The organism is Gordonia neofelifaecis NRRL B-59395, from assembly GCF_000192435.1.
Classification (GTDB): domain Bacteria; phylum Actinomycetota; class Actinomycetes; order Mycobacteriales; family Mycobacteriaceae; genus Gordonia; species Gordonia neofelifaecis.
On record NZ_AEUD01000001.1, the window covers coordinates 278,680 to 334,522 of the forward strand.

The following is a 55,843-nucleotide window of genomic DNA, read 5'->3' on the forward strand; positions in this document are numbered from 1 at the left end:
GGCAACTCGTGCGACACCCGCGACGACATCCTGGCCAGAGACATTCCGGGCGCCGTTCGAATACGGACCACGGCCTGCCCCGAGGCGGTCGCGTCGGGGACGTTGACCAGCCCGTACACCGGGCGGTCGGTCGCGTTCCGCCGCGGTCGTGGATCAGCCGCGGTGCAGATCGATCACATCGTGCCGCTCGCCTACGCATGGGACATGGGAGCCGCGTCCTGGGGTGGGCCGCGGCGCCGGTCGTTCGCCAACGATCCCGCGAACCTGGCGGCGGTCGACGCGGCCAGCAATCAGAGCAAGTCCGATGCCGAACCGGCGCGGTGGATGCCCCCGCTGCGTGCCTTTCACTGCCAGTACGCGGTGCAGTTCGTCACCGTGCTCGCCGCGTACGGACTGCCCGTCGACGCGCCGTCGCGGGATACGCTCGTGAACGCGTTGAAGTCGTGTTGAGGAGGGGAGGACGCGTGGGTGATCGTCGGATCGTGGTGAGCGCCGTCGTCATGCGCGACGACGCCGGGCGAGTGCTGACCGTGCGTAAGAACGGCTCCGGTCTGTTCATGTTTCCCGGCGGCAAGCTCGACGACGGGGAGAGCCATGCGGCCGCTGCCGTCCGTGAGGCTCGGGAGGAGATCAGCGTCGAACTCGATGAGCGGTCTCTGCGCCGCGTCGGCACCTTCGCTGCCGATGCGGCCAACGAGCCGGGTCATGTCGTGGTCGCGGAGGTCTTCGAGCATCCGCTGGTCGGCGACCCGGTCGCCAGCGCGGAGATCGCCGAGATCGCGTGGGTGGATCCGGCCGATCGATCGCGAGACGACCTCGCCCCGCTTCTCCGCGACGAGGTGTTCCCGCTCCTCTGACGTGCCGTCGCGAGTCTGGACGACGCTGATCGGTCGCTCCGGCATCGGCAGTGTTCGGTGTGACCACCAGATGGTCACGCCGAACACTGCTGATTTGAACACGAACCTGGGAGCGGGTCACATCCCGTTCAGCATCGCCTTCATCTCGTCGATCTCCTTCTGCTGCGAGTCGACGATGCTGCGCGCCATCTCGATGGCGTCCGGGTTCTTGCCGTCGGCGATCTCGTCCTTCGCCATGTCGACGGCGCCCTCGTGGTGCTCGATCATCTGACTCAAGTAGAGCTTCGCGGCGTCGGTTCCCTGCGCGGCGCGGAGCTTCGTAAGGTCCTCCTCCGACAACATGCCGTCCATCTCGTGGTCCATCGGCGCCTGCGCCGGTGCGCCCCACTCCTTGAGCCAGCTCTGCAGCTGCGCGATCTCCGGCCCCTGAGCGTCCTTGATCTGCTTGGCCAGGGCGGTGACCTGCGCGGGAATGCCGGGCTTCGCGAGGATGATGTCGCTCATCACCAGCGCCTGCTCGTGGTGCGGGAGCATCATCTGCGCGAACATCACGTCGGCCTCGTTGTGCTCGGCACTCGCCGCGGCGGAGGTCGGCATGTTCGACATGTCATGCGACGTCGACATGTTCGACATGTCATGCGTGGCGTCCGACGGTTCCTCGTTCGGGCTGCATGCGGCGACGCCGACGACGACGGCCGCCCCGGCGATCGCGGTGACGATGAGGCGAGTTCTCACGTTCGGTTCCCTTCCGTGGTGGTCGGAAGTCAGTCTGCCGCACCGACCCGCCGGGTTCGGTGAGCCTTGTGTGAAGGTTTGCTCAAGATGCCAGGCGCGCGCGTCGAGTTCCGGGATCCGGGCCAAGATGGAGACCATGTCGGGACGGGCGATGGTGGTCGAGGACGAGGCGGCGCTCGCGTCGCTGGTGGCGTCGTACTTGGAGCGGGACGGATTCGAGGTGACAGTCACCGGCGACGGGGCGGACGCGGTCGCTCTCGCACGGAAGGTCGACCCGGACGTCGTGGTCCTCGATCTGGGTCTGCCCGGCCTCGACGGTGTCGAGGTGTGCCGAAGGCTCCGGACGTTCTCCGACGCCTACGTCGTGATGCTCACGGCGCGGGCCGACGAGGTCGACACCCTCGTCGGACTGTCCGTCGGCGCCGACGACTACATCACCAAGCCGTTCAGTCCGCGGGAGCTGTCGGCTCGCATCCAAGCGCGGATGCGCAGGCCGCGGACCGGATTCACCGGGGAGCAGACACCCGTCACCCGTGCACCGGACCGGGTTTTCGGCGACCTGTCGATCGACGTCCTCGGTCGGGAGGTGTGGGTGTCCGGCGAGCCGGTCCACCTGACGCGCACCGAGTTCGATCTGCTCGCCGCGCTGTCGTCGGCCCCCGGAACGGTCTTCTCACGGGCGCGACTGATCGACACCGTGTGGGGACCGGAGTGGATCGGCGACGACCACCTCGTCGACGTGCACATCGGGCACGTGCGGCGGAAGCTCGGCGACGACGCCGCGCAGGGCCGGTACGTGCGGACGGTGCGCGGTGTCGGCTATCGGATGGGGACGGGCCGGTGACCGGCGGGCGTCGTCGGATGACGGTGGGCACGGGACTGATGCTCGCCATGGCCGTGGTGGTGGTCGCGACGGCGGCCTGCGCCCTGCTGATCGCCTGGCTGATGGCGCCCGGGATCTTCCACGACCATCTCCATCAGGCCGGGATCGATCAGAACTCCAGCGAGGCGATGCACGTGGAGCGAGCGTTCGCCGACGCCGTCGGGCTGTCGTGGGGACTGGCGGCCGTCGTCTCGGCGATGCTCGCGCTCGCGCTGAGCTGGTATCTCGCACGACGGGTCCAGCGGACGGTGACGGCTGTCGCCGGGTCGGCCGCGCAGATCGCGGACGGCCACTACGACGCGCGGGTGCACGGCGGCGGGATGGGCCGGGAGTTCGACGACCTCGCCGACGCCGTCAACCGCCTGGCCGCGCAGTTGGACGCGACAGAGTCGACCCGTCGCCGCATGCTGTCGGACCTCGCGCACGAGATGCGCACTCCGCTGGCGACGATCGACTCCTACCTCGAGGCGATCGAGGACGGCGTCCGCAGGCCGGACGCCGAGACGATGGCGATACTGCATACCGGAACCGAGCGCCTGCGCAGGCTCGCCGAGGACGTGGCCGCCGTGTCGCAGGCGCAGGAGCACATGCTGTCGGTGGTTCCGGTCTGGACCACGGATGCCGAGCTGGTTCGGGCCGCGGTCGCCGAGGTGGCCGGACCGTACGCGAGCAAGGGCGTTGCCATCGGAGTCGACGAGGCGCCGCCGACGTCCCTGCGCGTCGACCCGGCCCGGATGGGGCAGGTGCTCGGCAACCTGCTGACCAATGCGCTGCGTCACACCCTGCCCGGCGGCAGCGTCACCGTGTCGACGCGGTCGGTGGATCAGGACCTGCTGATCGCAGTGACCGACACCGGCGACGGCATCGAGGCCGACCATCTGCCGCACGTCTTCGACCGCTTCTACCGCGCGGACACCGCACGGGATCGCGACCGCGGCGGGAGCGGCATCGGGCTGACCATCGCGCGGGCCCTGGTCGAGGAGCACGGGGGCACGCTGTCCGCCCGGAGCGACGGGCCCGGGCGAGGTGCGGTCTTCACCGTCCGGCTGCCGCTCGAACGATCCCGTCGCGCGGTTACCCTGGAGCCATGAGTGCACCCACTGCCGATTCGGTTGACACGACCGCCGGCGCGACGACGGACGTCACGGCCGCGGTCACCGAGCTCGCCACCGCCGCGAAGAAGGCGGCCCGGACGCTCGGCCTGCTGACCACCGCACAGAAGAACGCGGTTCTGCTGGCCGCCGCCGGCGCGATCGACGCGGCGTCCGACGACATCGTCGCCGCCAACGCCGAGGACGTGCAGCGCGCCGAGGCGGCGGGCACCGAGGCCTCGCTCGTCGACCGTCTGCGGCTCACACCGGAGCGGGTCGCGGGAATCACCGGCGGACTGCGTCAGGTGGCCGCGCTGCCCGACCCGATCGGCGAGGTGCTGTCCGGGAAGACCCTGCCCAACGGTCTGGAACTGCGCCAGGTCCGCGTGCCGCTGGGCGTCGTCGGCTTCGTGTACGAGGCCCGGCCGAACGTGACCGTCGACGGGTTCGGCATCTCCTTCAAGTCCGGCAACGCCGTGCTGCTGCGCGGCTCCTCGTCGGCGGCGAGTTCCAACGCCGCGCTGGTGGCGGTGCTGCGGGGCGTTCTCGCCGACCACCACGTCGATCCGAACGCGGTCTCGCTGCTGCCGAGTGAGAGCCGGGAGAGTGTGACCGCGCTGATTCAGGCGCGCGGCCTCGTCGACGTGGTGATTCCGCGCGGGGGCGCGGGGCTGATCAACACCGTGGTGACCGATGCGAAGGTTCCGACCATCGAGACCGGCACCGGCAACTGCCACATCTTCGTGCACCGCGACGCGGACGTGGACGTGGCCACGCGCATCATCCTGAACGCCAAGACCCGCAGGCCCAGCGTGTGCAACACGGTGGAGACGGTGCTCATCGACCGCGCCATCGCCGATCGGGCACTGGCCCCGATCACGTCGGCGCTGCAGTCGCAGGGCGTGGTCATCCACGGCGACGAACCGGGCATGGAGCCGGCGACCGAGGACGATTGGCATCGCGAGTACCTGTCTCTGGACATCGCGATGAAGGTCGTCGATGACATCGACGCCGCGATCGACCACATCGCGACCTACGGCACCGGGCACACCGAGGCCATCGTCACCGGCGACCTGGCCGCGGCGAACGAGTTCACCGGCCGCGTGGATGCCGCGGCGGTGATGGTCAACGCGTCGACGGCGTTCACCGACGGTGAGCAGTTCGGCTTCGGCGCCGAGATCGGCATCTCGACTCAGAAGCTGCACGCGCGTGGACCGATGGGACTCCCGGAGCTCACGTCCACCAAGTGGCTGGTGTGGGGCGACGGACAGGTTCGTCCCGCATGACGGCGAGCGGCACGACCAACATCGCCCCGGCCTTCGGCGACGTCGACGACGTCCGCGAGAAGCTTCGGCAGACCGGCTATCTGGCCGACGAGGCGACGTCGACGACCGCCTTCCTCGCCGACCGGCTCGGCAAACCGCTGCTGGTCGAGGGGCCCGCGGGCGTCGGCAAGACCGAACTCGCTCGCGCCCTGGCCCAGGCCACTGGATCGGAGCTGGTCCGACTGCAGTGCTACGAGGGCATCGACGAGGCCCGCGCGCTGTACGAGTGGAATCACGCGAAGCAGATCCTCGCTATTCAGGCTGCCGGGCACCGTGACTGGGACGCCACCAAGGGCGACATCTTCTCGGCTGAGTTCCTGCTCGCGCGACCGTTGCTGACCGCGATCTCACGGTCCGAGCCGACCGTGCTGCTGATCGACGAGATCGACAAGGCCGACGTCGACATCGAGGGTCTGCTGCTCGAGGTGCTGAGCGACTTCGCGATCACCATTCCGGAGATGGGGACCGTCACCGCCGCGCGGCGGCCGATCGTCCTGCTGACGTCGAACGCGAACCGCGAGCTGTCGGAGGCGCTCAAGCGCCGCTGCCTGTACCTGTACATCGACTTCCCGGATGCCGAGCTGGAGCGTGAGATCCTCGCCTCCCGGGTCCCCGAACTGCCCGCGCGGCTGGCGGAGGAGATCGTGCGCATCGTCGGAGTGCTGCGAACCCTCGACATCAAGAAGAAGCCGTCGGTCGCCGAGACCATCGATTGGGGCAACACGCTGCTGGCGATGACCACCGGCGAGCAGGCGGCGTCGGGCCGGATCGACGATTCGCTGGTCGCGCGCACTCTCGGAGTGGTGCTCAAGCATCGGCCCGACGTCAAGACGGCGCTGCGCGAGCTCAAGCTCGGAGAATGACGACATGGGCGAGCGAAGCGCCGGGGGATCGAGGACAGTGACCCAGCCGCTCGTCGACACGCTCACCGGGTTCGTCGACGATCTGCGCAGTCGAGGGATCGTCGTCGGTCCGTCGAGCCTGATCGATGCCGGGCAGGCGATGAGCGTGCTCGATCTGCTCGACCGCGAGTCGCTGCGGGAGGGGCTGGCGGCGACGCTGCTGACCGACCACACGCACCGGGACACCTTCGATCTGTGCTTCGAGCTGTGGTTCCCGCTCGGGTCCGCGGCCCGTCGTGCGGCGGTCGAGGTGCCGCGCGATGAGAACGGCGACGTGGACGTGCAGGCGCTGCGCGAGATGACCGCCGACGTCCTCGCCGATCAGGAGGCGATGAGCGACGGTCGGTTCGACCAGTTGGTCGCGATGATCGTCGGCGAGGTGGGCCAGTACGAGTCGGCGCGGGGCGAGTCGTACTCGGTGTACCAGGCGATGACCGCCATCTCGCCGCAGACGCTGATCGCCCGGATCGCCGCGGCGATGGCGGGCGGGCAGGACACCGAGTCGGGGGAGCGTCCGGGTACCGATCCGATGAATCGGCGGGCGGCTCGGGCGGCGACCGAGCGGTTGCGCGACGCGGTGACCACGGAGACGCAGCGGAGGATGGCGGAGATCCGCGGCCGGGACGCGGTCGGTGAGTACGCGGTCCCGAAGCTGCCGGAGATGATCGACTTCTTCTCCGCCAATCCGCAGGACATGGCGAAGATGCGGCGCACGATCGAGCCGATCGCTCGACTCCTGGCGGCCAAGCTGGAGTTCCGCCGTCGACGGAATCATCACGGCCCGGTCGACGTCCGGGCGACGTTGCGTGCGTCGATGTCGACCGGTGGCGTCCCGATCGACCTGCGACGCCGCAAGCCGCGTCCGGGGAAGCCCGAGCTGGTGGTGATCTGCGACGTCTCGGGATCGGTCGCCGGTTTCAGCCAGTTCACGCTGCAGCTCGTCTACGCGCTGCGGCAGCAGTTCTCGCATGTGCGGGTGTTCGCGTTCGTCGACACGGTGGACGAGGTGACGGACTTCTTCGACCGAGGCAGTGGCGACGAGCAGTTCGGTGAGCGGATGCACCGCATGCTCACCGAGGCCTCGATCAGCACGCGCGACGGGCATTCCGACTACGGTCACATGCTCAAGGGCTTCGAGGACCGCTACGGCGATTCGCTCACCCATAAGAGCGCGCTGCTGATCCTCGGCGACGCCCGGAACAACTACCGGCCGACGCACGCCGATTCGCTGGCCGCGATGCGCGACCGGGTGCGGAACGCGTACTGGCTCAATCCCGAGCGCAAGTCGGCATGGGACTCCGGTGATTCGGACGCGAGCAGGTACGCCGACGTGGTCGAGATGTTCGAATGCCGCAACGCCGATCAGCTGTCGAAGGTGATCGCGGACCTCCTCCCGGTCTGAGGCTCGCACTACCAACGCGTATGGCGCGACATCACCGGCGGATGTCCGATTTCGATGGTGGAGGCGTGGTGGTCGTGCAGGGACCCGGTAAAGTCAACCGGCATGTCAGCCGCACGCACGCCCCGCCGCATCGGCGTGATGGGCGGGACGTTCGATCCGATCCACAACGGGCACCTCGTCGCGGGCAGCGAAGTCGCCCACCGCTTCGACCTCGACGAGGTGGTCTTCGTGCCGACGGGCCGGCCGTGGCAGAAGGAGGGGGTGCAGGCGTCCGACCCGTCGCGCCCCGTCAGCCCCGCCGAGCACCGGTATCTGATGACGGTCATCGCGACGGCGTCGAACCCGCAGTTCACGGTCAGCCGGGTGGACGTCGACCGGGAGGGCGTGACGTACACCGTCGACACCCTCCGCGACCTCCGGAAGTCGTATCCGGACGACGAGCTGTACTTCATCACCGGTGCGGACGCGCTGGAGACGATCCTCTCCTGGCATGATTGGGAGGACCTCTTCGAGCTCGCGAACTTCATCGGAGTCTCGCGGCCCGGATACGAACTCAACGCCACACATCTGATGGAGCACCTGGCGGCCAAGCCCGCCGACGCCCTGCAGATGCTGGAGATCCCCGCGCTGGCGATCTCCTCGACCGATTGCCGTGCGCGCGCAGCGACCGGCCGCCCGGTCTGGTACCTGGTACCGGACGGGGTGGTGCAGTACATCGCGAAGCACGGTCTGTACCGAAAGGACCCCGCGTGACCGCTTCCGCCGAAGCCCGGCAGATGGTGACCATCGCAGCATTGGCCGCCGCAGACAAGGTGGCGACCGACATCGTCGCCATCGACGTCTCGGAGACGTTGGTGATCACCGACGCGTTCTTCATCGCGTCCGCCGACAACGAGCGTCAGGTCAACTCGATCGTCGAGGAGATCGAGGACAAGCTGCGGGAGTCCGGACACAAGGCGCTGCGCCGCGAGGGCACCCGGGAGGGTCGCTGGGCGCTGCTGGACTACGGCGACCTGGTGGTCCACGTGCAGCACGACGACGAGCGCGACTTCTACGGCCTCGAACGTCTGTGGAAGGACTGCCCGATCATCGAGATCGACGGGATCGAGCCGCCGTCGCGCGACCGCGCGGCCGAGGACGATGCGCAGATGCCTGCGGCCGAATGAGGAGTGAGCCCGATGCCGGCGACACCAGTGTCGAGCGGCTCACACCGGTCGTCCGCCGGCTGATCCTGCTCCGGCACGGTCAGACCGAGTACAACGCAGGCCGCCGGATGCAGGGGCAGCTGGACACGGACCTGTCGGCGGTCGGTGTGGAGCAGGCGGCGGTCGCCGGCCGTGCGCTCGCCACGCGCGGGCCGCGGCTGATCCGGTCGTCGGACCTGCGCCGCGCCCACGACACCGCGCTCGCGCTGGCATCGATCACCGGGCAGGACGTGGAGACCGACGTCCGGCTCCGGGAGACGCATCTCGGCGACTGGCAGGGCCTGACGCACACCGAGGTCGACGACATCGCGCCCGGTGCGCGCAGGCAGTGGCGCGACGACGCGCACTGGGCGCCGCCGAACGGCGAGTCGCGGGTGCAGGTGGCGCAGCGGTCGGTGCCGGTGGTGACCGAGCTCGTCGAACGCCTCGACGACTGGGGACAGGGCGACGACGCCGAGGCTCCGGTGGTGCTCGTCGCGCACGGCGGCGTGATCGCGGCACTGACCGCCGGACTGCTGGGCCTGCCGGTGGCGAACTGGCCGATCTTCGGCGGACTCGCCAACACGAGCTGGGTACAGCTGTCGGGGCACGCGCTTCCCGGCGAGGCTCCGGTGTGGCGCCTCGACGTCTGGAATGCGTCGTCGGAATCAGCAGAGAGCACGGTGCAGTAGACCGCCATGGGTTCGATCTTGGTACTGGGGGACTCGCTGTCCTTCTACGGAGCTACGGGCGGCCTGCCCGCGGACGACGAACGGATCTGGCCGAATCTGGTCGGCGCCGAGCTCGGGCACGACGTCGAGTTGTTCGCACGGATCGGCTGGACCAGCCGGGACATCTGGTGGGCGATCACCCAGGATCCACGGGTGTGGGCGGCCGTCCCGCACGCCGACGTCCTGGTGCTCGCCTTCGGCGGCATGGATTCGCTGCCGTCGCCGTTGCCGACGGCGCTGCGTGAGCAGATCCGGTACGTGCGTCCCGCCAAGCTCAGGCAGGCGGTCCGCGGGGCGTACGGCTGGCTGCAGCCGAGGCTCTCGCCGGTCGGGTGGCCGATGGCGATTCCGCCCGCGGAGACCGCGCGCTACTTCGAGAAGGTCCGGGGTGCGCTGGCGCATCTGAGGCCCGATCTGCCGATCGTCGTCTGCCTGCCGCCGACGCACGACAGCCCGTACTACGGCAATGTCCACCCGGGTCGCATCCCGACGACCGTCGCCATCAGCGAGTGGGCGCACGAGCACGACCTGCCGACGGTGGACTTCTATCCGGTCACCGCCGAGGCCTTCGCCGACCCGTCCGTCGAGATGAATCCCGACGGGATCCACTGGGGCCTGGAGGCGCACGGGCGGATCGCCGAGATCGTCGCACCCGCGGTGCGGGACGCGCTCGCCGCTCGCTGACCCGCAGGCGGCGGCCCGACTGCCGTCTGGCGTCGCGGACCCACCCGCTACCGTGTAGGGGTGTCTGTCGCCATCGTCACCGATTCGTCGTCGCGGTTGCCCGCGACACTCCTTGACGAGCATGCGATCCTGCAGGTCCCGCTGTATCTGAAGACCGAGGACGGCGTCGAGTACGCCGAGGGCGTCGACGATGTTCCGTCCGACGTCATCAGCTCGATGAAGGTCACCACCTCGGGGGCGAACCTCGGCGACCTCAAGCGGGCCTACGCGCAGGCCTGGGAGGCCAGCGAGGGCGACGGTGTGGTCGCGGTGCACATGTCCCGCAGGCTCTCCGGCACGTGGAGCGCGGCGCGACTGGCCGCTGAGGAGATGGACGGACGCGTGCGCGTCGTCGATTCACGATCGGTCGGCATCTCGCTCGGACTGACCACGATGGCTGCGGCCCAGGCCGCCGAAGCCGGCGGTTCGCGCGACGCGGTGTACGAGACCGCCGTCCGCGCGGCTGCGACCGCCGAGTCGATGCTCTGCGTGCAGGCTCTCGACAATCTGCGCCGCAGCGGCCGGATCAGCGCCGCCAGCCACCTGCTGGGGTCGGCGTTGGCGATCAAGCCGATCCTGCACATGTCCGACGGTCTGCTGACCCTGCGTGAGCGGCATCGCACGTCCACCAAGGCGATCGCCAAGATGCTCGACGCGGCGGTCGAGCTGGCGGGCGACGACGCCGTCACGATCGGTGTGCAGCACTGCCAGAACCCGGAACTGGCCGACGCGGTGCTCGCGCAGGTCACCGAGCGCGTGGAGAACGTCACCTCGACCATCGTCGTCGACCTCGGGGCGGTACTGGGCATCCATGTGGGTCCGGGTGCAGTCGGCGTCACGTTGGGCTACGGTCTGGCCCCGCTCAGCTGAGTTCGCGCTGCACCAGGGGGTAGTCGGGGAGATCGATCCCGTCGGCCTTGGCGAACTCGGCCGCCACCAGGTTCCGCACCGGCCACCTGGTCATCGACCAGTAGGTGAGCCGGCTCAGCGCGATCATCAGTCGGCTCTTGGGCGCGTAGCCCGCCGTGCCCCCGGGCGGCAATTCCTGCGCGCCGTCGACGAACGGCCGCATGATCTGCTCGTACTCGGCGAGCGCCTGCGCGACCCGCCCGCCGGACCGCTCGATCTCGCCGGCGAGCACGTACGCGCCGACGAGCGCGAGTGTGGTCCCGAGTCCGGTCAGCGGTGTCGGGCAGTAGCCGGCGTCGCCGACCAGCGCCACGCTGCCGGTGGTGAACCGGTCCATCCGCACCTGCGCGAGATCGGCGTACGCCCAGTCGTCGGCGTCTCGCATCTGCTCGAGCAACTGCGGTGCGGCCCAGCCGACGCCGGCGAACGCCTCGTCGAACATCCGCCACTGGCTCTCGCGGTCGCGAAGCGGCACGGAGTCGCTGCCCCGGACTGCCAGGGCCGCCTTCACTCTCCCGCCGGTCCGCGACGGTCGTGCCGAGACGACGCGTCCGCCGGGTGCCAGGTGCATCAGGTACCAGTCGTCGAGATCCTGGTCGATCGTCGCGGTGAACCACGCGTACCGCAGTCCGATCGGATGCAGGTGCCGCTCGTCGGGCCCGAACGCGGCGCGACGCACGGCGGAGTTCAGGCCGTCGGCTCCGATGACGAGGTCGAACCGCCGGTCGGCCGATTTCTCGAAGGAGACCACGGTGCCGCCCGGCCGTTCGTTCAGTGCCACGACGGTGTCGTCCCAGAGGTACTCGACCGACTGCGGCACGGCGTCGACGATCGTCCGCGCGAGGTCGCCGCGGAGGATCTCCCGGTCGGAGACGATGCCGTTGCCGTCGAAGGCCTCGACGGGCAGGGCGCTGCGGCGCCGTCCGCGGGCGTCGACGGTGGCGATGCCACGCTGGTCGAGGAGCTGCGCGTCGGTGGCCTCGGTGAGCCCCATGCGATCGATGACGGTTCGGCCCGCGCCGCGCAGGTCGACGGTCTGCCCGCCCGGCCGCAGCGAGGGGGCGCGTTCGACGATCGTCACCTCATGTCCTTGCCGCGCGAGCAGGAGGGCGGCGGCGGGTCCGGCGATCGATGCGCCGCTGATCAGGATCTGCAATTTGTTCATGGTGCGAACGTACGCCGTATCGAGTGCACTGCGATACGGTGTTGACGTGCCATTACTAAGAAAGTGCACTAGTGCATCACCGGGAGGTCGACGATGAATCGCGCCGAGCAGATCGCCGATGTCCTGCGGATGCGGATCGTCACCGGACAACTGCGCCCCGGCGATCCGGTGCCGTCGACCCGCGCGATCATGCGCGATCACAACGTCGCGATGGCGACCGCGAGCCGGGTGCTGTCCCTTCTGCAGGACGACGGATTGATCGAGTCGGCGCCAGGCAGGGGGAGCACGGTGCGGGCGCCGGACGGGTCGGACCCCGCGGTGCTGACCGCCGACGGCGTCGTCGACGTGGCGATCGAGATCGCGGATGCGGAGTCGCTGTCGGCGGTGTCGATGCGCAGGCTCGCCGGAGCGTTGGACATCCCGACGATGGCCGTCTATCGCTACGTCCCGAGTCGGGAGGAACTCCACTTCGCGATGCTCGACCGCGTGATGGGGGAGATCGAGCTGCGGCCGACGAGCGGTGACTGGCGTGCCGATCTGGAAGCCGCGGTGGGAGCGATGTGGCGGACGATGTCATCCCACCCCTGGTTCGCACCCGCCCTCTCCATGACGCGCCCCACGGCCATGCCGAACGCGATGCCGCTCGCGGAGACCATGCTCGGCAGCCTGCGCGCCGCCGGTCTCGATCCCGTGCAGGCGTTCACCGATTACCTCGGGCTGCTGAACCTCGTCCGCGGACTCGGCCTGACCCTGGAGCCGGAGCTGGCCGACCGTGCGGAGACAGGCGTCACGAACGACGAGTGGATGGACACTCAGGTGACCGAGCTCAAGCGGATGACGCCCGCCGACAGGTTCCCGCACATGCGGACGATCATGGAGGTCGGGTATCCCTACGATCCCGACGTGCTGATGCGATCCGCGGTCGGACGATTCCTCGACGGGATCGCGGCGACCGCTGATCAGTGACCCAGGCTGTGGAGTTCGCCGGACTCATCCACAGATCGGTGAGAACGCAGCTGACGGGCTGACGCCGGTCACCGTCGCTTCCTAGTCTTCCCGCCATGGGGAGGAAGAAGCGGGTGGGCCACGACCGCGAAATCGGGCCCGATCCATTGGCACGGCTCGCGCCGCAACCGCCGGCCGTCGAAGTTCCGTGGGGTGCGCCGGACCCGCCGATATGGCTCGACACCCCGGACGGGCGGAACGCCTGGACGGGGAAGGCCGCATTCGACTGTCTCGACGAGGACGAGGACGCTGCCGCGCCGGCGCGTGGACGATCCGCGGACTCGATCGACGAGGCCCCGGCCGACCAGGTCAGGGCCGACGACTGGGCGGACGAGGAGTGGGAGGACGACTGGGATCCGCCCCGCAGCCGATTCGCCATGCTGCCGCCCGCGGCGATCGGACTGCTCGTGGTCGGTCTGATCGCCTGCGCCATCGCGGGTTACTCGCTGCTCAAGCGGAACGAGCCGACCGCTCCGCTGGTCGCGTTCGAATCGAGCGCAGGTCCGCGGACATCGGCGCCGCCGGATCCGAGCGACGGCTCGCCGGATCCGCGGATCGTGGTCAGCGTGGTCGGGATGGTGCACAGGCCCGGGCTGGTGACCCTGACCGGAAGCGCGCGCGTCGCCGACGCGATCGCCCGAGCGGGAGGGGCTCGCGACGGAGCCGACCTGCTCAGCCTGAACATGGCCCAGCTGCTGCGCGACGGCGATCAGATCCTGATCGGCAGGGACGACGGCGCTGCAACCGTCCACAGCGCGGTGGTCGCCGCGGCAGGCGGACCGGCACCGGGCGCGCCGGTGCCGTCCGCACCGGGCGGCAGCGTGCCCGCGGTCGGCACCGGGCTGGTGGACCTCAACTCGGCGACGGCGGACCAACTCGACGCATTGCCCGGTGTCGGGCCGGTGACCGCCTCGGCGATCATCTCCTGGCGTGAGAGTCACGGACGGTTCGCCTCCGTCGATCAGCTCGCCGAGGTCGACGGCATCGGCCCCGGTCGACTCGCGAAGCTGAAGCCGTTGGTGACGGTGCGGTGACCACCTCCGACCTGCGGCTGGCGGCTCCCGCCGCCGGGTGCTGGGTGGCTGCGGCGCTGACCCTGATCGTCCCCGCGGGCTGGGGCGCCGCCCTCGCGGGTGTCTTCACCCTCGCCGCGGCGACAGCCGGGCTGTATGCCCGCACAGTCGACGGGACGGCCCGCGCGATCGCGGTGACGTCGGCCGCCGCCTGCGGGGTGATCGCGGCGTCGGCACTGTCCGTGGTGCTTCGAATCGTGGCCGTGGAACAGGCGCCGATCGGATCCGCGGACGGCAAGCCGGTGGTGGACGTCGACGTGCGCGGCGATCCGTCGTTCACCGTCGGCGGCCGGATGCGATTGCCGGTCACCGTGCGCGCGATCGGCGGTCACCGCCAGCGTCCGGTCCCGGCGACGCTCATGGCATCGGCGGACGCCGCCGACCCGCTGCCCGGCGAGCGCTACCGTGTCCGCGTCCGGGTCCGTCCGCCGCGCGCCGGTGCGGCGGACAGGTTGCAGGCTGCGCAGCTGACGGCCGTCGGCGAGGTACAGCGACTCCGCGGTCCGCCGTGGTGGCAGGCCGTGGCCGGGCGGGTGCGCGAACGTCTCCGCGACGTCGCTCAGCGCGCCCTGCCGGAACGACCGGCGGGACTGCTGCCCGGCCTGGTCCTCGGCGACGTCAGCGGACTCGACCGGCAGACGTCCGACGACTTCCGGTCCGCGGGCCTGACACATTTGATCGCAGTCTCCGGCAGCAACTTCACGTTGGTGTGCGGTGCGGTGATTCTCGGCATCCGGGTCAGCGGTGCCTCGGAGCCGGTGGTGGCCGTCCTCGGCGGTGCGGCGATCGTCGGCTTCGTGATCCTGGTGCGGCCCACCGACAGTGTGCTGCGCGCCGCGGTGATGGGCTCGGTGGGGCTGGCCGCCGGATTGGGCTCGCGGCGGTCGCAGGCACTGCCGGCGCTCGGGACGGCAGTGATCGTCGTGCTTCTGCTCTGGCCGCAGATGGCAGTCGCACCGGGCTTCGCGCTGTCGGTGGTCGCGACGCTCGGACTGGTCATCTGGTCGGTGCCGATCCGCCGAGCACTCATGCGCCGCGGCATGCCGGAGTCGGTCGCGATGCTGTTGTCCATGACGCTGGCGGCACAGGTGCTGACCACGCCACTGCTGATCGTGCTCACCGACACGGTGAACCTGATGTCGGTGCCGGCGAACCTGCTCGCGGTGCCGGTCGTCGGAACGGCCGGGCTGCTCGGCACCGCGGCGGCGGTGATCGGGGCGATCGGGCCGCAATTCGGGCCGGGCGGAGTGGTCGCTGAGTTCCTCGTCCGGGCGGCCGGGCCGCCGACCCGATGGCTGATCGTCGTCGCCGACCGATTGGGCGGGCCGGCGTGGTCGACGCTGTCCGTCCCCGGCTGGACGGTCGGATCGGTGTTCCTGGTCTGTCTGCTCGGAGGTCTCGCCTGGCGCAGACGCGGAGATGTCGGAGGTTTCTGGCACCATGTTCGATGTGAGCGATCGGCTGTATCTACTACTCGGAGACGACGACTTCCTGACCGGACGCGTCATCTCACAGGTGACGGCCGAGCGCAGCCGCGACGCCGGGGCCGACGTGCCCGTCACCCGGGTCCGCGCCGGTGAGGTCACCGGTCCGGAGATGGCCGAGTTGTTGAGCCCGTCGCTGTTCGCCGAAGAGCGCATCGTCGTCGTGCAGTCGGCGGCGGATGCGGGCAAGGAACCGGCGGCGCTCATCACCGCGACGGCCAAGTCGTTGCCGGAGGGCATCACGCTGATGGTCGTGCACACCGGCGGCGGTCGGCAGAAGGCGATGGTCGGCGAGTTGAAGAAGGCGGGCGCGCAGGAGTTCGCGTGTGCCGCGCCGAAGTGGCCGTCGGAACGCGCGGACTTCGTGCGGTCGGAGTTCCGCGCGCTCGGCGCGAAGGTCAGTGCGGAAGTGGTGGAGCTGGTCACCGAGATGGTGGGATCCGACCTCCGCGAGCTGTCGGCGGCCTGCCGGCAACTGGTCGCGGACACCGGCAACAAGGTCGACGCCGACGCCGTCCGGCTGTACTACACCGGTCGCCCCGAGGTCACCGGCTTCGAAGTGGCGGACAAGGCGGTCACCGGCGATCTCGCCGGAGCGCTGGAGTCGCTGGCCTGGGCGGAACACCACGGGACGGCACGGGTACTGCTGGCGGATGCGCTCGCCGAGGCTGTGCACGCGATCGCGCGGGTCCGGTCGATGGGCGGGGCCGACAAGTACACCCTCGCGTCGGAACTGGGCATGCCGCCCGGCCGGGTCGGGAAGATCCAGACGCAGGCGCGCGCCTGGGACTCGACGTCGATCGGGGAGGCTCTGCTTGTCGTCGCCAAGCTCAATGGCGATGTGAAGGGACAGGCTGCGGATCCGGATTACGCCCTGGAACACGCGGTCTCGACAGTCGCTCAGCTGCGCCCGCGCCGCCGCTGAGCCGTCCCGTCTCGGGCATCCCCAGGCTGGGCCCGACGAGCTTGTGCGAAGGTCCGCCCCAACCTCGCCGGCTTCCACCCTGGGAGCGTGACCTGCGCGTCCCCGTGAGCGCTGTTCGTGGTCCATGCGTCCATCAGATGCAGTGACGGGGACGCGGCGGACGGCTCCGGGCAGGGGAAGGCTGGGCCAGAGCGCCGACAACGAACACCCCGATGACTACGTGGCCCGTCATCGGGGTGTTCGTGAAGAGATCTTGTTCTGTTGTCGCTCAGCCCGGGGCGAGCGAGAGGTGCGGCCCGAGGGCCGCGCCGCCTCAGAGCTGGTTGACCGCGAGAGCCATGGCCGACTTCTTGTTGGCGGCCTGGTTCTTGTGGATGACGCCCTTCGAAGCGGCCTTGTCGAGCTGGCGGCTGGTGGCGACGAGCAGCTCGGCTGCCTTGTCCTTGTCGCCCGAGGCGACGGTCTCGCGGAAGTTGCGAAGCGCGGTGCGCAGGGCCGACTTGATCGACTGGTTGCGCTGACGAGCCTTCTCGTTGGTCTTGTTCCGCTTGATCTGAGACTTGATGTTAGCCACGCGATGTCCTCTTCTGGCGTCCTGAGCGGCCCTGGGCCGAATGTTCTGTGTACCTTCCGGCGACAGAGCGGTCGGGTCATCCGCCAGCGTCCATCGCAACAGCGGTCAACGATACCAGCGTGTCGGGACGGGCCAAAATCGCGCGGATCCGCTCTCCGCCTCAGCGGCGTACCGCTCTCGGCTGCCTACAGTGGACTCACTATGTCTGTCGCTTATGTCCACGTGGGCCTACCCAAGACCGGAACGACCCATCTCCAGGATCGGCTCTGGCGCAACCGCGACCACGCGCTCGCGCGCGCCGGACTGCTGTACCCGGGCAATCGGATCGACGACCACTTCCACGCCGCCGCGCACCTGCAGCCGGAACGCTACCTGGACTGGGCCGATCCGGCGCATGCCGATGTGTGGCCGGCGATGGTCGCTCAGATGAAGGCGTGGAGCGGATCGTCCCTCGTCTCGCACGAGTTGTTCGCCAACGCGGGCCCCGACCACATCCGCAAGCTCGTCGCGGACCTCGACTTCGTCGACCAGGTGCACGCGGTCCTGACAGTGCGCGACCTGGCCCGGCAAGTGCCGTCGGTGTGGCAGGAGAACGTCAAGAATCAGCGTCGCGCCACGCTGGCCGAGTTCGTCGACTCGATCGCCGACGACGCCGCAGGCCCCGACCAGGAGCCGTTCTGGGAGTTCCAGGACTACCGGCGGATCGCGGCGGACTGGGCAGACGTGGTGGGCGCGGACCGTGTGCACATCGTGACGGTGCCGGCGCCCGGTACCGATACCGCGGGGGACGGACTGTGGGAGCGATTCGTCCGGGTCCTCGGCGCCGATCCGGCGGACCTGCCGGAACCGGTCCCCAGCTCCAACAAGTCGCTGTCGGCCGCGCAGACCGAACTGCTCCGCCGTCTCAACGGCCGACTGCAGCCCGACGATATCGAGTGGCGGCGCTACGAGGGCCTGATCAAGGGCGTACTGATCGGTGACTACCTGTTCAAGACGCGTGACGGAGCTCCGGAGGGTTTGTCCGGGGAGCAACTCGCATGGGCGGCCGCGCAGTCGGACCGGATGGTCGCCGAACTCGTCGAGCACGGCCACCCGGTATCCGGGACCGTCGACGACCTGCGGGTCGCCGCCACGACCGCCGGCACGACGAACCCGGTGACATCCGACGATGTCCTCGACGCCGCACTCGACGCCGTCGCACTGTGGGCGAAGACGGCGCCGGTGCCGGACAACACGCCCGCGCTCAAGACGCGGGCCGCCAATCTCGTCCGACGCGCCCGCCGCAGACTGAGGCGCTGATCGAACTCATGCGCTGACCGAATCCGCGACGATGCGCCCCGGCTACGACCAGCCGAACCGCTCACGGAGGACGCGGGCGACGGCGTCGAACTGCGGGCGGTCGCAGATCGCGCCCTCCCGTCGGATACCGGTCTCCGCGATGCGGAGCACGCGGTCGAGTCGTACGAAGCTCTCCCGACGCTCGGCGTCCCATGACCCCGACCCGATCGACAACCACTCGTCGTCGCCGCGGTGATAGTCCTTGCTCGACAGCATCAGGCCGAGCAGGTGATCGCCCTCGCGTCCGACCACCAGCACCGGCCGGTCCTTGCCCTGCGACGGATCGTCCTCGAACGGCACCCAGGTCCAGACGATCTCACCCGGGTCGGCGGCGCCGTCGAGGTCGGGCGCGTAGGCGACCGTTCGCGCGAAATCCCGGGTCGGATGCCCCGGCAGGCGGCTCACCGGGCGCCCGCTCGCGCGAGGACGGCCGGGAACAGCCACTCGTCGACGGCGTCCGCGGTCAGCCCGCCCACGCCGCTCCGGTCCGGTTTGAGACTGTGATCGGCCTTCTCGACCTCCAACAGCCGCACCGGCCCGCCGAACAGCGTCAGCGCGTCGGCGAACTCCTCCGACTTCCCGAACGCATCGTTGCGGCCGTGCACGATCAGCGTCGGCGCGGTGACACCGGACAGGTGCTCGGTGCGCAGCCGATCGGGCCGCCCCGGCGGATGCAGGGGATAGGACGTGAGGAGCAGGCCGTCGAAGAGGTCCGGTTCCTCGGCGGCCACCATCGACGCCTGTCTGCCGCCGTAGGAGTGCCCGCCGACTATGAGCGGACCGTCGGACACGCTGCGCAGTTCGGCGACGGCGGCGCGGATCCCGTCGCGGTCGCGCGCGGCCTTCGACGGCGCCGGCGGCCCCTTCGGACGATCCTGCCGGTAGGGCAGATCGATACGGGCGACGGCGAGCCCGCGGTCGACGAGCGCTTCGCCGACCGCGCGAAGCACCGCCGATCGCCGGTCGCTGCCCGCGCCGTGAGCGAGGATCACCAGGCCGTTCGGCGCCGTCGGGCGGGCCACGTCGGCCGCGACCGGGCCCTTCTCCACCGTGAATTCTTCCGCAGTCATGATGGTGTCGAGCGTAATAGCGATTCGGCCGAGGTGAATCACGGCCGGTAGTCGTGCGAAACTGGAGGGTGATCATCTGCCGGGTCCCGCCCGGGCCCGCCGCGCAAGGAGTGAGTGAGATTCCCAGCTTCGCCGACAAGACGTTCACCGATCCCACCCGGATCCGTAACTTCTGCATCATCGCGCACATCGATCACGGCAAGTCGACGCTCGCCGATCGGATGCTGCAGCTCACCGGCGTCGTCGAGGCACGGCAGATGCGTGCGCAGTATCTCGATCGGATGGACATCGAGCGCGAGCGCGGGATCACCATCAAGGCGCAGAACGTCCGGCTGCCGTGGAAGGTGGGCGACGAGGAGTTCGTCCTGCACCTGATCGATACGCCCGGCCACGTCGACTTCACGTACGAGGTCTCGCGCGCGCTTGAGGCGTGCGAGGGAGCGATCCTGCTGGTCGACGCCGCGCAGGGCATCGAGGCGCAGACCCTGGCGAACCTGTATCTGGCGATGGAGAACGACCTCACCATCATCCCGGTGCTGAACAAGATCGACCTGCCCGCGGCCGACCCGGACCGCTACGCCGCGGAGATCGCGCACATCGTCGGCTGTGAGCCGGAGGACGTGCTGCGTGTCTCGGGCAAGACCGGCGCCGGTGTTCCGGAGCTGCTCGACGAGGCCGTCCGGCTGATCCCGGCGCCCGTCGGCGATCCCGATGCGCCCGCTCGCGCGATGATCTTCGACTCCGTCTACGACACCTACCGAGGCGTCGTCACCTACGTCCGCGTCGTCGACGGGAAGATCGTCCCGCGCGAGAAGATCGCGATGATGTCGACGGGCGCAACCCACGAACTCCTCGAGGTCGGGATCGTCTCGCCGGAGCCGAAGGCCAGCGTCGGACTCGGCGTCGGCGAGGTCGGCTACCTCATCACGGGCGTGAAGGACGTGCGCCAGTCAAAGGTCGGCGATACCGTCACCAGCGCCAGGAAGGGCGCCGACGAACCGCTGACCGGCTACCGCGAGCCGCGTCCGATGGTCTACTCGGGCCTCTACCCGGTCGACGGCTCCGACTACCCGGTGCTCCGCGAAGCCCTCGAGAAGCTGCAGCTCAACGACGCCGCTCTCACCTACGAGCCGGAGACGTCGGTGGCGCTCGGCTTCGGATTCCGCTGCGGCTTCCTCGGACTGCTGCACATGGAGATCACCCGCGAGCGCCTGGAGCGCGAGTTCGACCTCAACCTCATCTCCACCGCGCCCAACGTCGTCTATCGCGTCGTGATGGACGACGGGACCGAACACATCGTGACCAACCCGTCGGACTGGCCGACCGGCAAGACCAGCCAGATCTTCGAGCCGATGGTCAAGACCACGATCATCGCGCCGAGCGAGTTCATCGGCGCGATCATGGAGCTCTGCCAGTCGCGCCGCGGTGAGCTCGGCGGCATGGACTACCTGTCCGAGACGCGCGTCGAACTGCGCTACACGATGCCGATGGCCGAGATCATCTTCGACTTCTTCGACTCGCTGAAGTCGCGCACCCGCGGCTACGCCAGTCTCGACTACGAGGAGTCGGGCGAGTCGCAGGCCGAGCTGGTGAAGGTCGACATCCTCCTGCAGGGCGAGGCGGTCGACGCGTTCAGCGCGATCGTCCACAAGGACTCGGCGTACGCGTACGGCAACAAGATGGCGCTGAAGCTGAAGGAACTGATTCCGCGTCAGCAGTTCGAGGTGCCGATTCAGGCCGCGATCGGCTCCAAGGTGATCGCCCGCGAGAACATCCGCGCCATCCGCAAGGACGTCCTCGCCAAGTGCTACGGCGGCGACATCAGCCGTAAGCGCAAGCTGCTCGAGAAGCAGAAGGAAGGCAAGAAGCGCATGAAGACGATCGGTCGCGTGGAGGTGCCGCAGGAGGCGTTCGTCGCGGCGCTCTCGACCGATGAGGTCGGCGACAAGCCGAAGGGCAAGTAGTGGCCGCCGCGCCGTCGCCGGTGCTCGCCGACTCGGGGCTGCCGTACGGTCTGCCGGACTTCGCGTCGATCAGCGACGACGACTTCCTCCCCGCCTACGACATCGCGATCGCGGAGCACCGCGCCGAGGTGACGGCGATCGCATCGTCCGACGACGTGCCGACGTTCGACAACACCATCGCCGCGCTCGAGGCGTCCGGACGTGCGCTGGCGCGGGTGAACGGGATCTTCTTCAACCTCGAAGGGCCCGACAGCAATCCGCAGCGCGCGCAGATCGCGCAGGAACTCGCCGTCCGTCTCACCGAGCATGCGAACGCGATCACGATGGATCCCGCCCTGTTCGGCCGTATCCGCGAGCTCTACGAGCGGCGGTCGGAGCTGGGCCTGAACGAGGCCCAGACACGCCTGCTGGAGCAGCGCTACCGGGACGCGGTACGCGCGGGCGCCGCGCTCGATGAGGCGGGCCAGGACCAGATGCGGGAGATCTCCGGCAGACTCGCGACGTTGACCACCGAGTTCGGACAGCAGCTCCTCGACGACACCAACGACTCGGCGGTCCATTTCGCCGACGCGGCCGAGCTCGACGGACTGTCGGCCTCGGAGATCGCCGCAGCCGGACGGGCCGCGGCCGAGGCCGGCCGGGACGGCTACCTGGTCGCCCTCGAACTGCCGACGAGCCAGGCCGCCGTCGCCAAGCTCACGCGCGCCGAATCGCGTCGCCGGGTGTTCGACGCGTCGACGGCTCGGTGTGCGCGCGGCAACGAGCACGACACCCGCGAGATGATCCTGGAGATCGTCACGCTCCGCGCCCGCCGCGCCGAACTGCTCGGCTACGCCGATCACGCCGCCTACGTCATCGCCGAGGAGACGGCACCGACGCCGCAGGCGGTCGCAGACCTGCTCGCCGACCTCGGCGCCGCCGCGCAGCAGGCCGCCGATGCCGAACTGTCCCGGCTCACCGACTTCGCGGGCCACGAGCTGACGGCGTCCGACGTGACCTTCTACCTCGCCGCCGACCAGCGGGCTCGGTCCGCTGCCGACGACGCCGCCGCGTCGGTCGACATCGACGAGTTCGCCGAATACTGCGAACTGAACGCGGTGATCGACGACGGTGTGTTCGCCGCCGCCGGGCGCCTGTACGGGCTCAGCTTCGCCGAGCGCACCGATCTGGCCGGCTATCACCCCGACGTCCGCGTGTGGGAGGTCAGCCGCGACGGAGTCGGCATCGGCCTGTTCCTCGGCGACTACTTCGCACGACCGTCCAAGCGCGGCGGGGCCTGGATGAACAACATCGTCGACCAGTCCCGCCAGTCGGGAACCGCGCCCATCGTCGTCAACGTGCTCAACCTGACTCGCCCGGAACCGGGCGAGCCATGCCTGCTCTCGCACGACCAGCTGATCACGCTCTTCCACGAGTTCGGCCACGCGATTCACGGACTGCTGTCGGCGGTCGACTACGTCTCGCAGTCGGGCACGTCCGTTCCCCGGGACTTCGTCGAGTTCCCGTCTCAGGTGAACGAGATGTGGGCGCTGCATCCCGACGTCGTCGGCGGCTATGCGCGGCACCACCGGACGGGGGAGCCCGCACCGCCAGAGCTGCTCGATGCGGTACGCGCCGCGGGCGGCACCGAGTCGGCGCATGCGACAGTCGAGTACCTCGCGGCCGCCGCGCTCGATCTCGCGTGGCATCGGCTCACCGAGCACGACCTCCCCGCGGATGTGCTCGACTTCGAGCGCAGCGCGCTGCGCTCGGCGGGCCTCGACTCGGAGCTGATCCCGCCGCGCTATCGCAGCACATACTTCAACCACGTGTTCGCCGGTGGCTACTCGTCGGCCTACTACTCGTATATCTGGTCGGAGATCCTCGACGCCGAGACCGAGCAGTGGTTCCTCGCCGGCGGGGGACTCCGACCGGAGCTGGGCGCGGCGTTCGCCGACGCGGTCCTGCGCCGGGGCGACAGCGTCGATCCGGTCGCGGCGCATGCGGCGATGATCGGGCACCCCGCCCGGATCGAGCCGCTGCTCATCCGTCGCGGACTGTCGTAGGCGGGCGCACGGCGTCCCGTCCCGCCAGTGCCGGCCGACCCGGGGTGACCCCGGTCGCACAGCCCCGGCGAGTAGGGTTTCAAATCAGCGTGGGCGAAACCGCGCAGGCACGGTGTAGATGAGGTGATCGAGCAGTGAACGGCGTTCTGTCCTGGTGGGACGGGGTCGAGGAGTGGCTCACCGGCCTGCCCTTCATCCCACAGCTCCTCGTCACGGCCATCGTGCTGGTCCCGCTGGCGACGCTCGCCGCGTCCGGCGTGAACTACCTGGTCGGGCGACTCTTCTCGAAACTCGGCCGCGCAGAGGCCGACGACGATCACGGATTGGGAATCTGAAGCGATGTTTCGTTCCAAGGTCACGATTGCTCTGGTGGCACTGCTCGTACTCGTGCTGCTCGCCTGGCTGATTCTGCGATAGCACAGCCGGGGTCCGCAGGCACGCCCGTCCCGATCGGCCGCATTCGACCGTTGAGAGCCGCCGCCCGGGCTGGTTAGGTTCTTCGAGTGAGAACGGGAACCATTCAGCGCGCCGCCGTGAAGGCGGCGTGCGTGACGGCCGCGCTGGCGCTTGTCGCCGCGCTGGCCGGATGCGGCGGCGGGTCCACCGACCGCCCAGACGGCATCGACATCTCGTCGGGCAGCCGACACCTCAACCTGGTCGCCTACGCGACGCCGAAAGTCGGCTTCGACGTGGTGATCCCGGGATTCCGGGCGACACCGGAAGGCAGCGACATCGGCTTCTCGCAGTCGTACGGCGCCTCCGGTGACCAGTCGCGAAAGGTGGCCCGCGGACTGCCCGCGGACGTCGTCAACTTCTCCGTCGAGCCCGACGTGACGCGTTTGGTGAAGGCCGGCGTCGTCGACAAGGACTGGCAGACGCAGGCGCCGAACAAGTCGATCCCCTTCGGCTCGGTCGTCGCGCTCGTCGTGCGCCAGGGCAATCCGAAGAACATCCACACGTGGGACGACCTCCTGCGCCCGGGCGTCGAGGTGGTCACGCCGAACCCCGGCAGCTCGGGGTCCGCCAAGTGGAATCTGCTGGCGCCGTACGCGGCGAAGAGCCACGGCGGCAAGGACCCGCAGGCCGGCCTCGACTACGTGCGGGAACTGGTCCGCGACCACGTGAAAGTGCTGCCGAAGTCGGGCCGCGAGGCCACGTCGGCGTTCCAGCAGGGACAGGGCGACGTGCTGATCAGCTATGAGAACGAGGCGATCATGCTCTCCCGGAAGAACGCGACATCGCCGCAGGCCGACCGCATCGACTACGTGCTGCCCGAGGTGACGTTCAAGATCGAGAACCCGGTCGCCGTCGTCAACACCAGCACCGACATCCCCGCCGCACGAAGCTTCGTCGACTACCTGTTCTCGGTTCCGGGGCAGGAGCTGTGGGCGCACGCGGGCTTCCGCCCGGTCGACCCGGCCGTCGCCGCCGCGACCGCGCACCTGTTCCCCGGGCACATCGCCAAGCTGTGGACCATCGACGACCTCGGCGGCTGGAAGAAGGTCGACAAGCAGTTGTTCGGCAGCGACGGTGCCGTCAGCAAGATCTACGACCAGGAGGCCGGACGATGACCGCCGAACAGGTGGCCCCGGAGGCCACGGACTTCGCGCCGCGCCGCGGCTGGCGTCCCGACGGACCGTTGTCGCTGGGCATCACCGCGCTGTGGCTGAGCCTCATCGTGCTGTTGCCGCTGGCCGCGATCACCGCCGGGGCCTTCGACGACGGATTCAGCGGCTTCTGGGAGGCGATCACCGCGCCCGCTGCGCTGCAGGCGCTCGGCATCACCATCGTGGTGTCGGTGATCGTGGCGATCGTCAACGTGCTGTTCGGCACGATCATCGCCTGGGTGCTGGTCCGCGACGAGTTTCCCGGTAAGAGCGTCGTCGCGGAGCTCTGGCGCGGAGACACCCAGTCGGGAGAGGCGAGCGCCACGCGCTCCCGGCCGACCTGCAGTGGCCAGCCTGGTGCTGCTCGCCCTCTACGGACCGAACAGCCCGTTCGACGTCCATCTCGCCGCCACGCAGACCGGCGTCGTGCTGGCACTGACGTTCGTCACCCTGCCGTTCGTGGTCCGCCAGGTACAGCCGGTGCTGATGGAGCTCGACACCTCGGTCGAGGAGGCCGCGGCGGTACTCGGCGCGGGCAACCGTGTCATCTGGTCGAAGATCGTGCTGCCCGCCCTGCTGCCCGCCATTCTCAGCGGCGCGGGCCTGGCGTTCACCCGAGCGATCGGCGAGTTCGGGTCCGTCGTCCTGATCGGCGGCAACATCCCGGGTAAGACGCAGGTCGCCTCGCAGTACATCCAGCAGCAGATCGAGGTCGACGAGCCGGTCAACGCCGCCGCGATCTCGGTCGCCCTGCTCGTCATCGCGTTCGTGGTGCTGTTCCTGCTCCGCGTCGTCGCCAAGGTTCAGATCCGGCGGGAGGGCTCGGAATGATCGTCTCTCGTCTCACTCGGCTGACGCTTCGCACGATTGCGCTGGTCTATCTCTTCGTCCTGCTCGTGGTGCCGGTGGCGCTGATCTTCTGGCGGTCGTTCGAGCACGGCCTGGGTCAGTTCTGGGAGTGGATCACCACTCCGGCGGCCATCTCGGCCCTGCAGCTCACCCTGCTGATCGTGGCGATCGTGGTACCGCTCAACGTGATCTTCGGCGTGCTGACGGCCCTCGCGCTGGCGCGCGGCCGATTCCGCGGCAAGGGCGTGCTGCAGGCCGTCGTCGACCTGCCGTTCGCGGTCTCGCCGGTCGTCGTGGGTGTCGCACTGATCGCGCTGTGGGGCGTCGACGGTTGGTTCGGCGGCATCGAATCGCTCGGCTTCCGCATCATCTTCGGCATCCCGGGCATGGTCCTCGCCACGATCTTCGTGACGCTGCCGTTCGTGGTGCGCGAAGTGGAGCCGGTGCTGCGCGAGATCGGCACCGAGCAGGAGGAGGCCGCCGCCACGCTCGGCGCCACCGGCTGGCAGACGTTCAGCCGGGTCACTCTGCCCGCCGTCCGCTGGGGTCTGACGTACGGCATCGTCCTGACCATCGCCCGCGCGCTGGGTGAGTTCGGCGCGGTGACGATGGTGTCGTCGAACTTCCCGGGTGTCTCGCAGACGCTGACCCTCCTGGTCAACTCGCGATACACCGACGACTACAACGAGTACGGCGCCTATGCGGCCGCCACGCTGCTGATGATGGTCGCGATCCTCGTCCTGGTGGTGATGACCCTCATCGAGCGGCGCGCCAAGGGGAAGCTCGCCGACGCGAGCGCCGAGACCATGAAGGCGGTGTCCGCGGAGCGCGCGGCCACCGAAGACGAATACGAGCCCGTCGACGTGCCGACCGCAGTCGGCGCCGGCAAGGAGACCAACTGACATGTCCATCTCGGTTATCGGCGCCAACAAGCGCTACGGCGATTTCGCGGCCCTCGACGACGTCTCGATCGACATTCCGGAGGGCTCGCTCACCTCGCTGCTCGGTCCCTCCGGCTCGGGTAAATCGACCCTCCTGCGCGCCATCGCGGGCCTGGACCGCCTCGACTCGGGCACCGTCCGGATCAACGGGCTCGACGTCTCCGGGGCGTCGCCGCAGCAGCGCGACATCGGCTTCGTCTTCCAGCACTACGCCGCGTTCAAGCACCTCACCGTGCGCGACAACATCGCGTTCGGGCTCAAGATCCGCAAGCGTCCCAAGCACGAGATCAAGGCGAAGGTCGACGAACTGCTCGACATCGTCGGCCTCACCGTCTTCCAGAAGCGCTACCCGGCGCAGCTGTCCGGCGGTCAGCGTCAGCGGATGGCGCTGGCCCGCGCGCTCGCCGTGGATCCCAAGGTGCTGCTGCTCGACGAGCCGTTCGGCGCACTCGACGCGAAGGTCCGCGAAGACCTCCGCAAGTGGCTCCGCCAGCTGCACGACGAGGTGCACGTGACGACCGTTCTGGTGACCCACGACCAGCAGGAGGCGCTCGACGTCTCCGACCGCATCGCCGTGCTCAACAAGGGGCGCATCGAGCAGGTCGGCAAGCCCGACGACCTCTACGACCGCCCGGACAACGTGTTCGTCGCGTCGTTCCTCGGGTCGGTCTCGCGACTCAACGGCGAGTTGGTGCGCCCACACGACATCCGTCTCGGCCGGTCGGCCGAGATGGTGTACCCGGCGCCCGACAGCGCACTCGACACCGGCGTCATCAAGGCGCGCGTGAAGCGTGTGGTGAACCTGGGCTTCGAGACCCGCGTGGAGCTCGTCTCGGCGGCCTCCGGCGAGGAGTTCGTCGCGCAGATCACCCGCGGCGATCAGAACGCACTCCATCTGGAGGCCGGCGAGGACATCTTCGCGCGCGCGACGAAGGTTCCGGCGCTCAAGGATTAGGAGGCGGCGTCACGAGGTGCCGTAGATCGCGTACCCTCGACCGCTCATCGCAGAGCATTGTCGAGTCCGATGGCACGGAGTGTCAGAGGTTTATGGTGGACGGGTCACATTGCTTCGTCATCTCCTGAAGAGGTCACACCATGACGCTCCCCGCCCGATCCGGACTCGACACGCCGCTGACCCCGCTGCGCTTCCTCGACCGTGCCGTCGAGGTGCATCCGGACAAGCTCGCCGCGATCGACGGCGGTCGTCGCCTGACCTATCGGGAGGTCGCGGCCGACGTCACCCGACTCGCGAACGCGTTGCGCGCCTCGGGGCTGACGGCCGGGGAGCGCGTCGCGTTCCTATCGACCAACTCCCTGGAGATGCTGGTCGCGCACTTCGCGGTGCCGCTCGCCGGCGGAGTCCTGGTCGCGATCAACACCCGTCTGGCGCCGGCCGAGGTGCAGTACATCTGCGATCACTCCGGCGCACGTCTGCTGTTCGGCGACGGCGCGCTCCTCGATCCGCTGGGCGATCTCGAGTTCGCGACGGTCGGCGAGGTGGTCGAGACGCCGCCGCAGGACGGGGACTATCTCGGCGGCGACCGGATTCGCTACGACGAGGTGATGGCGCGCGGCAGCGACGACGCGCTGTCGTGGGACGTCGCCGACGAGGACGCCGTCATCAGCATCAACTACACCTCGGGGACCACGGGCAAGCCGAAGGGCGTGATGTACACGCATCGCGGCGCGTACCTGGCGTCGCTGGGCAACGCGATGACGCAGGGTTTCGGCATCGACACCCGCTATCTGTGGACGCTGCCGATGTTCCATTGCAACGGCTGGTGCGGCCCGTGGGCGGTGACGGCGGTCGCGGGCACACACGTCTGCCTCCGCGCGGTCCGCGGCGACGACATGTGGCGGCTCATCGACACCGAGCAGGTGAATCAGATGAGCGGTGCGCCGACGGTGTTGACGACGCTCGCCACGGCGGGCGAAGCGCACCGGATGGATCGCCCGCTGACGATCGCGACCGCCGGAGCCCCGCCCAGTCCGACGATCATCCGCGCCATCGGCAACCTCGGGATCCGACTGGTGCACGTCTACGGACTGACCGAGACCTACGGTCCGTACTCCGTGTGCGAGCCCAGCGATGGATGGTCGGAGCTGTCGGGCGATGAGCTCGCAGTCCGCATGTCCCGCCAGGGCGTCGGCATGCTCACCGCCGACCGGCTGCGGGTCGTGCTCCCGGAACCGGCCGACGACGGCTCGCTCGTCGACGTCGAGCCCGACGGGGTGCAGATGGGCGAGATCGTGATGCGCGGCAATGTCGTGATGAAGGGCTACTTCGAGGACCCGGAGCGGACGGCGGAGGCCTTCGCGGGCGGCTGGTTCCACTCCGGAGACCTCGGCGTGATGCATCCCGACGGGTACGTCCAGCTGCTCGACCGCGCCAAGGACGTCATCATCTCCGGCGGCGAGAACATCTCGACCATCGAGGTGGAGCAGGCGGTCGTGAGCCATCCCGCGGTGCTCGACGTCGCCGTCATCGGCGTCCCCGACGACAAGTGGGGCGAGCGTCCCAAGGCCTACGCGGTGCTGCGGCCGGGGGAGCAGGTCACCGAGGCCGCCGTGATCGCACACGTCAAGAGCCGGATCGCGTCGTACAAGGCGCCCCGCGAGGTCGAGTTCGTCGACGACCTCCCCAAGACGTCCACCGGAAAGATCCGCAAGAACGAACTCCGCGACGCCGCCTGGGGCGCCAGCACGATGCGCATCCAGGGCTAGCTGCGCCGTCGGATCGCTGGTTGAGCCGATCGGAGCGAAGCGGAGATCGTGTCGAAACCTCAGCACGCGGCACCGGTCGTGGGACCACTGTCGTTCGGTGTCACCTGGTGACACCGAACGACAGTCTTAGGACGATCGCGGGCACCGAGGGCAGCTTGTCACGTGACCGTCCCAACCGCGGTCGGCGAGCGCGCGGCCGATCTTGCGTGCAGTTTCGCAGGGGCGACCGATCACCTGCCCGTCGCCGAGCCGAAGAGTGACACGCTTCGCTGCGACCGCCGCATCCAGGTCTCGCTCCAGGTCGCGGTCACGGGTGGCGGGAGTGTCGTGGAAACGGCGGCCGTCGATCTCGACGACCAGGCCGTACTCCGGATAGTCGACATCGCGGAAGCCGGATCGTCCGACCGTCGTCGGCGCCTGGCGCTGTGGAGTCGGCAGCCCGTGAGGCCGTTCGACACCGGTCAGGTACCGATGTTCGAGAACGGAGAGTGAACCGTCGCGGACATCAGCGAGCACGCCGGCGAGGAAGGTTCGACGATGCATGCGCGGACGACGAGCCATCGCGTCGAGTAGGCGGCCCGCGGTGGTGATCCGCGATCCGACCGCGTCGGTGATGACGGCGATCGCATCGGTCTCTCCGCGCACGGTATCGGCGACGTCGAGCACCGCTTCATCAACACGCAGCCGCGGTGGCCGCAGATGCCAGGCGACGTCGTCGGCGAGGCGTGGACGTCGGTGGACGCGTACGCCGGGTCGCGCGGTCACCTTGCGGTCGGACGCGACGGCGATGTGAATCTCAGGTCCGGGGTCGGGGAGGGCCGACGTGTGGCAGAGCGCGGCGGGCGCGGCGTCGAGGACTGCGGCCCACGCGCGCTGGGACCAGGTCAGCGGTCCAGTGTGGTTCACATAGATGCCGGGGAATACGACCGTCCATTCATGGCGGCGGAGACGACGTCGGATGTCGGCCGCGGAGCAGGCGCACTCGCGTGCTTGCATGCGCGACACGACGCCGTCCTGTTGGGCGAGGAGTGCGGTGAGGCGAAGGTCGTCCATCTGCCCGATCATCGTCGAGGTCCGAACCGTCGAACAGTCCCGAAATCGAAGCTGTGGACAACGCGGTCAGACAAGACTGTCGTTCGGTGTCAGCCGAACGACAGTCTTGGTGCGAGATCTCAGTTCGCGACGACGACCGCGGCAGCCGCGTACAGCCGCACGACCGTGTCGACGAGGCAGGGGGGGGCCGCCACCGGCCACGAGGCAGGGGTGGTCCGCCACCGGCCCGGCTACGACCACCGGCACGTTCATCGCATCGAGATGACGCTCGACGCGGTCGGTCAGGAGACCGGCCGACAGGAACAGCGGGCTGACCGCGACGCGCTCGGCGCCACCGGCGAGCAGCGCGTCGACCGCGTCGCGCAGCGCCGCGCCACCCGGGCCGAGTCGGGTCGCGAAGAGCGTGTGCACTGGTCGGCCAAGCACTCCGGCAAGCTCGTGACCGCGCTCGATCACCGATGCGTCGCTGCCCGCGTCCGACGATCCGACCGCCGGCATCAACACCCCGTCGCGCGGACCGAGGCCGACCTCCGACAGCCGATCGACCAGCGCGGGCACCGGTGAATACCGTCCGACCACCGGCGTCTGCACGACGTGCAGCGCCGAATTCACGACCCGCACGTCGTCGATCAGTGCGGGCAGATCGACCTTGCTGTGGTACCCGTCGCCGAACAGCAGCGGAACCACGACGGCCTCGCTCGTCAGCTCGCCGAGCACGTCGGTGAGCAGGGGAGCGGTGAGGTCGAGGTACGCGAGCTCGACCCGCACTCCGGGCAGCGCGATGCGAACCGCATCGGCCACCCGGCGGGCGGTCACGTCGAAGCGCGGATCCCGGCTGCCGTGGGCGGCGAGGACGAGGGTCGTCACACCAGTGCGGGCGACGACAGCTCGAGCGGCGCCAGCGCGTCGCCGACCAGTCCGGCGCCGAGGGTGTTGCCACCCTGCGGATCGATCAGCAGGAAGCTGCCCGACTCGCGGTTGCGCGAGTAGTCGTCGGCCGCGATCGGCTCGGCGGTCGTCAGCGACACCCGGCCGATCTGGTTGAGCTCGACCGATTCCGGCGCGTCGACCAGGGCGAGGTTCTGCTCGTCGAAGAGCGCGTCGAGCGCACCGACGATCACCTGCGTGGTCTTGGCGCCGTGCTTGAGCAGGAGTCGCGCACCGGCGCGCAGCGGCTTCTCCGACAGCCAGCACACCGTCGTGGTGAACTGCTGCGCGGGCTCCGGAGCATCGGCCGCTGCCGCGATCAGATCCCCGCGCGAGATGTCGATGTCGTCGGCCAGCAGGAGCGTGACGCTCCGGCCGGCGTGGGCCGTCTCCAACTCGCCGTCGGGGGTGTCGATCTTCGCGATCGTCGAGCGCAGACCCGACGGCTGGACGACGATCTCGTCGCCGACCGACACGCTGCCCGCGGCCACCAGACCGGCGTAACCGCGGTAGTCGGGGTACTCGGGCGTGCGCGGCCGGATCACGTACTGGACCGGGAACCGCAAGCCCACATCGCCGCGGTCGAGCTCGTTCGGCACCGTCTCCAGGTGCTCGATGAGCGTCGGACCGTCGTAGTACGGCGTGTTCTCCGAACGGACCGCGACGTTGTCGCCGTGGAGCGCTGAGACGGGGATCTCCTGGACCTGGTCGGCCGAGTAGCCGAGCGAGGCGGTGATCTGGTTGAACTCGGCCGAGATCTCGGCGAACACCTCGGCGGCGTTCTCGACGAGGTCGATCTTGTTGACGGCGAGCACCAGTCGCGGAACGCCCAGCAGCGCCATCACGGCGGCGTGGCGACGCGTCTGGGCGACGACGCCGCTGCGTGCGTCGACCAGCAGGATCACCAGCTGCGCGGTGGACGCGCCGGAGACGGTGTTGCGGGTGTACTGCACGTGGCCGGGGGTGTCGGCGAGGACGAACGACCGGGCCGGCGTCGCGAAGTAGCGGTACGCGACGTCGATGGTGATGCCCTGTTCGCGCTCGGCGCGCAGGCCGTCGACCAGGAGCGACAGGTCCGGGGTGTCCATGCCGCGGTCCACCGACGCCTTGGTGACGGCGTCGATCTGGTCGGCGAGCACCGACTTGGTGTCGTACAGCAGCCGGCCGACGAGGGTCGACTTGCCGTCGTCCACGGAACCGGCTGTGGCGATGCGCAGAAGGTCGGGGGCGTGCTTCATCAGAAATATCCTTCGCGCTTGCGGTCTTCCATGGCTGCTTCGGAGACGCGGTCGTCGCCGCGAGTGGCTCCGCGCTCGGTCAGTCGCGACGCGGCGACCTCGGCGAGCACAGCCTCGTTGTCGGTGGCCTCGGAGAGGACCGCGCCGGTGGTGGAGCCGTCGCCGACGGTGCGGTAGCGCACCATCCGGGTCTCGACGGTCTCGTCCTCGCGGGGTCCGCCCCACGGTCCGGCGGTCATCCACATGCCGTCGCGCTGGTACACCTCGCGCTCGTGCGCGTAGTACAGCGGTGCCAGCAGCACCTGCTCGCGGGCGATGTACCGCCACACGTCGAGCTCGGTCCAGTTGCTCAGCGGGAACACGCGCACGTGCTCGCCCGGGGCGTGGCGGCCGTTGTACAGGTTCCACAGCTCGGGACGCTGACGCTTCGGGTCCCACTGGCCGAAGGCGTTGCGCAGCGAGAAGATCCGCTCCTTGGCGCGAGCGCGCTCCTCGTCGCGGCGAGCGCCGCCGAACACCGCGTCGAACCGGTTCTCGCTGATGCCGTCGAGAAGCGGGATGGTCTGCAGCGGGTTGCGGATGCCGTCCGGACGCTCGGCGAGCCGGCCGTCGGCCAGGTACTCCTCGACGCTCGCGACGTGCAGTCGCAGGCCGTGACGTTCGACGATCTCGTCGCGGAACGCGATGATCTCCGGCAGGTTGTGCCCGGTGTCCACGTGCAGCAGCGAGAACGGCAGCGGCGCCGGCCAGAAGGCCTTGAGCGCCAGGTGCAGCAGCAGGGTGGAGTCCTTGCCGCCGGAGAACAGGATCACCGGCCGCTCGAACTCGCCCGCGACCTCGCGGAAGATGTGGATGGCCTCGGATTCGAGGGCGTCGAGAGTGGTGAATTCGTCACGGTCCGCGGCTGCGGCCTGGACGTCGGTGTCTTGAACGATGCTCATGATGCGTGCAACCCGCATTCTGTCTTGGCGCTGCCGGCCCAACGGCCGCTGCGCGGATCGGCTCCGGCGGCTGGTTTGACGGTGCACGGTGCACACCCGATGGAGGGGTAGCCCTCGTCGACCAGAGGATTGACCAGGACACCGTGGGTGTCGATGTACTCCTGGAACTGCTCGTCGCTCCAGGCGGCGAGCGGATTGATCTTGACGAGGCCGAAGCCTTCGTCGAACGAGATCAGCGGTGCGTTGGCGCGCGTCGGCGCCTCCACCCGGCGGATGCCGGTGACCCACGCGCGGAACGGTGCGAGCGACTTCCGCAGCGGCACCACCTTCCGCAGCTTGCAGCACTGGGCCGCGTCGCTGGCGAAGAGGTCCTTGCCGACCAGCCGGTCCTGCTCTTCGACCGTCTGCTCGGGCGTCACGTTCAGCAGCTCGAGGTCGTAGACCTGCTCGACGGCATCGCGCGTGCCGAGGGTCTCGGCGAAGTGGTAGCCGGTGTCGAGGAAGAGCGCCTTCAGCTTGCCGCCGACGGCCGCCTTGTCCTCGATGGCCTTGTCGGCGACGTCGATCAGCACCGCGTCCTGCATGTTCGCCGCGATGACGAAGTCGGTGCCGAAGGTGTCCGCGGTCCAGCGCAGGAGCTCCTCGGCGGTGGCGTCGGGGCCGAGCTGCTCGGCACCGGCCTCGGCGATCGCCTTCAGATCGTCCAGATCATTACTGGTGATGGTCATGACCGAATTCCTTACTGCAGCTCGGCGTCGTCGGCGCGGACGGCCCACTCGGCGAACCGCTCGCCGGGATTGCGGCCCGCGATGAAGTTGCGGACGAGGCGCTCGATGTACTCGGTGGCGTCGCTGGCGTAGATCTTGTGCTGGCGCAGCTTGCGTCCGAAGCCGATGTCGAAGCCGAGGCTGCCGCCGAGGTGGACCTGGAAGCCCTCCACCGGGGTGCCGCCGTCGTCGATCAGCTGACCCTTGAGGCCGATGTCAGCGACCTGCACGCGAGCGCAGGAGTTGGGGCAGCCGTTGAAGTTGATCGTGATCGGCACGTCGAGCTGCTCGTTGAGCTCGGCGAGACGCTGCTCCAGCTCCGGGACCAGGGCCTGCGACCGGCTGCGGGTCTCGGTGAACGACAGCTTGCAGTACTCCAGCCCGGTGCAGGCGATCAGGTTCCGGCGCCACACCGAGGGCTTCGACTGCAGACCGACGGCGGTCAGATCCCCGTCGAGCTGCGCGATCTTGTCCTCGGGGACGTTCACGACGACCAGCTTCTGGTAGGGCGTGAAGCGGACGCTGTCGCTGCCGGCCTTCTCCGCTGCATCGGCGATGGCGTACAGCACGTCGTCCGACAGTCGCCCGGAGACGGCGGAGAAGCCGACCGCGTAGCGACCGTTCTTCTGCTTGGTGACGCCGACGTGGTCGATCGGCTGCTTCGGCGGAGTCGGCGCCGGGCCGTCGATCAGCTTCCGGTGCAGGTACTCGTCCTCGAGGACCTGACGGAACTTCTCCGGGCCCCAGTCCTTCATCAGGAACTTCAGGCGAGCCTTCGACCGCAGGCGACGGTAGCCGTAGTCGCGGAAGATCGCGACGACGCCCTCCCAGACGTCCGGCACCTCGTCGAGCGGGACCCAGACGCCCAGTCGCTTGGCGAGCATCGGGTTGGTCGACAGACCGCCGCCGACCCAGAGGTCGAGGCCGGGGCCGTGCTCGGGATGCTCGACGCCGACGAACGAGACGTCGTTGATCTCGTGGACCACGTCCTGCAGACCCGACACCGCGGTCTTGAACTTGCGCGGCAGGTTCGAGTACTCGGGGTCGCCGATGTAGCGGCGCTTGATCTCCGCGAGCGCGGGGCTGGCGTCGAGGACCTCATCGGTCGACAGGCCGGCGAGCGGGGAGCCCAGCATGCCGCGCGGGCAGTCGCCGCAGGCCTCGGTGGTCTCCAGCCCGACCTCTTCGAGGCGGCGCCAGATCTCCGGCACGTTCTCGATCTCGATCCAGTGGTACTGCAGGTTCTGCCGGTCGGTGACGTCCGCGGTGCCGCGTGCGAAGTCGCGCGAGATCGACGCCAGCGCGCGCACCTGGGGCAGACTCAGCTGTCCGCCGTCGGTGCGGACGCGCATCATGAAGTACGGCGCCTCGATCTCGTCGATGTTGGCTTCACCGGAGTACGTGCCGTCGAAGCCCTCGGCTCGCTGGGTGTAGAGGCCCATCCAGCGGAAACGTCCGCGGAGGTCGGCCTTGTCGATGCCGTCGAAGCCGACGTACTGGTAGCTGTCGATGATGCGGCGACGAACGTTGAGCGGGTTGTCGTCGCGCTTGCTCTGTTCGTTCGGGTTCAACGGGGTGCGGTACCCGAGAGCCCACTGGCCTTCGGACTTCCGCTTGACGGGACGTGCGCGCTTGCGGGGCGCCTCGGCGGGCGCCTCCGTCTGCTCCGCAGCGGTGGGGGACGTGAGCGTCATCAGTTCTCCTGAACGTGCGGCGCGCACAGCGCAGCACGACGATTGGGCTGAAATCAGAATGTGACGGAGATCGGCATCCTCAGGCACCCGCGGGCTGATGCGGGGAGAAGACTTCTCGAAAGGCCGAGACGTCGGCTAGCGCCGACAGAACGCGCTGCACACGCGCTTGAGGTCGATGTGTCGCCGCTGGGCGAGCCACACTCCTGAGGAAGTCACGAGCCCCATCGTGCCATGGTCGACGGTAGATCGTCTACTTGGGGTTATTTTTCCTCAGCGTGAGATTAATATCCTTGACACGCGGTGGGCCATGATGGATGGGTGACTGATCGACGTGCCCCGGAGGCACTCTCCGGACAGGCGCGCACGGCTCTCGAGACGGCTGATGCGGCTCGCCCGCTGAGCTTGTACCTCCACGTGCCGTTCTGTGCGACGCGCTGCGGCTACTGCGACTTCAACACCTACACCGCCGGAGAACTGGGCAGTTCGTCGTCGCCGCAGAGCTGGATGGAGGGCGTCCGCGCCGAACTCGATCAGGCGGCGGCGCTGCTGGCGCGCGGTCGCGAGGTGTCGACGGTCTTCGTCGGCGGCGGGACCCCGTCGCTGCTCGGCGGTCAGGGTCTGGCGCGACTGCTCGACGCCGTCCGCGACTCCTTCGATCTCGCCCCCGGCGCCGAGGTGACCACCGAGTCGAACCCGGAGTCGACGTCGCCGGAGTTCTTCGGCGCGCTGCGGGACGCGGGCTTCACCCGGATCTCCCTCGGCATGCAGTCCGCCGCGCCGCACGTGCTGGCGGTGCTGGAGCGGACTCATACTCCGGGCCGGGCGCTCGACGCGGCCCGAGAAGCCTCGGCCGCCGGCTTCGAGCACGTCAATCTCGACATGATCTACGGGACGCCGGGGGAGCGGGACACCGATCTCCGGGAGACCCTCGACGCGGTGCTCTCGGTTCCCGTGGACCACGTCTCGGCGTACGCGCTGATCGTGGAGGACGGCACCCGATTCGCCCGCAAGGTGCGCCGCGGCGAGGTCCCGATGCCCGACGACGACGTGCTCGCGGCCCGCTACGAGATGATCGACGCGCGGCTGTCCGAGGCTGGGATGACCTGGTACGAGGTGTCGAACTGGGCGCGGGCGCAGGCGGATTCGCTCCCGGCACCGCAGTCGGTCTGCCGGCACAACGAGGCCTACTGGCGCAGTGACGACTGGTGGGGCGTCGGCCCGGGCGCACACTCGCACGTGAATGGCGTGCGGTGGTGGAACCAGAAGCATCCGGCCACCTACTCGGCGTCGCTCGCCGACGGGGCACTGCCGATCGGCGGTCAGGAGATCCTCTCCGAGGCCGACATCCACACCGAGTCGGTGATGCTGCGCCTGCGGATGCGCGACGGACTGCCCGCGAACCTGCTCGACTCCGGTGAGCGGCAGCGGGCCGACGCCGCCGTGGCGCGCGGGCTGTTGACAGTCGCGGGGGAGGCGTACGTCCTCACCGACGCCGGCCGCCTGCTGGCCGACGGCGTCGTCCGCGACATGCTGGTGGACTGAGCGAGTTCGTCTCAGTCCGGCAGCCGGTGCGCACCGGAGCGTCGGCGGCTCGGGTGCACGATCCGCCCGACCGGCGGGATCGGCGCGGTGGTCTCGACTGCGGACGCCGGCCGTTCCGGCGCGGGTGTGAGCCCCGCCGCGATGCGCGCGTCCAGATCGAGCATCCGCGCGTGGATGATGATGCGGTTCCGGAGCGCCGACCGCACCGCCCGATGGAGTCCGTCCTCGAGGTAGAGGTTGCCCTCGAACAGCACGACGTGCGCGAACAGGTCGCCGTAGAACGTCGAGTCCTCCGACAGCAGCTTGTCGAGAGCCAGCACGGTGGTGACGGTGGTCAGCTGATCGAGGCGGAACTGACGGGGTGGGATCTGAGCCCATTCGCGGGACGTGAGACCGTGATCGACATAGGGTTTGCCGTCCCGCACGCCCTTGAAGATCATCGCCGTCCTGGTCTTTCCGTCGGTTTCGTAGAATGGTCGTATCCACTGTAGGCAAAAGTCGTGACAAGGGGAGGTGCGGAGTTGTCGTCGTCGACCGATGACCGTCGCTTCGAGATTCTGCGTGCCATCGTCACCGACTACGTCTCCACACAGGAGCCGATCGGGTCGAAGGCACTGGTCGAGCGGCATCACCTGGGCGTCTCGAGTGCGACGGTGCGCAACGACATGGCCGCGCTCGAAGCCGACGGCTACATCGCCCAGCCGCACACCAGCTCCGGTCGGATACCCACCGACAAGGGCTACCGGATGTTCGTCGACCGGATCAGCGAGATCAAGCCGCTGTCGGCGGCCGAACGCCGCGCCATCCTCTCGGTCCTCGACAACGGCGTCGACCTCGACGACGTGCTCCGCCGGTCGGTGAAACTGCTCGCGCAGCTGACCCGTCAGGTCGCGGTGATCCAGTACCCGGTCCTCTCGACCGCACGCGTCCGCCACCTCGAGGTCGTCTCGCTGTCGCCCAGCCGCCTGCTCCTGGTGGTCATCACCGACACCGGACGCGTCGAGCAGCGGATGGTGACGCTGGCCGAGGCACTCGACGAGGACGAGCTGGCTCGGGTGCGCGACATGTTCTCCGGGGCCCTCGACGGGCAGCGGTTGGAGGACGCCTCGGTCGCGGTCGCCGAACTCGCCACCACGAGCCCGCCGGACCTGCACGAAGCGGTGGTCACCGTCGCCACCGTGCTGGTTGAGACGTTGGTCGAGCGCGGCGACGACCGACTGGTGCTGGGCGGTACGTCGAACCTCGCGCGCTCGGCGGCGGACTTCTCGCCCACGCTCGGCGGGATGGACATCGTGCTCGACGCGCTCGAGGAGCAGGTGGTGGTCCTCAAGCTGCTCGCCCACGCGCAGCGGACGGGTGAGGTGACGGTTCAGATCGGCGAGGAGACCAACACCGAGAACCTCCGGAGCACCTCGGTGATCTCGACCGGGTACGGTGCATCGGGCACCGTGTTCGGCAGTGTCGGTGTGGTCGGTCCCACTCGGATGGACTACCCGGGAACAATCGCGTCGGTGGCGGCGGTTGCGAAATATGTCGGCGAAGTGCTCGCCGATCGTTAATTGATGTCTTGATTGTGAAGGACCTTATTCACCGTGGCTCGTGACTACTACGGCATTCTGGGCGTGTCAGCCGGCGCGTCGGACCAGGAGATCAAGCGCGCGTACCGCAAGATGGCCCGCGAACTCCACCCTGACGTCAACCCCGACGCCGAGGACCAGTTCAAAGAGGTCACGGCCGCGTACGAGGTGCTGTCGGACCCGGAGAAGCGTCGCATCGTCGACGCCGGCGGCGACCCTCTCGCAGGCCCCGGTGGCGGCGGATTCGGCGGCGACCCGTTCGGGGCGGGCGGCCTCGGCGACATCTTCCAGACGTTTTTCGGTGGGGGCGGTGGCGGCTTCGGGGGCGGCCGCGGCCCACGCGGCCGGGTGCGCCCCGGTGAGCCCGCTCTCGTCGGTGTGAGCCTCGATCTGGAGGAGATCGCCGCCGGCGCGCGCAAGGAGATCACGGTCGACACCGCGGTCCTCTGCGATACCTGCAAGGGCGCGGGCACGCGGGACAACTCCAAGCCGGTCACCTGTGCCACCTGTAAGGGCGCGGGCGAGATCCAGGCCGTCCAGCGATCGTTCCTGGGCCAGGTGATGACCGTGCGCGAATGCCCCGAGTGCCACGGCGTCGGCGAGACCATCCCGGACCCGTGCCTCAAGTGCAACGGCGATGGCCGCGTCCGCTCGCGTCGCAACATGACCGTCAAGATCCCCGCGGGTGTTCAGGACGGCATGCGCGTCCGACTCGCCGGGCAGGGCGAGGTGGGTCCGGGCGGCGGTCCCGCAGGCGACCTCTACGTCGAGATCTCGGAGCAGTCCGACGACGTCTTCGTCCGCGACGGCGACGACCTCCACTGCACCGTGCGGGTGCCGATGGTCGACGCGGCCCTGGGCACCGAACTCACCGTGGATACCGTGCTGGGCGGTTCCGCGACCGTCGCCGTCGACGCGGGCACGCAACCCGGAACGGTGGTGCGCGTCCGCGGACAGGGCCTGCCGCACCTCAACTCGGGCGTCCGCGGCGACTTGCACGCGCACCTCGAAGTGGTGGTGCCGAAGAAGGTCGACTCGCGCCAGGCCGACCTGCTCAAGGAACTGCGCGACGTCTCGGGCGACGAGGTCGAGCTGGTCACCGCGACGTCCAAGGCCGCGGGCAGCGGCGGTCTGTTCTCGAAGCTGCGCAACGCGTTCGCGGGTCGATGACCCCGCCGCTCTTCTGGGTCGACGAGGTGCCGCGAGCCGGCGACACCACGGTCCTGTCGGGTCCGGAGGGCAGGCATGCGGTGACGGTCACGCGCATCGCGTCGGGGGAGAGCGTCATCCTCGGCGACGGTCGCGGAACCACCGCGGAATGCGAGGTCGTCGACGTCGCAGGCAAGGACCGCCTGACCGTGCGCGCCGGGCGCGTGCAGTTCCACACCCGCGCCAAGCCGCTCGTGACGATCGTGCAGGCGCTGCCGAAGGCCGAACGCAGTGAGCTCGCCGTCGACCTGATGACCGAGGCGGGCGTCGACGCGATCGTGCCGTGGCAGTCCTCGCGCAGCATCGCGCGCTGGAGTGGATCGAAGGCCGTCAAGGGCGTGGAGAAGTGGCGTTCGACCGCCGCGACCGCGGCCAAGCAGGCGCGCCGAGCGTGGATTCCGGAGGTCGCGGACCTGGCGGGCACCACCGATGTGCGCGATCTCGCGGCGCGGGTGACCGCAGGCGGCGGCATCGTCGCACTGCTGCACGAGGACGGGTCGGTGCCGTTCCGGTCGATCGATTTCTCCGATGCTCCCGAAGTGGTCTTCGTGATCGGACCGGAGGGCGGCCTCGCCGATTCCGAGATCGCCGATCTGACCGCGCTCGGCGGCACTTCGGTGGTGCTCGGCCCGGAAGTGCTGCGTACCGCCGCGGCTGGTGCGGTGGCACTCGGCGCCCTCGGTGCGGTCACCGACCGCTGGGCGCGGTGACTCGGTGCGGCGCAAGAAGATTCGCTACGGCGAACACGACAGTAACTTCGGCCATCTCTACCTGCCCGACGTCGGCCCGAATGACTGCGCGCCGCTGGTGGTCCTGGTGCACGGGGGCTACTGGTCCGTCGAGTACTCGCTGATCGTCTATTCGGCGATCGCCGTCGACCTCGCGCGCAAGGGTGTCGCGGTCTGGAGCGTCGAATACCGACGGGTGGAGGAGGCCGGCGGTGGTTGGCCGGGGACCGGGCGCGACGTGGTCGCCGCACTCCGCGCGCTCGACGGTCCCGTGGCTCACCAGCTCGCGATCGACGGTGTCAAGGTCGACCGGCGGAACGTCGCCGTCGTCGGACATTCCGCGGGTGGCCAGCTCGCCACCTGGGCGGTCGCACAGGTGCGGGCCGAGGTCGGCGGATTCCGGGTCGCGACGGTGATTCCGCAGTCGGCGGTTCTGGACTTCACCATCGGCGCCGCCGATCGTCCGTCTGTGCAGCGACTGCTCGGTTCGACCTTCGACGAGGCGCCCGAACGCTACCGCGACGCGTCGCCCGCAAGCCAGGAGCCGTTCGACGCGCTGGTCGCCGCGATCCACACCGTCGACGACGCGTCGGTCCCGGTCGAGATGAGTCGCCGCTACGTCGCGGACGCCGCCGAACGGGGGCAGCGCGCCGCGCTCTACGAGGTGCCGGGCGAGGGCCACGATGCGTTCATCGATCCGCGGAGCGCGGCTCACCGTCAGACGTTGCGCGTACTGGGGATCTGACGCCGGGGGTTACTCGCTCGCACCCGACGACCACCGGCGATAGAATGAGGCGAATCCGCACACCGACCTCGGGAGACGAACTTAGTGACTGACGACAACCGCGACGAGACCACTGCGCCGCGGGTGAGTTCGAATATCGAGGTTCCGCAGGATCTGGCGGTCGGGCTGCTGGGAGCGGCCGACGTCAACCTCCGCACATTGGAGGCTCAGCTTCCTGCCGACATTCACGTGCGCGGCAATCGCATCACCCTGACCGGCGCGTCCGCCGACGTCGCGGCGTCTGAACGCGTCGTCGCGGAACTGGTCCGGGTGGTCCGCGGTGGCACCACGCTGACGCCCGACCTGGTCCGGCAGAGTCTGTCGATCCTGGCCTCCGGCCAGACCGAGACGCCCGCCGACGTGCTGAGCCTCGACATCATCTCGCGACGCGGCAGGGTGATTCGTCCCAAGACGCTCAATCAGAAGCGGTACGTCGACGCGATCGACAAGAACACCATCGTCTTCGGACTCGGTCCCGCGGGCACCGGTAAGACGTACCTCGCGATGGCGAAGGCCGTGCAGGCGCTGCAGGCCAAGGACGTCAATCGGATCATCCTGACGCGTCCGGCCGTCGAAGCGGGCGAACGTCTGGGCTTCCTGCCCGGCACGCTGCACCAGAAGATCGACCCGTACCTGCGGCCGCTGTACGACGCGCTGCACGACATGATGGAACCGGAGGCGATCCCGAAGCTGATGGAGGCCGGGGTCATCGAGGTGGCGCCGCTGGCCTACATGCGGGGACGCACGTTGAATGACGCGTTCATCATCCTCGACGAGGCGCAGAACACGACCGGCGAGCAGATGAAGATGTTCCTGACCCGTCTCGGGTTCGGTGCCAAGATCGTCGTCACCGGCGACACGACACAGGTGGATCTGCCGGGCGGCGCCCAGTCGGGGCTGCGTGCCGCGGCGCGCATCCTCGACGGCATCGACGACATCCACTTCGCGAATCTGACCAGCGCCGACGTGGTGCGTCACCGGCTGGTGGCCGATATCGTCGACGCCTACGGCAAGGCCGAGGAGCAGGCGGGCAACCGGTCGGCCCGCCGCGAGGGGTTGCGCCACACGAGCGGGGGACGCCGGCGATGAGCATCGAACTGTTCAACGAGTCGGGCATCGATGTGCCCGAGCAGCTGATCATCGAGGCCGCGCGTTTCGCGATGCGCCGCATGGAAGTTCATCCGGGCGCCGAGCTCTCGATCCAGCTGATCGATTCGGAGTCGATGGCGGAGCTCCACATGCAGTGGATGGACCTGCCGGGACCGACCGATGTGATGAGTTTTCCGATGGACGAGCTCACCCCGGGCGGGCGGCCCGACGCCGACGACCCCGGTCCGGCGATGCTCGGCGACATCGTGCTGTGCCCCGAATTCGCGGGCGAGCAGGCCAAGTCCCAGCACCACAGCTTCGAGCACGAGATCGCGGTGCTCACCGTGCACGGCGTCCTGCACCTCCTCGGCTTCGACCACGCCGAACCCGAGGACGAACGCGAGATGTTCGGCCTGCAGGGGCAGATCATCACCGAGTGGTACTCGGCGCGCGACGACCGCACCCGGCTCCTGCAGCAGGCGCAACGCGACACCCGCCTGCTCAACGACATCGGCTTCTCCGGCCCCGAGGGTCGCTGAGTGCTCAGCGACATCGTCTTCCTGGGTGTCGCCGTTCTGCTGACGGTGCTCGCCGGCGTGTTCGCCGCCACGGACACCGCGCTGGCGACCGTGTCCGCCGCCCGCATCGACGACCTCGTCAAGGAGGGCCGCGCGGGTGCCCGCCGCCTCCAGACGGTGGTGCGGCAGCGTGCCACCTACGTCGGTCTGGCGGTGCTGCTGCGCGTGCTGTGCGAGGTCGCGGCGACGGCGCTGGTCGCGTTCGTCGCGGTCGACGCGTTCGGCACCGGCTGGGGTCTGACCGTCGCGGTGCTCGCGATGACCGTCGTCTCGTACGTGGCGGTCGGTGTGGGCCCGCGAACGCTGGGCAGGCAGAACGCGTACTCCATCGCGCTGGTCGCCGGGCCGATCCTCTCGGCGATCGGTGTGCTCCTGCGACCGGTGACCCGACTGCTCATCCTCGTCGGCAATGCGCTCACCCCCGGCAAGGGCTATCGCAACGGCCCCTTCGCGACCGAGGTGGAGGTCCGCGAGGTGGTCGACATGGCGCAGGAGCAGGGCGTGGTCGACGACGACGAGCGCCGGATGATCCAATCGGTCTTCGAGTTCGGCGACACCGACGCCCGCGAGGTGATGGTGCCGCGTCCGGAGATGGTCTGGATCGAGCACGACAAGTCCGCCGCCCAGGCGATGAGCCTCGCGGTGCGGTCCGGCCACTCGCGGATCCCGGTGATCGGCGAGAACCCGGACGACGTCCTCGGCGTCGTCTACCTCAAGGACGTCGTCGAACGACTGCTTCCGCAGTTGTCCAGCGCCGCACGGGGAATCAGCGTCGACGAGGTGATGCGCGACCCGGAGTTCGTCCCCGACTCGAAGCCGCTCGACGACGTCCTCTCCGACATGCAGGCCAATCGGAATCACATGGCGCTTCTGGTCGACGAGTACGGCGGCATCGCGGGCCTCGTCACCATCGAGGACGTGCTCGAGGAGATCGTCGGCGAGATCACCGACGAGTACGACACCGACGAGGTCGCACCGATCGAGCAGATCGGCGACGACGTGTACCGCGTCTCGTCCCGACTGCCGGTCGAGGACCTCGAGGAACTGTTCGACGTCGAGATCGATCTGGACCTCGACGACGTCGACACCGTCGGCGGACTGCTCGCGCTCCGACTGGGCCGCGTCCCGCTGCCCGGTGCGAAGGTGAAGGTCGACGGCCTGCGGATGATCGCCGAGGGCGGTCCCAATCACCTCGGTCGGCAGCGGATCACGTCGGTGGTCGTGCGACGGTCGAAGAAGGCCGTCGCGGCGTCGCCGGACGAGGGGAGCGGCGATGACGCCTGACACTGCGGGGACAGCCCTGCCCCATGACACCTGCCCGGCCGCGACGATGATCGTCACCGATCCCGCGGGCCACCCGAAGGAGAACTGACCAGTGACCGAATTCCGTTCCGGCTTCATCTGTTTCGTCGGCCGGCCCAATACCGGCAAGTCGACGCTCACCAACGCGCTCGTCGGCGACAAGGTGGCGATCACGTCGAACCGGCCGCAGACCACCCGCCACACCATCCGCGGCATCGTGAATCGGCCGGACGCGCAGCTGATCCTCGTCGACACACCGGGTTTGCACCGGCCGCGCACGCTGCTCGGACAGCGATTGAACGATCTCGTCCGCGAGACCTACGCCGACGTCGACGTCATCTGCGTGTGCATCCCGGCCGACGAGGCGATCGGCCCCGGCGACCGCCGGATCATCGAGGAGATCCAGGCGACCACACCGCGGACCCGGAAGGTCGGCATCGTCACCAAGATCGACCGCGTCGGCCACGAGAAGGTCGTCGCGCAGTTGCTGGAACTGTCGAAGCTGATGGGCCCCGACGCAGAGGTGGTCCCGTGCTCGGCGAAGTCGGGCAAGCAGCTCGACGTGCTCGGCGACGTCCTCGTCTCACTCTGCGAGGAGGGGCCGGCGTTCTATCCCGACGGCGAGCTCACTGACGAGCCCGAGCAGGTCCTGATGGCCGAGTTCATCCGGGAGGCGGCACTCGAAGGCGTGCGCGACGAGCTCCCGCACTCGCTGGCCGTCGTCATCGAAGAGGTGATTCCGCGCGAGGACTCCGACATCGTCGACGTCCACGCCATCCTGTACGTCGAGCGCGACTCCCAGAAGGGGATCATCATCGGCCACAAGGGTTCCCGTCTCAAGGAGGTCGGAACCACGGCCCGCGCCCAGATCGAACGCCTGCTCGGCACCCGCATCTACCTCGACCTCCACGTCAAGGTCGCGAAGGACTGGCAGCGTGACCCGAAGCAGCTGGGCCGCTTGGGCTTCTGACGGGTGCTGCGCCCAGCCCCCAGGGTTGATCGAGAAGCCCGCCCCAGCCTCGCCGACCCGCCGCCGAACAACGCGTCCTCCGCGTCCCCGCCATCGCATCTGATGGACATATGGTCCACGAACAGTCCTCACGGGGACGCGCCGATCACGACGCCCTCGAGCGCGACGATTTCCAATCGACAACTCTGCAGCCGCGACCCCGGAGACAGAGGACCTTCCCTACGGAGGACCCTTCTTACAGATCTCGCACGTGTCTCGATACTCGACAGCCCTGAGGGTGTGACCGGCGACAGCGGCCGCGCCTCCGCGTCACCGGACGAGCGTGATCCCCGTGATCATCTGGCCGAGGTCCACGACCACGCGGTCGCCCGTCCCGTCGAGGGCGACGGCCAGGATGGTCCCGCCGAGGTCGGAGACGTAGGCGAGACCGGCACGAGAGTCCACCGCGACGCCGACCGCCTCGTGCAGTCCGCGCGCCAAGATCTCCGGCGGCTCGCCGACCTCCCCGGGCGACGGGATCGGCGCGCGATTGAGCGTGTTCCCGTCCGGTTCGGCGCCACGGTCGGTCCAGTACAGGATCCCGTCGACCACCTGGAGGTCGACGGGTTCGGGCAGGCCGTCCCACAGGGTCTCGACATCGGTGCGGTCGTCCGCGGATTCGCCGTCCGGGACCGTGAGTCCGGCTCGGAGAATCCGTCCGCGAGCGCCCTTCGACGGACCCTTCTGCGTCCAGTACAGGTATTCGCCGGCGACCGCGCAGCCGACGCACTCGGCGGTGCCGTCGCCCGTCTGCGTGTTGACGATCAGGTCGGTCCAGTCCGAGCCGTCGAGTCGGCACGACGACACGCGCAGCCCTTCACGGTCGCTCCAGTACAGACGTCCGCGACCGTCGGCGGCTAGTTGTTTGCCGGTGGTCACCGAGCCCGCGGGCAGCACGTCCCGGCGCCCCGTGCCGTCGAGCCCGACCGCGTGCAATCCGCCGGTCGGTGCGGAGTAGTCGAATGCCGCCTCGCCCTCCACCTCGGGATTCCTGGTGGGACGGCCCATCGTCGTCCAGTACACGGTTCCGTCGATCACGACGACGCCGTCGGGGGAGTAGGCGGTGTCCTTCAGCAGCACCGAGGCGCGACCGTCGGCCACGTCGACGCGAAAGATGGTGCGCGTGGCGAGTCCGAGCGCGAGCAATGCGGTCATGGGAGTCCTCTTCGCAGGGTCCTTCCGAGAGTAGCGGCGGAGTCGCCGCGGCGTCGTTGACATCGGGGTCCGGCTGCGGGAACGTCGAGTGATGGGGAGCATCGATCTGCCGGCCGGACCCATCGATTACCTCGACACCGGGGGCGACGGCCCGGTGCTCCTGTTCGGGCACGGACTGCTGATGAACCGAACGCAGTGGCGGCGGGTGATCCCACTGCTCGACGACTTCCGCTGCATCGCGCCGACATGGCCGCTCGGCGCTCAGCGACAGGCCATGAACGCCTCGGCCGACCTGACCCAGGCAGGGCAGGCGAACATCATCGCCGACTTCCTCGAGGCGCTCGACCTGCACGATGTGACCCTGGTCCTCAACGACTGGGGCGGTGGCCAGTTCATCGTCTCCGAGGGGCGCGACGAACGGCTCGCCAGACTGGTACTCGCCTCCTGCGAGGCCTACGACAACTTCCCGCCGAAACCCGCCCGACCGGCTGCACTGCTCTGCCGGGTGCCCGGCGGGACGTGGCTGTTCACCAGGTTGACCCAGCTGTCGCTGTTCCGGCACGGCAAGCCCGCCTACGGCGGACTGTCGAAGAACCGGATCCCGGACGCGGTGATGGACGACTGGTTCGGTCATGCACTCGCCGACGCCGACATCCGCCGGGACCTGCGTAAGTTCGTCACCGGCACGCCGCCGAAGGAGACGCTGCTGGACTGGCACCGCCAAGTGGTCTCCTTCGACCGGCCCGTGCTGCTGCTGTGGGCCACCGACGATCGGATGATGCCGGTCGAACACGCGCGGCACATGGTCGCGGAGTTCCCCGACGCCCGGCTCGTGGAGGTCGGCGACTCGTGGACGCTGCTCCCGGAGGATCAGCCGGAGCGCTTCGCCGAAGAACTGCGCGAGTTCGTCTCGAGCACGTGATCGCCGACGGTCGGCGCCGTGGTGTCGGCTGGGACTTGTCGGTGCCCGGTGACACAATGGGTCGGTGAGGTTCTACCAGGATGAGGCGGTCGTGCTGCGCCAGCACAAGCTGGGCGAAGCCGACCGCATCATCACCTTCCTCACCGCCGAGCACGGGCTGGTGCGCGCGGTGGCGAAGGGCGTCCGACGCACGCGATCGAAGTTCGGAGCCAGGCTCGAGCCGTTCGCGCACGTCGACGTCCACTTCTATCCCGGCCGCAACCTCGACGTCATCACCCAGGTCGACAGTCTGCACGCGTTCAGCGACGACATCGTCGCCGACTACGGTCGCTACACCACGGCGTGCGCCGTCCTGGAGACTGCCGAGCGGCTCGCGGGCGAGGAGCGGGCGCCCGCGCAGCATCTGCACCGGCTCACCGTCGGAGCGCTCGCCGCACTGGCCGAGGACCGCCGCGACCGTCAGCTGATCCTCGACGCATTCCTCTTGCGCGCGATGTCGTCTGCCGGATGGATGCCCGCGCTGTCGGTGTGCGCCCGATGCGCGCAGCCCGGACCGCATCGTGCGTTCCACGTGGCGGCCGGAGGTGCGGTGTGCATTCACTGCCGACCGGCGGGGGCCGCCACTCCGTCGGTGGGAGTGCTGGATCTGATGGAGGCACTGGCCCGGGGGGAATGGGAGCATGTCACGTCGGCGTCCGACTCGCAGCGGCGCCAGGCGACCGGACTGACGGCGGCGCACCTGCAATGGCATCTGGAACGGCAGCTGCGCACCTTGCCTCTCATCGAACGGCAGGCGCCGCATAGGCTGATCGAACGATCCTCGCCCGAGCACCCGACCGTCGGCGCCCCCGCCGCCGGACGTCGGTCCGCCGAGATCGCAGTCACCGAAACCGCAGTCACCGAAACCGCATGAAAGGCCGGAACTGATGGCCCGTCTCACCCGCCGCGCGCGGCCGGCCGCCGCACCGAAAACGGTACGACCGCCCGACCCGCACCCGTCTGGCGCGACGCCGCCGGAGATCCCCGCGGAGCTGGTGCCCAGGCACATCGCGCTGGTGATGGACGGCAATGGACGCTGGGCCAAGGAACGCGGACTGCCGCGCACCGAGGGCCACAAGCGCGGCGAGGCGGTGCTGATGGACAGCGTCTGCGGGTGCATCGAGATGGGTGTGACGCACCTGTCCGCGTACGCGTTCTCCACCGAGAACTGGTCGCGGAGTCCCGAAGAGGTCAAGTTCCTGATGGGCTTCAACCGGGACGTGATCCGACGTCGCCGGGACGAGATGAACGAGATGGGCGTTCGCGTCCGCTGGGCCGGACGTCGACCGAAGCTGTGGCGCAGCGTCATCAAGGAACTCGAGGTCGCAGAGGAGCTGACCGAGGACAACACCGTCATGACGCTGACCATGTGCGTCAACTACGGTGGGCGGGCCGAGATCGCCGATGCCGCGCGGGAGATCGCCCGGCGCGCGGCCCGCGGGGAGATCGACCCCGAGCGCATCACCGAGGCGAGCTTCGCGAGGTACCTCGACGAGCCGGACATGCCCGATGTCGACCTCTTCCTCCGGCCCTCCGGCGAACAGCGGCTGTCGAACTTCCTGCTCTGGCAGAGCGCCTACGCCGAGATGGTCTATCAGGAGAAGCTGTTCCCCGACTTCGACCGTCGTGACCTCTGGGCCGCGTGTCTGGAGTACGCCAAGCGCGACCGCCGCTTCGGCAGCGCTTAGCCCCGGGCTGATCGAGCAGGCGCAGGAGCGGAGCGAGGCGAGCGCATCGAGATCGCGCAGGATCAGTCGTCGCGCACCGTCGAGAACTGGGCCAGCAGCTCGACGAGGTCTCGTTCGAACGCATCGGCGGCGACACCCGCCTCGGTCAGCGGACCCGATCCGTTCTCCACCTCGAGCAGTGCGAGCATGATGTGCTCGGTGCCGATGTAGTTGTGTCCCAATCGAAGTGCCTGACGGAAGGTCAGTTCGAGGACTTTGCGCGCGAGCGCGTCGTACGGGATCACCTCGGGCGTCGCGGTGGGCGCGGGCAGTGCGGCGGAGACCGAGGTGGCGAGCGCGTCGACGTCGACGTCCGACTTGGTCATCAGGGCCACGGCCAGTGATTCGCGGTCGTCGAGCAGCCCGATCAGCAAGTGCGCCGGTGTGACCTCCGGGTTGCCGGCCGCCTTCGCCGCGTTGTGCGCGGCCGCGGCGACATTGCGGGCGCGCGGCGTGAATTGGTTGAAGCCCTGTGATGGATCGAGGTCGCCCGCCGTGCCGGGATCCTTCGGCGTGAAGCGCTTCTGCACGGCTTGCTTGCTGACGCCCATGCTGGCGCCGATCTGTGTCCACGACGCGCCGGTGCGGCGTGCCTGATCGACGAAGTGGCCGATCAGGTGGTCGGCGACGTCACCGAGATGGTCGGCGGCGAGCACGGCGTCGGACAGTTGGTCCAGCGGATCGTCATGCACCTTCTTGATCGAGGAGATCATGTCGTCGAGTCGGATGGTCGGGGTGATGGGGGTCTTATCAGCCATGCGTCAACTGTAGGTTGACGGCTGTCATTCGTCAACCATGAGTTGACGATGGAGCCGATTCCTCGCGGTGCGCGTCTGAAACAACATGGGGGAGTACGGAGTCCACACGCGCCGCGACCTGGCGGCGGTCGGCTACGACCGCGCGATGTTGCGCCGGGCGATCGCCTGCGGCGATCTGCTTCCGATTCGGCGTGACTGGTACGCAGATCGGACGCACCATCCCGACGTCGTGTCGGCGGTGCGCGCCGGTGGCGTCCTCGGTTGCGTGTCCGCGTTGAACTGCACGGTCTGTGGGTCGCACCCGGCTATCCGGAGATGCACATCAGGAGAAGCAAGGCGCTTCGCGGTCCGGGTTCGCTCTCGGGATGCAGCCCGTTCCGCGGTCGCCCGCTGCCGACGCCGACGGCCGTCGACCCGGTGGTCTACGCATTGGCCTGCGCCGCTCGCTGCATGACGGGCGAAGACTGGATCGCGACTTGTGACTCGTATCTGAATCTGCGCGGGATCGACGTGGAGGACCTCCGCGCGGACATCGCGCCGCACGGTGGCGCCGGGGTCAATGCGCTGCTGGACAAGACGGATCGGCGCTCACAGTCGGGAACGGAGAGCATCGCGCGGGTCCGTCTCCGCGCCTTGGGATTTCACGTCATCGTTCAACCCGCCGTCGACTATCGCGTGTATCGCGGTCACGCCGATCTGCGCATCGGGAGGCTGTTGATCGAATGCGACAGTGAGCGCTTCCATTCCGGTCAGAAGGACCGAGTGCGCGACTACCAGCGCGACCGCGCTCCTTGGCTGCCGGGTGGGAGACCATCCGCATCGCGTACCCCGAGGTGATGCACGAGTGGGACGGGATCGTCGAGGACATTCGCGCGTTCACTGACGGGCGCCGCCATCGAATCCGGAGCCGACGATCCTGCGGCGCCGTTGAACCGACGGACTATTGACCGCCGCGTCCCCCTGACACGAACTCCTGGACACATGGTCCACGAGACGGTGCCACGGGGACTCTCAGGTCAGTGCTTCCGCGAGCAGTCCGCGCACACGCCGAAGATCTCGACGGTGTGGGAGATGTCGGAGAATCCGTTCTCCGAGGCGACGCTGTCGGCCCAGCGCTCCACCTTGTCGGCCTTGATCTCGACGGTGGTCCCGCATTCGCGGCACACCAGATGGTGATGGTGTCCGGTCGAGCAGTGCCGGTATCGCGTCTCGCCGGACCCGTCCCAGATCGCGTCGATCTGGTGCGCGGCGGTGAGGGCCTGCAGGTTTCGGTACACCGTGGTGAGGCCGATCGACTCGCCGCGGTCGCGCAGTTTGTCGTGCAACTGCTGCGCGGACAGGAAGTCGTCGGTGTCCGAGAGCACGTCCGCGATGGCCGCACGCTGCTTGGTCGAGCGCTGGCCGGTGACAGGCTTCTTGGCGGTGTCCGTCATGACTCCGGCTCCGGCTGATGCTCGGTCGCGTGAATCACCGCGTCGACGACGATGTGCGAGACGTGGTCGTCGGCGAGGGAGTACTCCACCTCGCGGCCGCGTCGGCTGCCGACGACCACTCCGGACTCCTTGAGCACGCGCAGGTGCTGACTGACCTGCGGCTGATTCAGCTGAAGGTCGTCGACCAGTTCGTGCACGCACATCGGTCGATGCCGAAGAGCCATGACGATGGAGACGCGCGCGGGCGAGGCGAGGGCGCGCAACAGTTCACTGGCTGCGCCGTGTGCCTGACGATCGGCGATCAGTGACGGCGGCATCACCGAGTGGGTCATTGCTGCTCCTTCGGAATCGGCGGGCTGGGTCCATCCTAAGGGAATTGATTTTCATTTGCCTCAACCGTGGCCGGGCGGCGCGCGTAGGGTTCCCAGGTATGACCAGCATCGGTGCGAAGGCTTTGCAGACACGATGGTTCGTCCGGTCGCCGATCCCGGTGTTCCGTGCCGGCCTCGGCTTTCTCTTCGGTGGTCGCCTGCTCCTGTTGCAGCACACCGGTCGCAAGTCCGGCGAGGCGCGGTTCGTCGCACTCGAGACGGTGGAGCGCCCCGCCGATGATCGGATCGTCATCGCCTCGGGATTCGGCGAGAAGTCGCAGTGGTACCGGAACCTGCAGGCCGACCCGCGCTGCCGCGTCTGGATCGGCTTCGTCCGGAATCGCGCCGCGACCGCACGGGTGCTGTCCTCGGCCGAGTCGGCGGCCGTTCTCGAGCGCTACCTCCGCGACCACCCGAAGGCCTACGCCGAACTCTCCGGCGTCATCGAACAGTCGACCGGCCTACCGATCGATCAGATCCCGTACATCGAGCTCCGACTATCCGCGTCCTGACCCTGTCGCGACCGCGCGCGTCAGCAGGTCGCCATGGCGTATCGGCCGCGGGCGGAGTCGGACGAGTCCAACGTGCCGTTGACGTAGACGCGGCACGCGGCGAAGTAGCCGTCGGTCTGGATCGTCGCTCCGGTCAGCTGATATTTGGAGCGCGACGTGAACGAGACGACGCCGTACCAGCCGGTGCGGTCCTCGGTCCGCGCAGGCAGGCTGACTCGTGACCGCTCCTCGAGGTCGTTGTCGGCGTCGTACCAGTACGCGCCCTCGTTGTTCTGGACGTCGCTGTAGAACTCGTATCGGACGCCGTCTCCGACGGTCGGAAACTCTGTGTCGGCGCCGGCGGGAGCGGCGGTGACGAGTCCGGCAGTGACGACCCCGGCAAGGGCGGCCGCGGCGGCGACGGTTCCGGCGATTGCGGTGCGATTGATGAAGGACATGACATTCCTGTCGTTCGGCGACGAGGCGCTGCACCTCATCGAGTGCCGTCAAGCTACGTCGCACCTACGACATTTCCGGCGACTCAGACGATCGGACGACACCGGACTCGCCGGTGCCCGGCAGAGCCGTCGAGCCGAAGGACACCGGCGGCCGCCAACCGACTACGCTGTATGACGACGTGCGCGACCACCGTCGCGCGCTCTGACAGTTGTCCGTGAACACCTACGTCGTGGAGATCAGAAAACCGTGGCTGTGCAGTCCAAAGTCGATGCCGTCGTCAACCTCGCCAAGCGGCGTGGCCTGGTGTACCCCTGCGGTGAGATTTACGGCGGAACCCGCTCCGCCTGGGACTACGGTCCCCTGGGCGTCGAGCTGAAGGACAACATCAAGCGTCAGTGGTGGCGCACGATGGTGACCTCGCGCGACGACGTGGTGGGCCTGGACTCGTCGGTGATCCTGCCTCGTCGCGTGTGGGAGGCCTCCGGTCACGTCGAGGTCTTCACCGACCCGCTGGTCGAATGCACCAACTGCCACAAGCGTCAGCGTCAGGACCATCTGCAGGAGGCCTACGCGCTGAAGAAGGGCATCGACGACCCGGACACGGTCCCGATGTCGGAGATCGCGTGCCCCGAGTGCGGCACCAAGGGCCAGTGGACCGAGCCGAAGGCGTTCTCCGGTCTGCTCAAGACGTTCCTCGGCCCGGTCGACGACCAGGAGGGTCTGCACTACCTGCGCCCGGAGACCGCCCAGGGCATCTTCGTGAACTTCAAGAACGTGATGACCACCGCGCGTCGCAAGCCGCCGTTCGGCATCGCCCAGATCGGCAAGAGCTTCCGCAACGAGATCACGCCGGGCAACTTCATCTTCCGCACCCGTGAGTTCGAGCAGATGGAGATGGAGTTCTTCGTCAAGCCCGGTGAGGACGAGGAGTGGCACAAGTACTGGATCGACGCGCGCCACAACTGGTACGTCGACCTCGGCATCGATCCGGAGAACCTGCGCCTGTACGAGCACCCCAAGGAGAAGCTCTCCCACTACTCCAAGAGCACCGTCGACGTCGAGTACAAGTTCGGCTTCGGCGGCAATCCGTGGGGTGAGCTCGAGGGTGTCGCGAACCGCACCGACTACGACCTGTCGACGCACAGCAAGGCCTCCGGCGAGGACCTGTCGTTCTTCGACCAGGCGTCGGGTGAGCGCTTCACGCCGTTCGTGATCGAGCCCGCAGCGGGCCTCGGCCGCTCGATGATGGCCTTCCTCTGCGACGCCTACACCGAGGAGGAGGTGCCGAACGCGAAGGGCGGCACCGACACCCGAACGATGCTCAAGCTCGACCGTCGTCTCGCGCCGGTCAAGGCCGCGGTGCTTCCGCTCTCGCGGAACGAGAAGCTCTCGCCCAAGGCCCGCGACCTCGCGGCCGAACTCCGCAAGCACTGGAACATCGAGTTCGACGACGCGCAGGGCATCGGCAAGCGGTACCGGCGTCAGGACGAGATCGGCACGCCGTTCTGCGTCACCGTCGACTTCGACACCCTCGACGACCAGGCGGTGACCATCCGCGAGCGCGACACCATGAGCCAGGAGCGGGTCGCCCTCGACAAGGTCGTCGAGTACCTCGGCGGCAAACTGATCGGCGCCTGAACGTCGTTCATCGGGGACTACCGCAGGGCGGCGACCACGCCATGACCGCCGTCCCACTCCGCGACCAGCCAGGCGCTTCCCGACACCGGTGACGCCAGGTCGTCGCTGAGCGCGAGTGCCGCGGTCTCGCCCGGGGTCCCGTGCACCTGGAGTCGGACGGGGGAGTCGAGCGGGACGACGGTGCCGTCCGCCTTCCGGACTTCCAGCTCGGCCTGTGGCTGCTCGCCGCGCATCGCGCGCACAAAGCAGTCGACGGCCACCGGATCGGCGGCCGCGTCGTAGATCCACCGGTCGCCGAGCACCGAGTGAGCCATCGTCGAGATGAGGTACTCGTCGGCGCCGGCCAGCGGCGTGCCCCGGTAGGTGAGCGGGATGTGCAGGGTACGACCGTCGCGCGAGGCGAGCAGCGCCTCGACTCCGACCTCGCCCGCCGGATCGTCGAACCGGTACCCGCCGATCAGCTCGACCTCGCCGGTGCCGCCCCATGGCACGCTGTCGAGGTAGTCGGTGACGAGTTCGAGTTTGGTCGGCGAGATCGTCGCCTGATGAAGCAGTGCCATGCGATGAGATTAATCGGCCCGGTGGCGGTGCGCCTGCGCCACGGCCGATCGGGCATGTCTACTGTCTCGGGTAACCCCGTCGAAAGGACCGGAACGTGAATCCGAGGATCGTCATGATGCTCAGCGCCGTGCTGATGATCATCGCGTCGGGCATGATGGTCGGTCAGCGGGAGTGGGTCATGCTGGCGGTGGTGCTGCCGATCTGGCTCATCATCCTCGGCGTGTGGTGGTACCGCCAGCGCGCTCGTTAGCGAGAGTCCCGTCACTCGGGTGGCAATCGCGACAATACGTCGACGACGCGCTCGTCGGTGAGCTGCCGGAAGTCGTAGTACGCGCTGCCGACGCC

Annotated in this window: 59 protein-coding genes and 1 pseudogene (2 of these 60 running past the window's edge); 41 read left to right on the forward strand and 19 right to left on the reverse strand. The window is 68.8% G+C overall.

Annotated features, from left to right (window positions below; translation table 11 throughout):
* Positions 1 to 450, forward strand: the 3' portion of a protein-coding gene (locus SCNU_RS01440; RefSeq protein ID WP_009677564.1) for an HNH endonuclease family protein. 300 nt of this gene lie to the left of the window's left edge; the window shows 450 of its 750 coding nt (coding positions 301-750); its start codon lies off the left edge, out of view; its stop codon occupies positions 448 to 450.
* 14 nt (positions 451 to 464) lie between these two features.
* Positions 465 to 857 carry an NUDIX hydrolase gene (locus SCNU_RS01445; protein WP_009677565.1) on the forward strand — a complete coding sequence of 131 codons (393 nt, stop codon included), beginning with the start codon at positions 465 to 467 and terminating at the stop codon, positions 855 to 857.
* Positions 858 to 974: 117 nt separating this feature from the next.
* On the opposite strand, the gene SCNU_RS01450 is transcribed toward SCNU_RS01445, so the two are convergent.
* The gene (locus SCNU_RS01450; protein ID WP_009677566.1) at positions 975 to 1,592 is read right to left on the reverse strand and encodes a DUF305 domain-containing protein; all 618 of its coding nucleotides are present in this window, start codon (positions 1,590 to 1,592) and stop codon (positions 975 to 977) included.
* Between the two features lie 151 nt (positions 1,593 to 1,743).
* Between SCNU_RS01450 and SCNU_RS01455 the strand changes: the two genes are divergently transcribed.
* The 10 genes from SCNU_RS01455 to SCNU_RS01500 all read left to right on the forward strand — a co-directional run bounded on the left by SCNU_RS01455 (position 1,744) and on the right by SCNU_RS01500 (position 10,703).
* Entirely contained in the window at positions 1,744 to 2,436 is a 693-nt protein-coding gene (locus SCNU_RS01455) for a response regulator (protein WP_040517422.1), read from the forward strand.
* Positions 2,433 to 3,566 (forward strand): sensor histidine kinase, encoded by a 1,134-nt coding sequence (locus tag SCNU_RS01460; RefSeq protein WP_009677568.1) that lies wholly within the window; start codon positions 2,433 to 2,435, stop codon positions 3,564 to 3,566. Before SCNU_RS01455 ends, SCNU_RS01460 begins: the two co-directional genes overlap by 4 nt.
* A complete protein-coding gene (locus SCNU_RS01465; RefSeq protein WP_009677569.1) occupies positions 3,563 to 4,852 on the forward strand; it encodes a glutamate-5-semialdehyde dehydrogenase in 1,290 nt (429 codons plus the stop codon). Before SCNU_RS01460 ends, SCNU_RS01465 begins: the two co-directional genes overlap by 4 nt.
* Positions 4,849 to 5,754, forward strand: a complete 906-nt coding sequence (locus SCNU_RS01470; RefSeq protein WP_009677570.1) for an AAA family ATPase — start codon at positions 4,849 to 4,851, stop codon at positions 5,752 to 5,754. The genes SCNU_RS01465 and SCNU_RS01470 overlap by 4 nt, the downstream gene beginning before the upstream one ends.
* Positions 5,755 to 5,758: 4 nt before the next feature.
* Positions 5,759 to 7,195 carry a vWA domain-containing protein gene (locus tag SCNU_RS01475; protein ID WP_238526271.1) on the forward strand — a complete coding sequence of 479 codons (1,437 nt, stop codon included), beginning with the start codon at positions 5,759 to 5,761 and terminating at the stop codon, positions 7,193 to 7,195.
* Between the two features lie 102 nt (positions 7,196 to 7,297).
* Positions 7,298 to 7,948, forward strand: a complete 651-nt coding sequence (nadD, locus tag SCNU_RS01480) for a nicotinate-nucleotide adenylyltransferase (RefSeq protein ID WP_009677572.1) — start codon at positions 7,298 to 7,300, stop codon at positions 7,946 to 7,948.
* On the forward strand, positions 7,945 to 8,361 hold the full coding sequence (rsfS, locus tag SCNU_RS01485) for a ribosome silencing factor (protein ID WP_009677573.1): 417 nt from the start codon (positions 7,945 to 7,947) through the stop codon (positions 8,359 to 8,361). Before nadD ends, rsfS begins: the two co-directional genes overlap by 4 nt.
* A complete protein-coding gene (locus tag SCNU_RS01490) occupies positions 8,358 to 9,071 on the forward strand; it encodes a histidine phosphatase family protein (protein ID WP_009677574.1) in 714 nt (237 codons plus the stop codon). Before rsfS ends, SCNU_RS01490 begins: the two co-directional genes overlap by 4 nt.
* Before the next feature lie 6 nt (positions 9,072 to 9,077).
* The gene (gene octT / locus SCNU_RS01495; protein ID WP_009677575.1) at positions 9,078 to 9,794 is read left to right on the forward strand and encodes a diglucosylglycerate octanoyltransferase; all 717 of its coding nucleotides are present in this window, start codon (positions 9,078 to 9,080) and stop codon (positions 9,792 to 9,794) included.
* 60 nt (positions 9,795 to 9,854) lie between these two features.
* Complete coding sequence (locus SCNU_RS01500) at positions 9,855 to 10,703, forward strand: DegV family protein (protein ID WP_009677576.1); 849 nt, start codon at positions 9,855 to 9,857, stop codon at positions 10,701 to 10,703.
* On the opposite strand, the gene SCNU_RS01505 is transcribed toward SCNU_RS01500, so the two are convergent.
* Complete coding sequence (locus SCNU_RS01505) at positions 10,696 to 11,907, reverse strand: FAD-dependent monooxygenase (RefSeq protein ID WP_009677577.1); 1,212 nt, start codon at positions 11,905 to 11,907, stop codon at positions 10,696 to 10,698. The two genes, SCNU_RS01500 and SCNU_RS01505, sit on opposite strands and share 8 nt — an antisense overlap.
* Before the next feature lie 93 nt (positions 11,908 to 12,000).
* On the opposite strand from SCNU_RS01505, the gene SCNU_RS01510 reads away from it, so the two are divergent.
* The 4 genes from SCNU_RS01510 to holA all read left to right on the forward strand — a co-directional run bounded on the left by SCNU_RS01510 (position 12,001) and on the right by holA (position 16,394).
* Positions 12,001 to 12,873, forward strand: a complete 873-nt coding sequence (locus SCNU_RS01510) for a GntR family transcriptional regulator (protein WP_009677578.1) — start codon at positions 12,001 to 12,003, stop codon at positions 12,871 to 12,873.
* A gap of 95 nt (positions 12,874 to 12,968) precedes the next feature.
* Positions 12,969 to 13,946 (forward strand): ComEA family DNA-binding protein, encoded by a 978-nt coding sequence (locus tag SCNU_RS01515; protein WP_040517311.1) that lies wholly within the window; start codon positions 12,969 to 12,971, stop codon positions 13,944 to 13,946.
* Positions 13,943 to 15,565, forward strand: a complete 1,623-nt coding sequence (locus SCNU_RS20710) for a ComEC/Rec2 family competence protein (RefSeq protein WP_009677580.1) — start codon at positions 13,943 to 13,945, stop codon at positions 15,563 to 15,565. Before SCNU_RS01515 ends, SCNU_RS20710 begins: the two co-directional genes overlap by 4 nt.
* Positions 15,492 to 16,394 carry a DNA polymerase III subunit delta gene (gene holA / locus SCNU_RS01525; RefSeq protein WP_238526280.1) on the forward strand — a complete coding sequence of 301 codons (903 nt, stop codon included), beginning with the start codon at positions 15,492 to 15,494 and terminating at the stop codon, positions 16,392 to 16,394. Before SCNU_RS20710 ends, holA begins: the two co-directional genes overlap by 74 nt.
* Positions 16,395 to 16,707: 313 nt before the next feature.
* Here the strand turns inward: holA and rpsT are convergent, their stop codons facing one another.
* The gene (gene rpsT, locus SCNU_RS01530) at positions 16,708 to 16,968 is read right to left on the reverse strand and encodes a 30S ribosomal protein S20 (RefSeq protein ID WP_009677582.1); all 261 of its coding nucleotides are present in this window, start codon (positions 16,966 to 16,968) and stop codon (positions 16,708 to 16,710) included.
* A 201-nt stretch (positions 16,969 to 17,169) separates the two neighbouring features.
* On the opposite strand from rpsT, the gene SCNU_RS01535 reads away from it, so the two are divergent.
* Positions 17,170 to 18,267 carry a hypothetical protein gene (locus SCNU_RS01535; RefSeq protein WP_040517314.1) on the forward strand — a complete coding sequence of 366 codons (1,098 nt, stop codon included), beginning with the start codon at positions 17,170 to 17,172 and terminating at the stop codon, positions 18,265 to 18,267.
* A gap of 42 nt (positions 18,268 to 18,309) precedes the next feature.
* Here SCNU_RS01535 and SCNU_RS01540 read toward each other — a convergent pair whose 3' ends face one another.
* The gene (locus SCNU_RS01540; protein WP_009677584.1) at positions 18,310 to 18,711 is read right to left on the reverse strand and encodes a type II toxin-antitoxin system PemK/MazF family toxin; all 402 of its coding nucleotides are present in this window, start codon (positions 18,709 to 18,711) and stop codon (positions 18,310 to 18,312) included.
* A complete protein-coding gene (locus tag SCNU_RS01545) occupies positions 18,708 to 19,376 on the reverse strand; it encodes an alpha/beta hydrolase family protein (protein ID WP_040517316.1) in 669 nt (222 codons plus the stop codon). Before SCNU_RS01545 ends, SCNU_RS01540 begins: the two co-directional genes overlap by 4 nt.
* Positions 19,377 to 19,444: 68 nt before the next feature.
* Between SCNU_RS01545 and lepA the strand changes: the two genes are divergently transcribed.
* The 8 genes and pseudogenes from lepA (at position 19,445) to SCNU_RS01585 (ending at position 29,506) form a co-directional block, all read left to right on the forward strand.
* Positions 19,445 to 21,340 carry a translation elongation factor 4 gene (gene lepA, locus SCNU_RS01550; RefSeq protein WP_009677586.1) on the forward strand — a complete coding sequence of 632 codons (1,896 nt, stop codon included), beginning with the start codon at positions 19,445 to 19,447 and terminating at the stop codon, positions 21,338 to 21,340.
* Positions 21,340 to 23,385, forward strand: a complete 2,046-nt coding sequence (locus SCNU_RS01555; RefSeq protein WP_009677587.1) for a M3 family metallopeptidase — start codon at positions 21,340 to 21,342, stop codon at positions 23,383 to 23,385. The genes lepA and SCNU_RS01555 overlap by 1 nt, the downstream gene beginning before the upstream one ends.
* 134 nt (positions 23,386 to 23,519) lie before the next feature.
* Positions 23,520 to 23,720 carry a hypothetical protein gene (locus SCNU_RS01560; RefSeq protein WP_009677588.1) on the forward strand — a complete coding sequence of 67 codons (201 nt, stop codon included), beginning with the start codon at positions 23,520 to 23,522 and terminating at the stop codon, positions 23,718 to 23,720.
* Positions 23,721 to 23,888: 168 nt separating this feature from the next.
* Positions 23,889 to 24,956 (forward strand): sulfate ABC transporter substrate-binding protein, encoded by a 1,068-nt coding sequence (locus SCNU_RS01565; protein WP_050792725.1) that lies wholly within the window; start codon positions 23,889 to 23,891, stop codon positions 24,954 to 24,956.
* Positions 24,953 to 25,823 (forward strand): annotated as a pseudogene (locus tag SCNU_RS01570) (ABC transporter permease). Before SCNU_RS01565 ends, SCNU_RS01570 begins: the two are co-directional and overlap by 4 nt.
* A complete protein-coding gene (gene cysW / locus SCNU_RS01575; RefSeq protein WP_009677590.1) occupies positions 25,820 to 26,743 on the forward strand; it encodes a sulfate ABC transporter permease subunit CysW in 924 nt (307 codons plus the stop codon). Before SCNU_RS01570 ends, cysW begins: the two are co-directional and overlap by 4 nt.
* A 1-nt stretch (position 26,744) precedes the next feature.
* Positions 26,745 to 27,737: a sulfate/molybdate ABC transporter ATP-binding protein gene (locus tag SCNU_RS01580; RefSeq protein WP_009677591.1), complete on the forward strand. Its 993-nt coding sequence runs from the start codon at positions 26,745 to 26,747 to the stop codon at positions 27,735 to 27,737.
* Positions 27,738 to 27,877: 140 nt separating this feature from the next.
* Positions 27,878 to 29,506 carry an AMP-binding protein gene (locus SCNU_RS01585; protein WP_009677592.1) on the forward strand — a complete coding sequence of 543 codons (1,629 nt, stop codon included), beginning with the start codon at positions 27,878 to 27,880 and terminating at the stop codon, positions 29,504 to 29,506.
* A 126-nt stretch (positions 29,507 to 29,632) separates the two neighbouring features.
* Here the strand turns inward: SCNU_RS01585 and SCNU_RS01590 are convergent, their stop codons facing one another.
* The 6 genes from SCNU_RS01590 to SCNU_RS01615 form a co-directional block, all read right to left on the reverse strand.
* The gene (locus SCNU_RS01590) at positions 29,633 to 30,559 is read right to left on the reverse strand and encodes a type IV toxin-antitoxin system AbiEi family antitoxin domain-containing protein (protein WP_238526272.1); all 927 of its coding nucleotides are present in this window, start codon (positions 30,557 to 30,559) and stop codon (positions 29,633 to 29,635) included.
* Between the two features lie 66 nt (positions 30,560 to 30,625).
* Complete coding sequence (locus SCNU_RS01595) at positions 30,626 to 31,426, reverse strand: sirohydrochlorin chelatase (protein WP_009677594.1); 801 nt, start codon at positions 31,424 to 31,426, stop codon at positions 30,626 to 30,628.
* The gene (locus tag SCNU_RS01600; protein WP_009677595.1) at positions 31,423 to 32,724 is read right to left on the reverse strand and encodes a sulfate adenylyltransferase subunit 1; all 1,302 of its coding nucleotides are present in this window, start codon (positions 32,722 to 32,724) and stop codon (positions 31,423 to 31,425) included. Before SCNU_RS01600 ends, SCNU_RS01595 begins: the two co-directional genes overlap by 4 nt.
* Positions 32,724 to 33,665 carry a sulfate adenylyltransferase subunit CysD gene (gene cysD, locus SCNU_RS01605; protein ID WP_009677596.1) on the reverse strand — a complete coding sequence of 314 codons (942 nt, stop codon included), beginning with the start codon at positions 33,663 to 33,665 and terminating at the stop codon, positions 32,724 to 32,726. The genes SCNU_RS01600 and cysD overlap by 1 nt, the downstream gene beginning before the upstream one ends.
* Positions 33,662 to 34,393 carry a phosphoadenylyl-sulfate reductase gene (locus SCNU_RS01610; RefSeq protein ID WP_009677597.1) on the reverse strand — a complete coding sequence of 244 codons (732 nt, stop codon included), beginning with the start codon at positions 34,391 to 34,393 and terminating at the stop codon, positions 33,662 to 33,664. Before SCNU_RS01610 ends, cysD begins: the two co-directional genes overlap by 4 nt.
* Positions 34,394 to 34,404: 11 nt before the next feature.
* Entirely contained in the window at positions 34,405 to 36,126 is a 1,722-nt protein-coding gene (locus tag SCNU_RS01615; RefSeq protein ID WP_009677598.1) for a nitrite/sulfite reductase, read from the reverse strand.
* A 318-nt stretch (positions 36,127 to 36,444) separates the two neighbouring features.
* On the opposite strand from SCNU_RS01615, the gene hemW reads away from it, so the two are divergent.
* The gene (hemW, locus tag SCNU_RS01620) at positions 36,445 to 37,668 is read left to right on the forward strand and encodes a radical SAM family heme chaperone HemW (protein ID WP_009677599.1); all 1,224 of its coding nucleotides are present in this window, start codon (positions 36,445 to 36,447) and stop codon (positions 37,666 to 37,668) included.
* A gap of 11 nt (positions 37,669 to 37,679) precedes the next feature.
* Here the strand turns inward: hemW and SCNU_RS01625 are convergent, their stop codons facing one another.
* Positions 37,680 to 38,108, reverse strand: coding sequence for a type II toxin-antitoxin system VapB family antitoxin (locus tag SCNU_RS01625; protein ID WP_009677600.1), 429 nt, complete (start codon positions 38,106 to 38,108; stop codon positions 37,680 to 37,682).
* Positions 38,109 to 38,189: 81 nt separating this feature from the next.
* On the opposite strand from SCNU_RS01625, the gene hrcA reads away from it, so the two are divergent.
* The 8 genes from hrcA to era all read left to right on the forward strand — a co-directional run bounded on the left by hrcA (position 38,190) and on the right by era (position 45,905).
* The gene (gene hrcA, locus SCNU_RS01630; RefSeq protein WP_009677601.1) at positions 38,190 to 39,227 is read left to right on the forward strand and encodes a heat-inducible transcriptional repressor HrcA; all 1,038 of its coding nucleotides are present in this window, start codon (positions 38,190 to 38,192) and stop codon (positions 39,225 to 39,227) included.
* A 33-nt stretch (positions 39,228 to 39,260) separates the two neighbouring features.
* Positions 39,261 to 40,415 (forward strand): molecular chaperone DnaJ, encoded by a 1,155-nt coding sequence (gene dnaJ, locus SCNU_RS01635; protein WP_009677602.1) that lies wholly within the window; start codon positions 39,261 to 39,263, stop codon positions 40,413 to 40,415.
* A complete protein-coding gene (locus SCNU_RS01640) occupies positions 40,412 to 41,164 on the forward strand; it encodes a 16S rRNA (uracil(1498)-N(3))-methyltransferase (protein ID WP_009677603.1) in 753 nt (250 codons plus the stop codon). Before dnaJ ends, SCNU_RS01640 begins: the two co-directional genes overlap by 4 nt.
* A 4-nt stretch (positions 41,165 to 41,168) precedes the next feature.
* The gene (locus SCNU_RS01645; protein ID WP_139025697.1) at positions 41,169 to 41,927 is read left to right on the forward strand and encodes an alpha/beta hydrolase family protein; all 759 of its coding nucleotides are present in this window, start codon (positions 41,169 to 41,171) and stop codon (positions 41,925 to 41,927) included.
* An 84-nt stretch (positions 41,928 to 42,011) separates the two neighbouring features.
* Positions 42,012 to 43,055 (forward strand): PhoH family protein, encoded by a 1,044-nt coding sequence (locus SCNU_RS01650; RefSeq protein ID WP_009677605.1) that lies wholly within the window; start codon positions 42,012 to 42,014, stop codon positions 43,053 to 43,055.
* Positions 43,052 to 43,594: an rRNA maturation RNase YbeY gene (gene ybeY, locus SCNU_RS01655; protein WP_009677606.1), complete on the forward strand. Its 543-nt coding sequence runs from the start codon at positions 43,052 to 43,054 to the stop codon at positions 43,592 to 43,594. Before SCNU_RS01650 ends, ybeY begins: the two co-directional genes overlap by 4 nt.
* Positions 43,595 to 44,917 (forward strand): hemolysin family protein, encoded by a 1,323-nt coding sequence (locus SCNU_RS01660; protein WP_009677607.1) that lies wholly within the window; start codon positions 43,595 to 43,597, stop codon positions 44,915 to 44,917.
* 91 nt (positions 44,918 to 45,008) lie between these two features.
* The gene (gene era / locus SCNU_RS01665; RefSeq protein ID WP_009677608.1) at positions 45,009 to 45,905 is read left to right on the forward strand and encodes a GTPase Era; all 897 of its coding nucleotides are present in this window, start codon (positions 45,009 to 45,011) and stop codon (positions 45,903 to 45,905) included.
* Between the two features lie 309 nt (positions 45,906 to 46,214).
* On the opposite strand, the gene SCNU_RS01670 is transcribed toward era, so the two are convergent.
* On the reverse strand, positions 46,215 to 47,099 hold the full coding sequence (locus SCNU_RS01670; protein ID WP_009677609.1) for a hypothetical protein: 885 nt from the start codon (positions 47,097 to 47,099) through the stop codon (positions 46,215 to 46,217).
* A gap of 91 nt (positions 47,100 to 47,190) precedes the next feature.
* Here SCNU_RS01670 and SCNU_RS01675 point away from each other — a divergent pair, with 91 nt between their 5' ends.
* From SCNU_RS01675 to SCNU_RS01685, 3 genes are all read left to right on the forward strand, one after another.
* Entirely contained in the window at positions 47,191 to 48,021 is an 831-nt protein-coding gene (locus SCNU_RS01675) for an alpha/beta fold hydrolase (RefSeq protein ID WP_009677610.1), read from the forward strand.
* Between the two features lie 64 nt (positions 48,022 to 48,085).
* A complete protein-coding gene (gene recO / locus SCNU_RS01680; RefSeq protein ID WP_040517318.1) occupies positions 48,086 to 48,934 on the forward strand; it encodes a DNA repair protein RecO in 849 nt (282 codons plus the stop codon).
* Positions 48,935 to 48,947: 13 nt separating this feature from the next.
* Positions 48,948 to 49,748, forward strand: a complete 801-nt coding sequence (locus tag SCNU_RS01685) for an isoprenyl transferase (protein ID WP_009677612.1) — start codon at positions 48,948 to 48,950, stop codon at positions 49,746 to 49,748.
* Positions 49,749 to 49,810: 62 nt separating this feature from the next.
* Here the strand turns inward: SCNU_RS01685 and SCNU_RS01690 are convergent, their stop codons facing one another.
* Positions 49,811 to 50,545 carry a Clp protease N-terminal domain-containing protein gene (locus SCNU_RS01690; protein ID WP_009677613.1) on the reverse strand — a complete coding sequence of 245 codons (735 nt, stop codon included), beginning with the start codon at positions 50,543 to 50,545 and terminating at the stop codon, positions 49,811 to 49,813.
* Between the two features lie 261 nt (positions 50,546 to 50,806).
* On the opposite strand from SCNU_RS01690, the gene SCNU_RS01695 reads away from it, so the two are divergent.
* Entirely contained in the window at positions 50,807 to 51,382 is a 576-nt protein-coding gene (locus tag SCNU_RS01695) for a hypothetical protein (RefSeq protein ID WP_009677614.1), read from the forward strand.
* Positions 51,383 to 51,561: 179 nt separating this feature from the next.
* Here the strand turns inward: SCNU_RS01695 and SCNU_RS01700 are convergent, their stop codons facing one another.
* Positions 51,562 to 51,978, reverse strand: a complete 417-nt coding sequence (locus tag SCNU_RS01700; RefSeq protein WP_009677615.1) for a Fur family transcriptional regulator — start codon at positions 51,976 to 51,978, stop codon at positions 51,562 to 51,564.
* Entirely contained in the window at positions 51,975 to 52,310 is a 336-nt protein-coding gene (locus tag SCNU_RS01705; protein WP_009677616.1) for an ArsR/SmtB family transcription factor, read from the reverse strand. The genes SCNU_RS01700 and SCNU_RS01705 overlap by 4 nt, the downstream gene beginning before the upstream one ends.
* A 98-nt stretch (positions 52,311 to 52,408) precedes the next feature.
* On the opposite strand from SCNU_RS01705, the gene SCNU_RS01710 reads away from it, so the two are divergent.
* Positions 52,409 to 52,861 (forward strand): nitroreductase family deazaflavin-dependent oxidoreductase, encoded by a 453-nt coding sequence (locus SCNU_RS01710; RefSeq protein ID WP_009677617.1) that lies wholly within the window; start codon positions 52,409 to 52,411, stop codon positions 52,859 to 52,861.
* Between the two features lie 20 nt (positions 52,862 to 52,881).
* On the opposite strand, the gene SCNU_RS01715 is transcribed toward SCNU_RS01710, so the two are convergent.
* The gene (locus tag SCNU_RS01715; RefSeq protein ID WP_009677618.1) at positions 52,882 to 53,298 is read right to left on the reverse strand and encodes a hypothetical protein; all 417 of its coding nucleotides are present in this window, start codon (positions 53,296 to 53,298) and stop codon (positions 52,882 to 52,884) included.
* Positions 53,299 to 53,545: 247 nt separating this feature from the next.
* Between SCNU_RS01715 and SCNU_RS01720 the strand changes: the two genes are divergently transcribed.
* Complete coding sequence (locus SCNU_RS01720; protein ID WP_040517320.1) at positions 53,546 to 54,937, forward strand: glycine--tRNA ligase; 1,392 nt, start codon at positions 53,546 to 53,548, stop codon at positions 54,935 to 54,937.
* A gap of 17 nt (positions 54,938 to 54,954) precedes the next feature.
* On the opposite strand, the gene SCNU_RS01725 is transcribed toward SCNU_RS01720, so the two are convergent.
* Positions 54,955 to 55,497 carry a CG0192-related protein gene (locus SCNU_RS01725; RefSeq protein ID WP_009677620.1) on the reverse strand — a complete coding sequence of 181 codons (543 nt, stop codon included), beginning with the start codon at positions 55,495 to 55,497 and terminating at the stop codon, positions 54,955 to 54,957.
* Between the two features lie 95 nt (positions 55,498 to 55,592).
* Here SCNU_RS01725 and SCNU_RS20505 point away from each other — a divergent pair, with 95 nt between their 5' ends.
* Positions 55,593 to 55,748, forward strand: a complete 156-nt coding sequence (locus SCNU_RS20505) for a hypothetical protein (protein ID WP_009677621.1) — start codon at positions 55,593 to 55,595, stop codon at positions 55,746 to 55,748.
* 11 nt (positions 55,749 to 55,759) lie between these two features.
* On the opposite strand, the gene SCNU_RS01730 is transcribed toward SCNU_RS20505, so the two are convergent.
* On the reverse strand, positions 55,760 to 55,843 hold the 3' portion of the coding sequence (locus SCNU_RS01730; RefSeq protein ID WP_009677622.1) for a phosphoribosyltransferase. It continues 588 nt past the right edge of the window; 84 of the gene's 672 nt are visible here — the last part of the coding sequence; the start codon falls outside the window, past its right edge; it ends in the stop codon at positions 55,760 to 55,762.

Coding starts and splice junctions, on each gene's coding strand:
- SCNU_RS01535 (WP_040517314.1), top strand. CDS start 17,170: ATGTCTGTCGCTTATGTCCACGTGGGCCTACCCAAGACCGGAACGACC.
- SCNU_RS01505 (WP_009677577.1), bottom strand. CDS start 11,907: ATGAACAAATTGCAGATCCTGATCAGCGGCGCATCGATCGCCGGACCC.
- cysW (WP_009677590.1), top strand. CDS start 25,820: ATGATCGTCTCTCGTCTCACTCGGCTGACGCTTCGCACGATTGCGCTG.
- SCNU_RS01585 (WP_009677592.1), top strand. CDS start 27,878: ATGACGCTCCCCGCCCGATCCGGACTCGACACGCCGCTGACCCCGCTG.
- SCNU_RS01700 (WP_009677615.1), bottom strand. CDS start 51,978: ATGACGGACACCGCCAAGAAGCCTGTCACCGGCCAGCGCTCGACCAAG.
- SCNU_RS01590 (WP_238526272.1), bottom strand. CDS start 30,559: ATGGACGACCTTCGCCTCACCGCACTCCTCGCCCAACAGGACGGCGTC.
- octT (WP_009677575.1), top strand. CDS start 9,078: ATGGGTTCGATCTTGGTACTGGGGGACTCGCTGTCCTTCTACGGAGCT.
- SCNU_RS01475 (WP_238526271.1), top strand. CDS start 5,759: ATGGGCGAGCGAAGCGCCGGGGGATCGAGGACAGTGACCCAGCCGCTC.
- SCNU_RS01465 (WP_009677569.1), top strand. CDS start 3,563: ATGAGTGCACCCACTGCCGATTCGGTTGACACGACCGCCGGCGCGACG.
- SCNU_RS01510 (WP_009677578.1), top strand. CDS start 12,001: ATGAATCGCGCCGAGCAGATCGCCGATGTCCTGCGGATGCGGATCGTC.
- SCNU_RS01725 (WP_009677620.1), bottom strand. CDS start 55,497: ATGGCACTGCTTCATCAGGCGACGATCTCGCCGACCAAACTCGAACTC.
- SCNU_RS01470 (WP_009677570.1), top strand. CDS start 4,849: ATGACGGCGAGCGGCACGACCAACATCGCCCCGGCCTTCGGCGACGTC.
- SCNU_RS01705 (WP_009677616.1), bottom strand. CDS start 52,310: ATGACCCACTCGGTGATGCCGCCGTCACTGATCGCCGATCGTCAGGCA.
- SCNU_RS01610 (WP_009677597.1), bottom strand. CDS start 34,393: ATGACCATCACCAGTAATGATCTGGACGATCTGAAGGCGATCGCCGAG.
- SCNU_RS01600 (WP_009677595.1), bottom strand. CDS start 32,724: ATGAAGCACGCCCCCGACCTTCTGCGCATCGCCACAGCCGGTTCCGTG.
- SCNU_RS01625 (WP_009677600.1), bottom strand. CDS start 38,108: ATGATCTTCAAGGGCGTGCGGGACGGCAAACCCTATGTCGATCACGGT.
- SCNU_RS01715 (WP_009677618.1), bottom strand. CDS start 53,298: ATGTCCTTCATCAATCGCACCGCAATCGCCGGAACCGTCGCCGCCGCG.
- SCNU_RS01685 (WP_009677612.1), top strand. CDS start 48,948: ATGGCCCGTCTCACCCGCCGCGCGCGGCCGGCCGCCGCACCGAAAACG.
- ybeY (WP_009677606.1), top strand. CDS start 43,052: ATGAGCATCGAACTGTTCAACGAGTCGGGCATCGATGTGCCCGAGCAG.
- SCNU_RS01580 (WP_009677591.1), top strand. CDS start 26,745: ATGTCCATCTCGGTTATCGGCGCCAACAAGCGCTACGGCGATTTCGCG.
- SCNU_RS01515 (WP_040517311.1), top strand. CDS start 12,969: ATGGGGAGGAAGAAGCGGGTGGGCCACGACCGCGAAATCGGGCCCGAT.
- SCNU_RS01490 (WP_009677574.1), top strand. CDS start 8,358: ATGAGGAGTGAGCCCGATGCCGGCGACACCAGTGTCGAGCGGCTCACA.
- SCNU_RS01670 (WP_009677609.1), bottom strand. CDS start 47,099: ATGACCGCATTGCTCGCGCTCGGACTCGCCACGCGCACCATCTTTCGC.
- SCNU_RS01690 (WP_009677613.1), bottom strand. CDS start 50,545: ATGGCTGATAAGACCCCCATCACCCCGACCATCCGACTCGACGACATG.
- SCNU_RS01455 (WP_040517422.1), top strand. CDS start 1,744: ATGGTGGTCGAGGACGAGGCGGCGCTCGCGTCGCTGGTGGCGTCGTAC.
- SCNU_RS01545 (WP_040517316.1), bottom strand. CDS start 19,376: ATGACTGCGGAAGAATTCACGGTGGAGAAGGGCCCGGTCGCGGCCGAC.
- SCNU_RS01710 (WP_009677617.1), top strand. CDS start 52,409: ATGACCAGCATCGGTGCGAAGGCTTTGCAGACACGATGGTTCGTCCGG.
- nadD (WP_009677572.1), top strand. CDS start 7,298: ATGTCAGCCGCACGCACGCCCCGCCGCATCGGCGTGATGGGCGGGACG.
- SCNU_RS01675 (WP_009677610.1), top strand. CDS start 47,191: ATGGGGAGCATCGATCTGCCGGCCGGACCCATCGATTACCTCGACACC.
- SCNU_RS01640 (WP_009677603.1), top strand. CDS start 40,412: ATGACCCCGCCGCTCTTCTGGGTCGACGAGGTGCCGCGAGCCGGCGAC.
- cysD (WP_009677596.1), bottom strand. CDS start 33,665: ATGAGCATCGTTCAAGACACCGACGTCCAGGCCGCAGCCGCGGACCGT.
- SCNU_RS01615 (WP_009677598.1), bottom strand. CDS start 36,126: ATGACGCTCACGTCCCCCACCGCTGCGGAGCAGACGGAGGCGCCCGCC.